The organism is uncultured Massilia sp. (assembly GCF_913773735.1).
Lineage (GTDB): Bacteria > Pseudomonadota > Gammaproteobacteria > Burkholderiales > Burkholderiaceae_D > Telluria.
Genome location: NZ_CAJYEB010000002.1, coordinates 114,793 through 171,474, shown reverse-complemented (window position 1 = coordinate 171,474; position 56,682 = coordinate 114,793). Strand labels below are relative to the sequence as shown.

At 68.8% G+C, this 56,682-nt stretch carries 48 protein-coding genes (1 of these 48 only partly in view); 28 read left to right on the top strand and 20 right to left on the bottom strand.

Annotation, left to right across the window (positions count from 1 at the left end):
- A protein-coding gene (locus tag QZ749_RS01130; protein ID WP_296942364.1) for a S9 family peptidase crosses the window boundary here: on the bottom strand, positions 1-1,437 show its 5' portion. Its footprint begins 651 nt before the window's first position; 1,437 of the gene's 2,088 nt are visible here — the first part of the coding sequence; the start codon lies at positions 1,435-1,437; its stop codon lies beyond the left edge, outside the window.
- Positions 1,438-1,645: 208 nt separating this feature from the next.
- Here QZ749_RS01130 and QZ749_RS01125 point away from each other — a divergent pair, with 208 nt between their 5' ends.
- Positions 1,646-3,112: a DUF4214 domain-containing protein gene (locus QZ749_RS01125; protein WP_296942362.1), complete on the top strand. Its 1,467-nt coding sequence runs from the start codon at positions 1,646-1,648 to the stop codon at positions 3,110-3,112.
- A gap of 52 nt (positions 3,113-3,164) precedes the next feature.
- Here QZ749_RS01125 and QZ749_RS01120 read toward each other — a convergent pair whose 3' ends face one another.
- Entirely contained in the window at positions 3,165-4,928 is a 1,764-nt protein-coding gene (locus QZ749_RS01120; protein WP_296942360.1) for a methyl-accepting chemotaxis protein, read from the bottom strand.
- Positions 4,929-5,343: 415 nt separating this feature from the next.
- Between QZ749_RS01120 and QZ749_RS01115 the strand changes: the two genes are divergently transcribed.
- Entirely contained in the window at positions 5,344-5,673 is a 330-nt protein-coding gene (locus tag QZ749_RS01115) for a hypothetical protein (protein ID WP_296942359.1), read from the top strand.
- Between the two features lie 93 nt (positions 5,674-5,766).
- Here the strand turns inward: QZ749_RS01115 and moaC are convergent, their stop codons facing one another.
- Positions 5,767-6,258: a cyclic pyranopterin monophosphate synthase MoaC gene (gene moaC / locus QZ749_RS01110; protein ID WP_296942357.1), complete on the bottom strand. Its 492-nt coding sequence runs from the start codon at positions 6,256-6,258 to the stop codon at positions 5,767-5,769.
- Positions 6,259-6,360: 102 nt separating this feature from the next.
- On the opposite strand from moaC, the gene QZ749_RS01105 reads away from it, so the two are divergent.
- Positions 6,361-7,977 (top strand): M48 family metalloprotease, encoded by a 1,617-nt coding sequence (locus QZ749_RS01105; protein ID WP_296942355.1) that lies wholly within the window; start codon positions 6,361-6,363, stop codon positions 7,975-7,977.
- 60 nt (positions 7,978-8,037) lie between these two features.
- On the opposite strand, the gene QZ749_RS01100 is transcribed toward QZ749_RS01105, so the two are convergent.
- From QZ749_RS01100 to QZ749_RS01090, 3 genes are read right to left on the bottom strand one after another with little or no spacing between them, the layout of a single operon-like run.
- Positions 8,038-8,634 (bottom strand): DUF2946 family protein, encoded by a 597-nt coding sequence (locus QZ749_RS01100; protein WP_296942353.1) that lies wholly within the window; start codon positions 8,632-8,634, stop codon positions 8,038-8,040.
- Between the two features lie 4 nt (positions 8,635-8,638).
- The gene (locus QZ749_RS01095; protein WP_296942351.1) at positions 8,639-9,673 is read right to left on the bottom strand and encodes a YheT family hydrolase; all 1,035 of its coding nucleotides are present in this window, start codon (positions 9,671-9,673) and stop codon (positions 8,639-8,641) included.
- 10 nt (positions 9,674-9,683) lie between these two features.
- Entirely contained in the window at positions 9,684-9,878 is a 195-nt protein-coding gene (locus tag QZ749_RS01090; protein WP_296942349.1) for a zinc-finger domain-containing protein, read from the bottom strand.
- A gap of 205 nt (positions 9,879-10,083) precedes the next feature.
- On the opposite strand from QZ749_RS01090, the gene QZ749_RS01085 reads away from it, so the two are divergent.
- From QZ749_RS01085 to QZ749_RS01030, 12 genes are all read left to right on the top strand, one after another.
- Positions 10,084-10,842, top strand: a complete 759-nt coding sequence (locus tag QZ749_RS01085; RefSeq protein WP_296942347.1) for an AzlC family ABC transporter permease — start codon at positions 10,084-10,086, stop codon at positions 10,840-10,842.
- On the top strand, positions 10,835-11,179 hold the full coding sequence (locus QZ749_RS01080) for an AzlD domain-containing protein (RefSeq protein WP_296942345.1): 345 nt from the start codon (positions 10,835-10,837) through the stop codon (positions 11,177-11,179). Before QZ749_RS01085 ends, QZ749_RS01080 begins: the two co-directional genes overlap by 8 nt.
- Positions 11,180-11,219: 40 nt before the next feature.
- Positions 11,220-12,425 carry a phosphoglycerate kinase gene (locus tag QZ749_RS01075; RefSeq protein WP_296942343.1) on the top strand — a complete coding sequence of 402 codons (1,206 nt, stop codon included), beginning with the start codon at positions 11,220-11,222 and terminating at the stop codon, positions 12,423-12,425.
- Positions 12,426-12,480: 55 nt separating this feature from the next.
- Positions 12,481-13,941 carry a pyruvate kinase gene (gene pyk, locus QZ749_RS01070; RefSeq protein WP_296942341.1) on the top strand — a complete coding sequence of 487 codons (1,461 nt, stop codon included), beginning with the start codon at positions 12,481-12,483 and terminating at the stop codon, positions 13,939-13,941.
- A gap of 215 nt (positions 13,942-14,156) precedes the next feature.
- Positions 14,157-15,221, top strand: a complete 1,065-nt coding sequence (fba, locus tag QZ749_RS01065) for a class II fructose-bisphosphate aldolase (RefSeq protein WP_296942338.1) — start codon at positions 14,157-14,159, stop codon at positions 15,219-15,221.
- A 221-nt stretch (positions 15,222-15,442) separates the two neighbouring features.
- The gene (locus tag QZ749_RS01060) at positions 15,443-16,339 is read left to right on the top strand and encodes a phosphoribosylaminoimidazolesuccinocarboxamide synthase (RefSeq protein ID WP_296942336.1); all 897 of its coding nucleotides are present in this window, start codon (positions 15,443-15,445) and stop codon (positions 16,337-16,339) included.
- 4 nt (positions 16,340-16,343) lie between these two features.
- Positions 16,344-16,850 carry a 5-(carboxyamino)imidazole ribonucleotide mutase gene (gene purE / locus QZ749_RS01055; RefSeq protein ID WP_296942334.1) on the top strand — a complete coding sequence of 169 codons (507 nt, stop codon included), beginning with the start codon at positions 16,344-16,346 and terminating at the stop codon, positions 16,848-16,850.
- Positions 16,847-18,049 (top strand): 5-(carboxyamino)imidazole ribonucleotide synthase, encoded by a 1,203-nt coding sequence (locus tag QZ749_RS01050; protein WP_296942332.1) that lies wholly within the window; start codon positions 16,847-16,849, stop codon positions 18,047-18,049. Before purE ends, QZ749_RS01050 begins: the two co-directional genes overlap by 4 nt.
- Before the next feature lie 4 nt (positions 18,050-18,053).
- Positions 18,054-19,088, top strand: coding sequence for an L-threonylcarbamoyladenylate synthase (locus QZ749_RS01045; protein WP_296942330.1), 1,035 nt, complete (start codon positions 18,054-18,056; stop codon positions 19,086-19,088).
- A 160-nt stretch (positions 19,089-19,248) separates the two neighbouring features.
- Positions 19,249-20,757, top strand: a complete 1,509-nt coding sequence (locus tag QZ749_RS01040; protein WP_296942328.1) for a S9 family peptidase — start codon at positions 19,249-19,251, stop codon at positions 20,755-20,757.
- A gap of 189 nt (positions 20,758-20,946) precedes the next feature.
- Entirely contained in the window at positions 20,947-22,299 is a 1,353-nt protein-coding gene (locus QZ749_RS01035; RefSeq protein ID WP_296942326.1) for an SGNH/GDSL hydrolase family protein, read from the top strand.
- A gap of 61 nt (positions 22,300-22,360) precedes the next feature.
- Positions 22,361-23,038 (top strand): OmpW family protein, encoded by a 678-nt coding sequence (locus QZ749_RS01030; protein ID WP_296942324.1) that lies wholly within the window; start codon positions 22,361-22,363, stop codon positions 23,036-23,038.
- A gap of 63 nt (positions 23,039-23,101) precedes the next feature.
- Here QZ749_RS01030 and QZ749_RS01025 read toward each other — a convergent pair whose 3' ends face one another.
- Both QZ749_RS01025 and QZ749_RS01020 read right to left on the bottom strand, forming a co-directional pair.
- Positions 23,102-24,286 (bottom strand): acyl-CoA dehydrogenase, encoded by a 1,185-nt coding sequence (locus QZ749_RS01025; protein WP_296942322.1) that lies wholly within the window; start codon positions 24,284-24,286, stop codon positions 23,102-23,104.
- 105 nt (positions 24,287-24,391) lie between these two features.
- On the bottom strand, positions 24,392-24,901 hold the full coding sequence (locus tag QZ749_RS01020) for a flavin reductase family protein (RefSeq protein WP_296942321.1): 510 nt from the start codon (positions 24,899-24,901) through the stop codon (positions 24,392-24,394).
- A gap of 107 nt (positions 24,902-25,008) precedes the next feature.
- Here QZ749_RS01020 and msrA point away from each other — a divergent pair, with 107 nt between their 5' ends.
- Positions 25,009-25,548: a peptide-methionine (S)-S-oxide reductase MsrA gene (msrA, locus tag QZ749_RS01015; protein WP_296942319.1), complete on the top strand. Its 540-nt coding sequence runs from the start codon at positions 25,009-25,011 to the stop codon at positions 25,546-25,548.
- A 123-nt stretch (positions 25,549-25,671) separates the two neighbouring features.
- Here msrA and QZ749_RS01010 read toward each other — a convergent pair whose 3' ends face one another.
- Both QZ749_RS01010 and pdxH read right to left on the bottom strand, forming a co-directional pair.
- Entirely contained in the window at positions 25,672-26,874 is a 1,203-nt protein-coding gene (locus tag QZ749_RS01010; RefSeq protein WP_296942317.1) for a cyclopropane-fatty-acyl-phospholipid synthase family protein, read from the bottom strand.
- A 44-nt stretch (positions 26,875-26,918) separates the two neighbouring features.
- Positions 26,919-28,136 (bottom strand): pyridoxamine 5'-phosphate oxidase, encoded by a 1,218-nt coding sequence (gene pdxH / locus QZ749_RS01005; RefSeq protein WP_296942315.1) that lies wholly within the window; start codon positions 28,134-28,136, stop codon positions 26,919-26,921.
- Between the two features lie 100 nt (positions 28,137-28,236).
- Here pdxH and tcdA point away from each other — a divergent pair, with 100 nt between their 5' ends.
- Genes tcdA through cysK form a run of 3 tightly spaced genes read left to right on the top strand, consistent with a single transcriptional unit; the run spans position 28,237 to position 30,696 of the window.
- Positions 28,237-29,172: a tRNA cyclic N6-threonylcarbamoyladenosine(37) synthase TcdA gene (gene tcdA / locus QZ749_RS01000; protein WP_296942313.1), complete on the top strand. Its 936-nt coding sequence runs from the start codon at positions 28,237-28,239 to the stop codon at positions 29,170-29,172.
- Between the two features lie 34 nt (positions 29,173-29,206).
- Entirely contained in the window at positions 29,207-29,731 is a 525-nt protein-coding gene (locus QZ749_RS00995) for an FKBP-type peptidyl-prolyl cis-trans isomerase (protein WP_296942311.1), read from the top strand.
- A gap of 32 nt (positions 29,732-29,763) precedes the next feature.
- The gene (gene cysK / locus QZ749_RS00990) at positions 29,764-30,696 is read left to right on the top strand and encodes a cysteine synthase A (RefSeq protein ID WP_296942309.1); all 933 of its coding nucleotides are present in this window, start codon (positions 29,764-29,766) and stop codon (positions 30,694-30,696) included.
- Between the two features lie 131 nt (positions 30,697-30,827).
- Here cysK and QZ749_RS00985 read toward each other — a convergent pair whose 3' ends face one another.
- The 4 genes from QZ749_RS00985 to QZ749_RS00970 form a co-directional block, all read right to left on the bottom strand.
- Positions 30,828-31,817 (bottom strand): cation diffusion facilitator family transporter, encoded by a 990-nt coding sequence (locus QZ749_RS00985; protein WP_296942308.1) that lies wholly within the window; start codon positions 31,815-31,817, stop codon positions 30,828-30,830.
- On the bottom strand, positions 31,814-32,128 hold the full coding sequence (locus QZ749_RS00980; RefSeq protein WP_296942306.1) for a helix-turn-helix transcriptional regulator: 315 nt from the start codon (positions 32,126-32,128) through the stop codon (positions 31,814-31,816). The genes QZ749_RS00985 and QZ749_RS00980 overlap by 4 nt, the downstream gene beginning before the upstream one ends.
- Positions 32,129-32,240: 112 nt before the next feature.
- The gene (locus QZ749_RS00975) at positions 32,241-33,134 is read right to left on the bottom strand and encodes a metallophosphoesterase (protein WP_296942303.1); all 894 of its coding nucleotides are present in this window, start codon (positions 33,132-33,134) and stop codon (positions 32,241-32,243) included.
- The gene (locus QZ749_RS00970; RefSeq protein WP_296942302.1) at positions 33,131-33,613 is read right to left on the bottom strand and encodes a CinA family protein; all 483 of its coding nucleotides are present in this window, start codon (positions 33,611-33,613) and stop codon (positions 33,131-33,133) included. Before QZ749_RS00970 ends, QZ749_RS00975 begins: the two co-directional genes overlap by 4 nt.
- Positions 33,614-34,039: 426 nt before the next feature.
- On the opposite strand from QZ749_RS00970, the gene QZ749_RS00965 reads away from it, so the two are divergent.
- Entirely contained in the window at positions 34,040-36,061 is a 2,022-nt protein-coding gene (locus tag QZ749_RS00965) for an ATP-binding protein (RefSeq protein ID WP_296942300.1), read from the top strand.
- Positions 36,058-38,655, top strand: a complete 2,598-nt coding sequence (locus tag QZ749_RS00960) for an EAL domain-containing protein (RefSeq protein WP_296942298.1) — start codon at positions 36,058-36,060, stop codon at positions 38,653-38,655. Before QZ749_RS00965 ends, QZ749_RS00960 begins: the two co-directional genes overlap by 4 nt.
- Positions 38,656-38,803: 148 nt before the next feature.
- On the opposite strand, the gene thiL is transcribed toward QZ749_RS00960, so the two are convergent.
- The 3 genes from thiL to QZ749_RS00945 all read right to left on the bottom strand — a co-directional run bounded on the left by thiL (position 38,804) and on the right by QZ749_RS00945 (position 41,771).
- Positions 38,804-39,772, bottom strand: coding sequence for a thiamine-phosphate kinase (gene thiL, locus QZ749_RS00955; protein ID WP_296942296.1), 969 nt, complete (start codon positions 39,770-39,772; stop codon positions 38,804-38,806).
- Positions 39,773-39,791: 19 nt separating this feature from the next.
- On the bottom strand, positions 39,792-41,366 hold the full coding sequence (locus tag QZ749_RS00950; RefSeq protein ID WP_296942294.1) for a mannitol dehydrogenase family protein: 1,575 nt from the start codon (positions 41,364-41,366) through the stop codon (positions 39,792-39,794).
- Positions 41,367-41,444: 78 nt separating this feature from the next.
- On the bottom strand, positions 41,445-41,771 hold the full coding sequence (locus tag QZ749_RS00945) for a SemiSWEET transporter (protein WP_296942292.1): 327 nt from the start codon (positions 41,769-41,771) through the stop codon (positions 41,445-41,447).
- A gap of 175 nt (positions 41,772-41,946) precedes the next feature.
- Between QZ749_RS00945 and QZ749_RS00940 the strand changes: the two genes are divergently transcribed.
- Positions 41,947-43,182, top strand: coding sequence for an ROK family transcriptional regulator (locus QZ749_RS00940; RefSeq protein ID WP_296942290.1), 1,236 nt, complete (start codon positions 41,947-41,949; stop codon positions 43,180-43,182).
- Between the two features lie 45 nt (positions 43,183-43,227).
- On the opposite strand, the gene QZ749_RS00935 is transcribed toward QZ749_RS00940, so the two are convergent.
- Complete coding sequence (locus QZ749_RS00935; RefSeq protein ID WP_296942289.1) at positions 43,228-44,190, bottom strand: AraC family transcriptional regulator; 963 nt, start codon at positions 44,188-44,190, stop codon at positions 43,228-43,230.
- A 131-nt stretch (positions 44,191-44,321) separates the two neighbouring features.
- On the opposite strand from QZ749_RS00935, the gene QZ749_RS00930 reads away from it, so the two are divergent.
- From QZ749_RS00930 to QZ749_RS00905, 6 genes are all read left to right on the top strand, one after another.
- Positions 44,322-44,858 carry a carboxymuconolactone decarboxylase family protein gene (locus QZ749_RS00930; RefSeq protein WP_296942287.1) on the top strand — a complete coding sequence of 179 codons (537 nt, stop codon included), beginning with the start codon at positions 44,322-44,324 and terminating at the stop codon, positions 44,856-44,858.
- Positions 44,859-45,120: 262 nt separating this feature from the next.
- Positions 45,121-47,433, top strand: coding sequence for an NADP-dependent malic enzyme (locus QZ749_RS00925; RefSeq protein WP_296942285.1), 2,313 nt, complete (start codon positions 45,121-45,123; stop codon positions 47,431-47,433).
- Between the two features lie 359 nt (positions 47,434-47,792).
- Positions 47,793-48,827, top strand: coding sequence for a GDP-mannose 4,6-dehydratase (gene gmd / locus QZ749_RS00920; protein WP_296942284.1), 1,035 nt, complete (start codon positions 47,793-47,795; stop codon positions 48,825-48,827).
- Position 48,828: 1 nt separating this feature from the next.
- The gene (locus tag QZ749_RS00915; RefSeq protein WP_373896763.1) at positions 48,829-49,770 is read left to right on the top strand and encodes an NAD-dependent epimerase/dehydratase family protein; all 942 of its coding nucleotides are present in this window, start codon (positions 48,829-48,831) and stop codon (positions 49,768-49,770) included.
- A 5-nt stretch (positions 49,771-49,775) separates the two neighbouring features.
- Positions 49,776-51,017 (top strand): glycosyltransferase family 1 protein, encoded by a 1,242-nt coding sequence (locus QZ749_RS00910; RefSeq protein ID WP_307726642.1) that lies wholly within the window; start codon positions 49,776-49,778, stop codon positions 51,015-51,017.
- A 17-nt stretch (positions 51,018-51,034) separates the two neighbouring features.
- Positions 51,035-52,186: a glycosyltransferase family 4 protein gene (locus tag QZ749_RS00905; protein WP_296942283.1), complete on the top strand. Its 1,152-nt coding sequence runs from the start codon at positions 51,035-51,037 to the stop codon at positions 52,184-52,186.
- A gap of 80 nt (positions 52,187-52,266) precedes the next feature.
- On the opposite strand, the gene QZ749_RS00900 is transcribed toward QZ749_RS00905, so the two are convergent.
- Positions 52,267-53,280, bottom strand: a complete 1,014-nt coding sequence (locus QZ749_RS00900; RefSeq protein WP_296942282.1) for a two-component system response regulator — start codon at positions 53,278-53,280, stop codon at positions 52,267-52,269.
- Complete coding sequence (locus QZ749_RS00895) at positions 53,277-56,633, bottom strand: MHYT domain-containing protein (RefSeq protein ID WP_296942280.1); 3,357 nt, start codon at positions 56,631-56,633, stop codon at positions 53,277-53,279. Before QZ749_RS00895 ends, QZ749_RS00900 begins: the two co-directional genes overlap by 4 nt.
- Positions 56,634-56,682: the final 49 nt, after the last annotated feature.

Genomic DNA, 56,682 nt, shown 5'->3' with positions numbered 1-56,682 from the left:
GCTGCCCTGCGGGCCGCCGTGGACGAGGAAGGCGATCGGATACTTCTTGCCCGGCTCGTAGTTCCACGGCTTCATCACGTAGCCATGCACCGTGTCGCCGTTCGCGCCCGCGAACGAGAACTGTTCGGATTCGCCCCAGCGCACGTCGGCCAGGCGTTCCTTGTTCAGCGCGGTCAATGGCTTCGCGCCGGTGCCGCCCGGCGTCATCGCGTACAGCTGGGCGCCCGACTGCAGGTTGGCCTGGGTGAAGGCGATGGTGCCGGCGCGCACGTCGTAGCCGCCGATCGATCCCTTGCCGGTCAGTGCCGTCACCTTGCCGGAGGCGACGTCGATCGAGAACAGGCGGTGCTGGCCGACGTCCTCGGCGTCGACGACCAGCGCCTTGCCGTCCTGCGTCCATTGCAGGTTGCCGGCCGAGCGGTCCCAGTCGGCCGCCAGCTTGCGCTTCTTGCCGGAGGCGAGGTCCAGCAGCATGACCTGGTAGCGGTCGGCTTCGAAGCCGGGGCGCGCCATGGCGAGATACGCCAGCGTGCGGCCGTCCGGCGAGAACGTGCCCTTGGTGTCCCAGGCCGGATTGTCGGCGGTGAGGTTGCGCGGCGCCTGGCCGCCGGCGGCCGGCACCGTGTACAGGTCGAAGTTGGTCGACCACGCCTCGGTCTTGCCGGCGATGCGCACCGAGAACACGACGGTCTTGCCGTCCGGGCTGAAGCGGTATTCCTCGCGGTCGCCGAACGGCTTGGACGGCACGTCGCCGTCCAGCGTGCCGGACAGGCTGACGGGCGCGCCCGACACCTTGCCGGACGCATCCAGCGGCGCCGAGTACAGCACGGCGTTGCGGCCGTCGGCCCAGGTGTCCCAGTGGCGCACGAACAGGCGGTCGTAGACCATGCCGCTGGCCTTGTCCTTGCTGCGCGCTTCCATGCGCGCCCTGGTGCAGGCCAGGTCGGCGCAATCGCGGAACACGGCCATGCTCAAGGCGATGCGCTCGCCGGTGGGCGAGACGCGGAAGTTGTCGACGTCGAGCGGCAGGTCGGTCACGCGGACCGGTTCGCCGGCCCTGGTGCCCTGCAGCGGCAGGCGCCAGACCTGGGCCGACCCCGAACGCGTCGACAGGAAATAGATGGCGTCGCCCTTGCCCGACCATTCCGGGTCGGTGCTGCTGGCCGCGTCCGCCGTCAGGCGCTGCGGCGCCGGGTTGGCGGAGGCCAGGTCGACCAGGTACAGGTCGGTATGGCCCTTGTTCTTCGCCACGTCGGTGCTGCGCACCGTGTAGACGATGCGCTTGCCGTCCGGCGACACCACCGGGGTGCCGGCGCGGTCCATCGCGACCATGTCCTCGACCGTGAAACCGCGCGGCGCGGCCGCGACCGCCACGCCCGCCACGCCTGCGGCGCTTGCCGCGAAAGCGGCCGCGAGCGCCAACTGATTGACTGTCATCCTGTCCTCTTGCTTCGGTAAATACCGCGGCCGGGAGCGGCGCGGCAAACAAAAGGCAACAATTTAACACGCGACATGACCATGTGGATCGGGCAAGGACGCCATGGCTTGGCGGATGGTATATTCTTTTTTATAAGATCCGTCCATACGCCTCATCTATAATCGTCCGACCGCGCACCCGCGCTTTCCCACACCGACGAGGACATCCATGGCAAGCATCACCATCCGGCTATCGCAAGACGTGATCGACCAGCAGCAGGCACTGGGGGCGGCGGGTTCGCCGTACGGATCGCTCGACGACCTGCTCGGCAATGCCGATCCGGCCGGCTACGGCCTGCCGGACGTGGCGCTGCGCTCGTGGAACCTGGACGGATCGACGCTGCGCGTGGACTATACGCAGGGCGTGACCGAGACGTATATCGGATTCCGGCCCGACGACCCGAACGCGAGCGCCGGCCATGCCACCGCGTCCGCCTACGAACTGCGCCAGGCCGGCGCCTTCAAGGTGACGACCTCGGGCCTGATGAATTTCGATTATGCGCTGGGCGCCGAACCCGTGCTCGAGACCTCGAACGCGGGCCACCTGCTGAACACCCTGCGCATCGCCACCGAATACGCCACGACCAGTCCCGACTACGATCCCGTGTTCGGCAACGTGGCGTTCTCGCTCGGCGGTCGCCTGGGCATCGGCCCCACGGGCGAGCTGAACGGCCTGGTCGATTCGATCACGGTGCAGGCGGACAAGCTGCTGCGCCATGCCGGCGTCGAGGGCCGGCTCGTGCTCGATCCGGCCTTGTCGAACGGCATGTACGGCACGGTGGACGGCTACGTGGAGGATTACTACGATGGCAGCTCGGTCGTCATCGCCGGCCTCGGCGCCGACGCCAACCAGGTCGACGACCTCGGCGCCGTGTACACGAATGCCGCCGTGCTCGGCGGCAGCGACGTCATCGACATCGCCTTGCCCGACCGCCTGCCCGCCGCCGTCACCGTGCGCGCCGGCGCCGGCGCCGACCGCATCACGCTCAAGGGCGGGGGCGGCCTGCTCGGCGTCGATGCGGGCGACGGCGACGACGTGATCGTGCTGGCGGGCGGCGCCCACGCCGTGGATGGCGGCAGCGGACTCGACATTGCCCGTCTGGCGGTGGCGCGCGCGGCGGTGAACGTCACGGCGCTGAAGTCGGCGGGCGGCGTGACGACCGGCTACACGGTGACGGATGCGGCCGGCGTGGCGATCCAGCTGGCCAACGTCGAGCGCCTGGTGTTCGGCGACACCGCGTATGCGCTCGACATCGACGGCCACGGCGGCCAGGCCTACCGCCTCTACCAGGCCGCGTTCGCGCGCACGCCCGACCAGGGCGGCCTGGGGTTCTGGATCGATGCGCTCGACCGCGGCCAGGGCGTGGCGAATGCCGCCCAGGGCTTCATCGACTCGAACGAATACCGCGCTGCCTATGGTGCCGCGACGAGCCACCGCGAGCTGGTGAACAAGTATTACGAAAACATCCTGCACCGCGCGCCGGACGCCGGCGGCCTGGATTTCTGGACCGGCGTGCTCGACAGCCACGGCGCCAGCGTGGCCCAGGTGCTGGCCGCCATCAGCGAGAGTACGGAAAACCGCGAAGGGACGGCGGCGCTGATCGGCAACGGTTTCGCCTATACGCCCTGGGGCTGATCACGGTTGTCGCCCCGGACCTCGCCGGCCGGCGAGGTCCGGGGCAACGATGTCAGAATTCTTCCCAGTCGCCGCCTGCCGTCGCCGCGACCTTGCGCTCGGCCGGCTGTGCCGCCGGGCGCGCGGCCGGGCGTACGGCGGCGCGTACGTCGGGCCGCACGAAGCGCGCCGCCGCGGCCGGTGCCGGCAGCGCGGCCGCCGCCGCCCTGGCCTGCGCCTTGCGCGGCGCCGGCGCCGGTGCCGGTGCGGGTGCCGCGGCCTCCTGGCGCGCCGCGACGCGGAACACGCTGACCAGTTCGGACAGCTTGACGGCCTGGTCCTGCAGGGCTTCCGATGCCGCCGCCGCTTCCTCGACGAGGCCGGCGTTCTGCTGGGTGACGTTGTCCATCTGGCTGACGGCCTGGTTGATCTGCTCGATGCCGGTGGTCTGTTCCGAGCTGGCCGCCGTGATCTCGGCCATGATGTCGGCCACGCGCTGGATGCTTTCCACGACGTCGTGCATCGTCGCGCCCGCCTGGCCGACCAGCTTGCCGCCGGCGCCGACCTTGTCCACCGAATCGCCGATCAGCGCCTTGATTTCCTTGGCGGCCGAGGCCGAGCGCTGGGCCAGCGTGCGCACTTCGCCCGCGACCACCGCGAAGCCGCGGCCCTGCTCGCCGGCGCGGGCCGCTTCCACGGCGGCGTTCAGCGCCAGGATGTTGGTCTGGAACGCGATGCCGTCGATGACGGCGATGATGTCCACGATCTTCTTCGACGAGGCGTCGATCGCGTTCATGGTATCGACCACCTGGTCGACGACGGCGCCGCCTTGGGTTGCGACGGTCGAGGCCGTCATCGCCAGCACGTTCGCCTGGCGCGCATTGTCGGCATTCTGCTTGACGGTCGAGGTCAGTTCTTCCATCGACGATGCCGTTTCTTCCAGCGAGCTGGCCTGTTCCTCGGTGCGCGAGGACAGGTCCATGTTGCCGCTGGCGATCTGGCTCGACGCGGAGGCGATCGCATCGGTACCGGCGCGCACTTCGGTGACGATGGTGGCCAGGCGGTCGCGCATGGACTTCATCGCGAACAGCAGGCTGCCGCGGTCGCCCTCGCGCACGTCCACCTCGCTGACCAGGTCGCCCGCGGCGATGCGGCCCGCGACCTCGGCCGCATAGGCCGGCTCGCCGCCGAGCTGGCGCGTCAGGCTGCGCGTGATCAGCATGCCCAGCGCCACGCCGGCCAGCACGCTGCAGGCCACCAGCGCCATCATCATCGCGCGGCCGGTGTGGTAGGCCTGCACGTTGTCGTCATTGGCGGCGCTGGCCAGCTTTTCCTTGCGCTGGGCCAGGTCGGTCATCTTGTCGTCGACGATCTGCGATTCCGGCAGGAAGCTGCCGAACAGGTAGTCGATCGATGCGCGCTGGTCCTGCAGGGCATCGGCCTTGGCCAGGGCCAGCAGTTTCGTCACGCTGTCGTCATAGGAGCGCAGCTGGGTGTCGAGTTCGGCGAACGCGCGCTTGCCGTCTTCCGTGAGGAACAGCGGGCGGGCCTTGTCCAGGTTATCCCGCATCATCTGCTTGTACTTGTCGAGGTTGGCCAGCGTCTTGTTGCGCTGCTCGTCGCTCGACGCCAGCATCACGCCGCGCAGCGCTCGGCCGATGTAGATCAGGTTGATGTTGGCTTCCTTGGTGTACGACAGGCCGAGCAATTCATTGCGGTACAGGCGCTTGGCGCGCTCGTTCATCTGGTCCATGTTGTAGATGCCGATGCCGGCCACGATGGCGCCAAGGATGGTAATGGCGAGGAAACCGAGGATCAGTCGGGTACCGACCTTCATATTTCGAAACATTGTTTGGGTTCTCCGGAGGATCGGGGGGAATACGGCAGGCAATGCCCAAGGCGGGCAAACAAGGACGCCGACCGCGAAACGATCTTGCTGGAGATTAATGCTAATTGATGTGGAGAAATTCTCTAAGCGATTGTTACGTCAATCGTTGGTGAATGGCGCATTTTCCCAACAATTTAACGATTTACTTGTTTGTTGCCTAATGCATTCGGGAGTAATGTGTGGAGGATTGCAACACAGTTTGACAATGGCCGCGCACGATTCGTTCCGCATGGACCGGTGGTCCGGCGATGCCGCCGCCGCTCCCGCAAACGTTGCGACACTTGAGAGCTGTCAAGCGTGCGTCAGCCAGAAGGCGCACTGTATGGGGCGCCGGGCGTCCGGCGCATCTTCGAGGAGAACGATCATGCCGACGACAGGCACGAATCCGGCCACGGCATTCGCCGCAGCCCTTCCCGGTCCGCTGATGGAACCCTGGACCGGCATTGCGGGCCTGTACCGGGACGCCATGGAAAAGCACACGCAGCAATTGCTGCTCAGCTCGGCGAACATCATCCAGGAACACACGGTGCGCGCCTTCGTGGCCGCATCGAACGCCTGCGCGGATGCGCTCGCGAAGAACGCGGTGGCGGTGCAGCAGCAGTCGCTGGAGCGCTATGCCGAGGCGAACCGCAAGGCGATGGAGATGATGGGCAGTGCGTGGATGAAGGCGTGGATGCCGAACGGGGGCGGCTGAGGCGCAGCGCACGGCCGCGCCGCCGCGGGTGGGTGGACGGGGAGGGCGGTCAGCGCCGGGCCGGCAGGCACGGCCGGTAACGGCTCCGGTGGGTCAGACCTGCGCCGTCCAGTCCCCGCTCTTGCCGCCATGCTTTTCCAGCACCCGGATGTCCGTCATGACCATCCCGCGATCCACCGCCTTGCACATGTCATAAATCGTCAACAAGCCCACCTGCACCGCCGTCAGCGCCTCCATCTCGACGCCGGTCTTGCCCTTCAGTTCCACCTGCGCCCGGCAATGCACGCTGCTGTTCGCCTCGTCGACCTCGAAATCGACGGTGACGCGCGTCAGGGCCAGCGGGTGGCACAGCGGGATCAGGTCGCTGGTGCGCTTGGCGGCCATGATGGCGGCGATGCGGGCCACGCCCAGGACATCGCCCTTCTTGGCGGTGCCCGACTTGACCAGATCGAGCGTGGCCGGCTGCATGCGGATGGTGCCGGCGGCGACGGCGACGCGGTGGGTGTCGTCCTTGGCGCCGACGTCCACCATGTGGGCCTGGCCGGCGGCGTCGAAGTGGGTGAGGTGGTCGTTCGGTGTGGTCATGGGGAAGGTCGTCGGAAAGCGGGGTAACAAAGTTTGCCCCGGCGGTAACGATGGCCGGGAAGCGGGTATCATAGCACCGTGAAACCGATCCCGATTCCAGCGATGTTGCAGCTTTCATCATCCCGGCGCCGGACCTTCCGGCGCGCGCTGACGGCCGGGGCGCTGGCCGTCGCGGCCGTCGCGGCCGGCCTGGCGCCGGCGGCGCCGACCACGCCGACGACGCCCGTGCTGCGTGGCGTGACCGACCTGAACAGCCTTCCCACGCTCGGCGATACCGCGCGCGCCGACCTGTCTCCCGTGCTCGAGCGCAAGCTGGGCGAGGAGATCATGAACGACATCCGGCGCGACCGCGACTACCTCGACGACGAGCCGATCATCGAGTTCCTGAACAATTTCGGCGACAACCTGCTGGTGGCGGCGCCCGGCTCGCGCGGCGAGACCAATGCCGATTTCTTCTTCTTCGCCGTGCGCGACCCGATGATCAATGCGTTCGCGCTGCCCGGCGGCTTCATCGGCGTGCACTCGCAACTCCTGATCGCGGCGCAGAACGAGTCGGAGCTGGCGTCGGTGCTGTCGCACGAGATCGGCCACGTGTCGCAGCGCCACATCGCGCGCATGATCGGCCAGCAGAAGCAGGATGCGCTGCTGCCGCTGGCGGCGCTGCTGCTGGCGGCGCTGGTCGGCAAGGCCGGCGGCGGCGCCGACGCGGCGCTGGGCGTGGTGATGGGCGGGCAGGGCCTGGCCATCCAGCGCCAGCTCAATTTCAGCCGCGACGCCGAGCGCGAGGCCGACCGCGTCGGCTTCCAGACCATGCGCGCGGCCGGCTACGACACCACCGGCATGGTGGCCTTCTTCAAGCGCCTGCAGGGTACCACCCGGCTCTACGGCGAGGCGCCGGCCTGGCTGTCGAGCCACCCGCTGACGGGCGAGCGCATCGCCGACATCCAGGCGCGCATCCGCGACAATCCCAAGCCGGGCCGCATCCGTCCCGACAGCATCGAATTCCACCTGGTGCGCGCCCGCGCGCGCGTGCTGCAGGACGAGAGCCAGAAGGGCCGCGACGAGGCCAGGTCGGCGTTCGAGACCCAGATGGCCGAGCAGAACACCCAGCACCAGACGGCCGGCATGTACGGCATGTCCTTCCTGGCGCTGCGCCAGGGCGACCTGCAGGCGGCGCGCTCCTGGCTCGACAAGGCGCGCGCATCGACGCGGCCGCGGCCCGGCGTGCTGTCGGCCGAGCGGCCCGGGTCGAATGGCGAGGCCATGTTCGCCCAGCTGTCCATCGACATCGGCCTGGCGCCGGGCCAGCCGCCGGACGTGCTGGCCCAGGCCCTGCAGGAGGCGGACAAGACCTATCACAAGTACCCGCTGTCGCGCATGGCGGCGCGCCAGTACGCCGATGCCCTCATCGCGGGCGGCAAGCTGGACGAGGCCGGGGTATTCCTGCGCGACCAGGTGCAGCAGTACCGCGAGGAACCCAAGCTGTACGACAAGCTCGCCAAGACCTATGCGGCGCAGGGCAAGATCGCGCTGCAGCACATGGCGCTGGCCGAATCCTACGTGCTGTCGGGCGCGGTGCCGGCCGCCGTCGACCAGCTCAACCTGGCGCGCAAGGCGAAGGACGTGTCGTTCTACGACCAGTCGGTGATCGATGCGCGCGAACGCGAGCTGAACGAGCGGCAGAAGGAAGAGAAGAAAGAAAAGAAGGACGAGCGCTGAGCGCAGCCATCACGCCGCCTCGATGACAGGAAATTTCATCGAGGCGGCTCGCATGAAATATTATTTCGGCGACTGTTGAGGCTGCTGCACGAACCCGAACCGGGCCGCCACCTCGTCCTGCTTCAGCCGTTCGACGTCCACGCGGCCGTCTCCCCAGCGCAGCGCCAGTGCTCCCGGCGCGCCGCCCAGCCACGCCATCAGCGCCTCGTCCGCGACCGGCCGGCCATCCAGTTCCAGCAGCTGCAGCAGTTGCGCCACGTCGCGGTCGTCGACCTGCGCGACCACGTCGCCCGCGCGCAGCACGATGGCGCCCGCGTCCGTCAGGAAGGCCTGCTCGGGCGGCTTGAGGGGCTGGCCCGTGTGCAGCGCCAGGCCGTGGGCCGGGTCGGTGCGCGCGATGAAGGGCGTGGCTTCCAGGTTCACGTAGACGCGCTGCGGGCCGTTCTGGAAATACCAGCAGCCGCGCTCGTCGTGCTGGTAGTTGCGCGCGATAAAGCCGACGAGGGCGGCATTCGTCAGCTTGTCGCCGGGGGCATGCGCGCGCTGCGCGGCCTCGTCGCGCATGCGCCAGGCGCCGCGCGCGTCCAGCGCCAGCCAGCCGTAGCAGTAGGGTACGTTCGGCCACTTGGCCATTGCCTGTCTTACGATATCGTCCATGGACTCAAGCTTGGCATACCTGGGCCGCCGCCGGCGCGCGGGTCGCAGCGGTGCCGGCGTGGCGGTCGAAGGCATGGAGGATGCGCCGGGCCAGCCAGTCGATGCAGCCAGGGAAGGAACCGGTGGCAAAGCCGACGTGGCCGCCTTCGTCCGGATATGCCAGCGTGACGGCGCGCGACGCCGCCTGTGGCGGGGGCAGGTACCGGCCGGGCAGGAACGGGTCGTTGCGGGCGTTCAGCACCAGCGTGTCCACCGTGATGTCGGCCAGGACGTGTTTCGCGCTGGCGCGGTGCCAGTAGTCGTCGGTGTCGCGGTAGCCGTGCAGCGGCGCGGTGACGACGTTGTCGAACGCGTACAGGTCGCGCGCCGCCAGCAGCGCGTCGCGGTCGAACAGGCCCGGATAGCGCGCCAGCCGGGCCAGCGCCTTGGGCTTGAGCGTGTCCAGGAACATGCGCGTGTAGACGCGGTTGAAGCCGCGCCCGAGTGCCGCGCCGCCGGCCGCCAGGTCGAGCGGGGCGGAGACGGCCACGGCCGCGTCGACGATCTCGGCGGCATGCTGCTGTTCGCCCAGCCAGCGCAGCAGGACGTTGCCGCCGAGCGATACGCCGGCCGCGTAGCACGGGCCCGCGAAGCGCGCGCGCAGCCGGCGCACGATCCAGTCGAGCTCCTCGGCGTCGCCGGAATGGTAGAAGCGCGGCGCCAGGTTCGGCTCGCCCGAGCAGCCGCGGAAGTGGGGGATGGCGCCATGCCAGCCGCGCGCCTGGACGGCGGCCATCAGGGTGCGCGCATAGTGGCTGTCGGAGGAACCCTCGAGGCCGTGGAACAGCAGCACGACGGGGCGGCCAGGCAGGCCGTCGACGAAATCGACGTCGATGAAATCCTGGCCGCAGGGCGTGTCCCAGCGTTCGCGCCGGTAGGCGACGCGCGGCTTGCGGGCGCAGGTCGCCGGCCAGATCGTCTGCAGGTGGCCGCCGGGCAGCCACCAGGGCGCCCGGTATCGTTCGAACGGGCTAGAGTGATGGCACGCCGTGCCGTTCAAGGGAGGCGGCTCAGTGGTGACCGGCCGCGACGCCGGGCGCCAGGCGGTACTGGGTGCCGCAGTACGGGCATTTCGCTTGGCCATCGTGATCGAAGTCCAGGAAGACGCGCGGGTGGGACGACCATAGCGGCATGGCCGGGTTCGGGCAATAGGCTGGCAGGTCCTTGGCTTGCAGTTCCACCACAGGGATGGTCTTCTCGTTCATTGACGGCTCCGTGAGCAAAAAATCGATAAGACCACGATTTTAACGGATTCAACCTACTTGCCGACATGGTTCGGTAGAATAGCGAGCCGATTACTGTCGAGTAGAGTTTCTTTTTGGAAATTTGCTCGAATTATCACTTCCGTTTCATGCCCGACCGCCCTCTGCCTGCCGTGCCGGACCATCGCTTGTGTTGCAGGAACGCGACATGAATTCGGCACACCCGGACGCGGGGCAACCCCTCGACCTCGCGGTGTTCGACCGCCACGATCCGCTTGCCTGGCGTGACGGATTCCACACCGGCCTGCCGACGCTGTTCGGCATCGGCGCCTGGGGCCTGGTCGTCGGCGTCGCCATGGTCAAGAGCGGCCTGACGATCTGGCAGGCGAGCGCGATGACGCTGCTGGTGTTCGCCGGCTCGGCCCAGCTGGCATCGCTGCCGCTGATCGCCGGCGGCGCCCCGGTCTGGGTGATCTTCGCGACGGCGCTCGTCGTCAACCTGCGCTTCGTGATCTTTTCCGTGCTGCTCGGTCCCCATTTCGCGCACCTGCCGTGGTTCCAGCGTTTTTACCTGGGCTATATCTCGGGCGACATCTCGATTGCGCTATACCTGCAGCGCTACCCCGATCCGGCGCCGGCGCCCGGCAAGCTGTCCTTCCTGAAGGGCCTGATGATCCCGAACTGGGTATCGTGGCAGATCGGCTCGCTGGCCGGCATCTTCCTGGGCAGTACCGTCCCCACCGACTGGCAGCTCGGCTTTGCCGGCACGCTGGCGATCCTGTGCGTGATGGTGCCGCTGGTGCTGAACAGCGCCGCGCTGTGCGGCGTGATCGTGTCGGGCCTCGTGGCCGTGCTGGCGCATGGCCTGCCGTACAAGCTGGGCCTGCTGGTGGCGGTGCTGGTGGGCATGGTGACGGCGATGGCCGTCGAGGAAAAGGTCCTGCGACGCAAGGTGCGCCATGGCTGACTGGCAGATCTGGATCGTCATCCTGGTGCTGTGCGTGGCCACGGCCTGCACCCGCAGCGCGTTCTGGCTGGTGGGCCACCGCGTCACCATCCCGCCGCGCGTGCAGGAAATGCTGCGCTACGCGCCGGCCTGCGCGCTGGCGGCGATCGTGGGGCCGGACCTGGTGCTCGGGCCCCAGGGCGGCATGGAGCTCAGCCTGGCGAACCCGAAGCTGCTGGCCGGCGCGGCCGCGCTGGGCTACTACCTGTGGCGGCGCAGCATGCTGCAGACGATCGTGTTCGGCATGCTCGTCTTCACACTGTTGCGGATCTCTCATGTTTTTGGCAACGTTAGCTAGAGTAGAATAGCGTTTTTTCCACACACTCCGACTGCTCCCAATGGCCGTTCTCAATTTCACCCGCTTGCAAGACTTGATCGACCAGGACGCGCTGAAAGGCAAGCGCGTCTTCATCCGCGCCGACCTGAACGTGCCGCAGGACGATGCCGGCAACATTACCGAAGACACGCGCGTGCGCGCTTCGGTTCCCGCGATCCGCGCGGCGCTTGATGCGGGTGCGGCCGTGATGGTCACGTCGCACCTGGGCCGCCCGACCGAAGGCGAGTTCAAGCCGGAAGACAGCCTGGCGCCGGTCGCCGAGCGCCTGTCCGAACTGCTGGGCCAGCCGGTCGAGCTCAAGCGGGACTGGGTCGACGGCGTGGACGTCGCGCCGGGCCAGGTCGTGCTGCTGGAAAACTGCCGCGTCAACAAGGGGGAAAAGAAGAACGACGACGCGCTGGCGCAGAAGATGGCCAGGCTGTGCGACATCTACGTCAACGACGCCTTCGGCACCGCGCACCGCGCCGAAGCGACCACGCACGGCATCGCGAAGTTCGCGCCCGTGGTCGCCGCCGGCCCGCTGCTGGCGGCCGAGCTGGACGCGCTGGGCAAGGCGCTGGGCGCGCCGCAGCGTCCGCTGCTGGCGATTGTCGCCGGCTCGAAAGTGTCGAGCAAGCTGACCATCCTGCAGAGCCTGGCCGACAAGGTCGACAACCTGATCGTCGGCGGCGGCATCGCCAACACCTTCATGAAGGCCGTCGGCCTGAACATCGGCAAGTCGCTGGTGGAGAACGACCTGGTCGGCGAAGCGAAGGCCATCATCGACAAGATGGCCGCGCGCGGCGCCACCGTGCCGATTCCCGTGGACGTCGTGTGCGCCAAGGAATTCGCGCCGACGGCCGCCGCCACCGTCAAGATGGTGGCGGACGTGGCCGACGACGACATGATCCTGGACATCGGCCCGCAGACCGCGGCCCAGCTCGCCGCGCAGGTGGAACAGGCCGGCACCATCGTCTGGAACGGCCCGGTCGGCGTGTTCGAATTCGACCAGTTTGCGGAAGGCACGAAGACGCTGGCCCAGGCCATCGCGCGTTCCAAGGGATTCTCGATCGCGGGTGGAGGAGACACCCTGGCTGCGATCGCCAAATACCAGATTGCCGACCAGATCGGCTATATCTCGACCGGCGGCGGCGCCTTCCTGGAGTTCCTCGAAGGGAAGACGCTGCCGGCGGTGGAGATCCTGCTGCAGCGCAGCGCTGCGAAATAACGATAACAGACACGGCGCAGCCTCCCGGCTGCGCTTTTCTTTCAAGGATAGATCCATGTCTCGTGGTACCAAGATCGTCGCCACCATCGGCCCCGCCTCCCAGGATTTCGACACGCTCGTGCGCATGATACGCGCCGGTGTCGACGTCGTGCGCCTGAATTTCTCGCATGGCAAGGCCCAGGACCATATCGACCGTGCCGCCCTGGTGCGCCGCGCCGCCGCCGAATGCGGCCGCGAAGTCGCCATCATGGCCGATATGCAGGGTCCGAAGATCCGCGTCGGCAAGTTCGAAGAAGGCAAGATCTTCCTGAACAATGGCGACCAGTTCATCCTGGATGCCAAGTGGGGCGACAACGGCGAGCTGGGTAACCAGGAACGCGTCGGCCTCGACTACAAGGCGCTGCCGCGCGACGTCAAGCCGGGCGACCGCCTGCTGCTGAACGACGGCCTGATCGTGCTGGTGGTCGACCGCGTCGTCGGCCACGAGATCTATACCGTCGTCAAGGTCGGCGGCGAGCTGTCGAACAACAAGGGCATCAACCGCCAGGGCGGCGGCCTGACGGCGCCGGCGCTGACCTCGAAGGACATGGAGGACATCAAGACCGCGGTCAGCTTCCAGTGCGACTACCTGGCGATCTCGTTCCCCAAGAACGCCACCGACATGGAAATGGCGCGCCAGCTGGCCAACATCGCGGGCGAGCCGTACGGCCACAAGCCGATGATGATCGCCAAGATCGAACGCGCCGAGGCGATTCCGGTGCTGCAGGAAATCCTCGACGCGTCCGACGGCATCATGGTCGCCCGCGGCGACCTGGCGGTGGAAGTGGGCAACGCGGCCGTGCCGGCGCTGCAGAAGCGCATGATCAGCATGGCGCGCCAGTCGAACAAGCTGGCGATCACCGCGACCCAGATGATGGAATCGATGATCGTCAACGCCGTGCCGACCCGCGCCGAAGTGTCGGACGTGGCCAACGCCGTGCTGGACGGCACCGACGCCGTGATGACCTCGGCCGAGACCGCCTCGGGCAAGTATCCGGTCGAAACCGTCGAGATGATGTCGGCGATCTGCGTGGAAGCCGAGCGTTCCGAGTACAACAAGCTCGAAGCCGACTTCCTGAACGTCCAGTTCACCCGCATCGACCAGTCGATCGCCTACGGCACGCTGTTCACCGCGCACCACCTGCGCGTGAAGGCGATCGTGGCGCTGACCGAGTCGGGCTCGACCGCCCTGTGGATGAGCCGCCACTCGATCGATACCCCGATCTACGCGCTGACCCCGTCGCAGACGACGCAGCGCAAGGCCTCGCTGTACCGTAACGTGCAGGCGTTCCACCTGCTGCAGGAAGGCGGCAGCCACGCCGTGCTGCGCAAGGCCGAGGAACTGCTGATGCGCGAAGGCGTCGTACGCAAGGGCGACCTGATCGTCGTGACCTGGGGTTCCCCGATGGGCCAGGCCGGCGGCACCAATGCACTCAAGATCGTTCGCGTGGGCGATCTGGATCAAACGGGAGCGTAACAAACCGTCGCGTGTACCGCGTGCATCCCGGCCGGACGTGCCGGGATGCGAGCGCAGCAGGTTTGGAAGGCTCCTCTACAAGCAACACCATTTGCAAGGAGCGTAGGGTGGGCATGTGAGGCCGGGGGCCTCAACTGAGAGGTGCCCACCCTACGGCAATGCAATGTGGTGTGGTTTTGTTCGTACCGGTTTCTTTATTGTATGGAGCTACAACCATGGCACTCGTATCAATGCGTCAACTGCTGGACCACGCCGCTGAATTCGGCTACGGCCTGCCGGCATTCAACGTCAATAACCTGGAGCAGGTGCAGGCCATCATGGCCGCCGCCGACGCCACCGGCAGCCCGGTCATCATGCAGGCCTCGGCCGGCGCCCGCAAGTACGCCGGCGAAGCCTTCCTGCGCCACCTGATCGACGCCGCCGTCGAAGCCTACCCGCACATCCCGGTCGTCATGCACCAGGACCACGGCCAGTCGCCCGCCGTCTGCATGGCCGCCATCCGTTCCGGCTTCACCTCGGTGATGATGGACGGTTCGCTGGAAGCGGACGGCAAGTCGGTCGCCTCGTACGAGTACAACGTCGAGGTGTCGAAGGAAGTCGTCAAGTTCGCGCACGCGATCGGCGTCACCGTCGAGGCCGAACTGGGCGTGCTCGGTTCGCTGGAAACCATGAAGGGCGACAAGGAAGACGGCCACGGCGCGGACCGCACCATGACCCGCGAAGAGCTGCTGACCGACGTGGCGCAGGCCGCCGACTTCGTGGCGAAGACCCAGTGCGACGCGCTGGCCATCGCCATCGGCACCTCGCACGGCGCCTATAAATTCACGCGCAAGCCGACCGGCGACATCCTGGCCATCGACCGCATCAAGGAAATCCACGCGCGCATCCCCAACACCCACCTGGTGATGCACGGTTCCTCGTCGGTGCCGCAGGAACTGCTGGCCATCATCCGCGAATTCGGCGGCGACATGAAGGAAACCTATGGCGTGCCGGTCGAGGAAATCCAGGAAGGCATCAAGCATGGCGTGCGCAAGATCAACATCGACACCGACATCCGCCTGGCGATGACGGCCGCGATCCGCAAGTACCTGTTCGAGAACCCGTCCAAGTTCGACCCGCGCGACTACCTGAAGCCGGCGCGCGAGGCGGCGATGGAAGTCTGCAAGGCGCGCTACCTGGCGTTCGGCTGCGAAGGCATGGCGGCGAAGATCAAGCCGGTCCCGCTGGACAAGATGGCCGAGCGCTACAAGAAGGGCGAGCTGGCGCAGATCGTCCAATAAGCCCGGCCACGTACCAGAAAACCGTCGTCCCCGCGCAGGCGGGGATCCAATTTTCGCCTTTGTACCGCGAACTTGGGTCCCCGCCTGCGCGGGGACGACGTTTTTAGTGAAAGAATTAGAGAAGAATTCGCGTAAAATACCGCTTTGGCGCAGGCTCCAAGGCCTGAATCCTCATACCGGCGGCCATTCCGCCGGTTTCGCTTTATCAAGACACCCCCTCTATGAAAAGCCTCTACCAGTCCACTATCTCCTCCCTGCCGCTGCTGGGCCACGGCAAGGTCCGCGACAACTATGCCGTCGGCGACGACAAGATCCTGATCGTCACCACCGACCGCCTCTCGGCCTTCGACGTCGTGATGAACGAGCCGATCCCCGGCAAGGGCATGGTGCTCAACCAGATGAGCGATTTCTGGTTCGAGAAGCTCGGCCACATCGTGCCGAACCACCTGACCGGCGTGGCGCCGGAATCCGTGGTGGCGCCGGAGGAAGTGGAGCAGGTGAGGGGCCGCGCCGTCGTCGCCAAGCGCCTCAAGCCGATCCTGGTCGAGGCCGTGGTGCGCGGCTACATCATCGGTTCGGGCTGGAAGGATTACCAGGCCACCGGCGCCATCTGCGGCATCGAACTGCCGGCCGGCCTGCGCCAGGCCGACAAGCTGCCGGAACCGCTGTTCACCCCGGCCGCCAAGGCCGACCTGGGCGAGCACGACGAGAACATCAGCTTCGCCGACATGGAACAGCGCATCGGCAGCGAACTGGCGAACCGGATCCGCACGATCAGCATCCAGCTGTACACGGCCGCCGCCGACTACGCGTCCACCCGCGGCATCATCATCGCCGACACCAAGTTCGAGTTCGGCCTGGACGAGAACGGCGTGCTGCACCTGATGGACGAAGTGCTGACCGCCGATTCCTCGCGCTTCTGGCCGGCCGACTCGTACGCCCCGGACATGTCGCCGCCGTCGTTCGACAAGCAGTTCGTGCGCGACTACCTGGAAACCCTGAAGGACTGGAACAAGGCCCCGCCGGCGCCGGCGCTGCCGGCCGACGTGATCGACAAGACCCAGGCCAAGTACTTCGAGGCGATCGAACGCCTGACCGGCGAAAAGCTGAAGGTGTAAGGCGATGACGGAGCAGAACAAGCCGCTGGTCGGCGTGATCATGGGTTCCAGCTCGGACTGGGACGTGATGCAGCATGCCTGCGCGATGCTGGAGCAATTCGGCGTGCCCTTCGAGGCGCAGGTCATTTCCGCGCACCGCATGCCGGACGAGATGTTCGCGTATGCGGAATCCGCGCGCCGCCGCGGCCTGCGCGCGATCATCGCGGGCGCCGGCGGCGCCGCCCACCTGCCGGGCATGGTGGCCGCCAAGACCGTCGTGCCGGTGCTGGGCGTGCCGGTGCCGTCGAAGTATCTGCGCGGCGAAGACTCGCTGCTGTCGATCGTGCAGATGCCCAAGGGCGTGCCGGTGTCGACCTTCGCCATCGGCGAGGCCGGCGCCGCGAACGCCGCGCTGACGGCGATCGCCATCATCGCCACCGTCGACGATGCGCTGGCCGGCAAGCTGGAAACCTTCCGCGCCAAGCAGACCGAGGCGGCCCGCGCCATGGTCCTGCCGGTGAACGCCCGATGAGCGACGCCAGCCTGACTCCGGGCCCGGCCCTGCCGGCGGCCGGCCAGCCGGCCTGGCTGGGCGTGATGGGCGGCGGCCAGCTCGGCCGCATGTTCGCCCACGCGGCGCAAGCCATGGGCTACCGCGTGGCCGTGCTGGAACCGTCCGCCGACTGCCCCGCGGGCCAGGTGGCCGAGCGCCTCATCGAGGCCGGCTACGAGGACGCGGCGGGCCTGGACGCGCTGGGCGCGCAATGCGTGGCCGTGACCACCGAATTCGAGAACGTGCCGGCGGCCAGCCTGTCGCGCCTGGCCGAACGCGTGTTCGTGGCCCCGAGCGCCCATGGCGTGTCGGTGGCCCAGGACCGCATCGCCGAGAAGCGCTTCTTCGTCGCCTGCGCGGAACGATCCGGCGTGCTGCCGGCGCCGCACAAGGTGATCGCGAGCGAGGCCGATATCGACGCCATCGGCGACGAGCTGCTGCCCGGCATCCTGAAGACGGTGCGCATGGGCTACGACGGCAAGGGCCAGGTGCGCGTGCGCACCCGCGACGACGTGCGCGCTGCCTTCGCCTCGATGGGCCAGGTGGCCTGCCTGCTCGAGAAGATGCTGCCGCTGGCCTACGAAGTGTCGGTGCTGACGGCGCGCGGCGCGGACGGCGAGTCGGTCGTCTACCCGATCGCCGAGAACGTGCACCGCGACGGCATCCTGTTCACCACCACCGTGCCGGGGCCGAACGTGTCGGCCGAGCGCGCGGTGCGCGCCCAGGAAGCGGCGCGCGCCATCGTCGCCGAACTCGGCTACGTCGGCGTGCTGTGCATCGAATTCTTCGTGCTGGAAGACGGCTCGCTCGTCGTCAACGAGATGGCCCCGCGTCCGCACAACAGCGGCCACTACACGATCGACGCCTGCGTCACCAGCCAGTTCGCCCAGCAGGTGCGGGCGATGGCGCGGTTGCCGCTGGGCGATTGTCGCCAGCATTCGCCGGCCATCATGCTCAACATCCTCGGCGACGTCTGGTTCGAGGGAGAGGGCAGCAACGTGCGCGAGCCGGCCTGGGACCAGGTGCTGGCGCTGCCCGGGGCCAACCTGCACCTGTACGGCAAGACCGACCCGCGCCGCGGCCGCAAGATGGGCCACGTGACCTTCGTCGCGCCCACACTGGCGCAGGCCCGGGCCAGCTTCGAGGCCGCCTGCGTGATCCTCGGGATCGAGGCTTGAGGCGATGACGTACGCACCGGAAGCGAGCCAGGCCGACATCGAGCGGGCCGCGCGCGCGCTCGAGGACGGCCTGCTGGTGGCGCTGCCCACCGAGACCGTCTACGGCCTGGGCGCCGACGCCGAGAACCCGGCCGCCATCGCGGCGATCTACGCCGCCAAGGGCCGCCCCCAGGACCACCCGGTGATCGTGCACGTCGCGCCGGGCGCCGACCTGGACTACTGGACCTGCGACATCCCGCCGGAGGCGCGGCGCCTGGCCGAGGCCTTCTGGCCCGGTCCGCTGACGATGATCCTCAAGCGCGCGCCGCACATCCCGGACGCCGTCTCGGGCGGCCAGGACACGGTCGGCATCCGCTGCCCGTCGCATCCGGTCGCCGTGCGCCTGCTGCAGGCGTTCAAGGGCGGCAGGGGCGGCGTGGCGGCGCCGTCGGCCAACAAGTTCGGCCACGTCAGCCCGACCACGGCCGCCCACGTGCGCGCCGAGTTCGGCGACGATGCGCGCATCGCCGCCGTGCTGGAAGGCGGGCAGAGCGAGGTCGGCATCGAGTCGACCATCGTCGACCTGTCGCGCCTGGCCACCCATGGCCCGGTGCTGCTGCGTCCCGGCCATATTTCTCCGGAGCAGATCGCCGCCGTGATCGGCCGCCTGCCGGGCCGGCCGGACGCCGCCGCGCCGCGCGCGTCCGGCACGCTGGAATCGCATTACGCGCCGCGCACGCCGGTGGCGCTGCTGGACGGCATCGCGCTGGCCCATGCCGTGCAGCGCCTGCACGCGTCCGGCCGCCGCGTCGCCGTGATCCACCAGCGCGCCATCCCGGCCGTGCACGCGGCCGTGCAATTGCCGCTGGACCCCGCCGGCTATGCGCACGCGCTGTACGCGGCGCTGCGCGCGATGGACGAGCCGGGCGCCGACGTGATCCTGGTCGAGGCGCCGCCGCAGGAAGACGCCTGGCTGGGCGTCAACGACCGCCTGCGCCGCGCCGCGCATGGCTCGGCCGGCGTCATCGACCGTCTCGCCGGCGCCACGCTCGGCGCCTGAGCGGCGAATAAATCCACCAAGAAACTTCCCAAAAGATCATGCGCGGTGCATCCTTGACGGATGCGCCGTGCGGTCTCCGCGCGCGCCTTCCGTCAATACGTCGCCATGCAAGAGCGGCCCCGACGTTCCGCTACGTCCCCGTTCGATCGAAGGAAAACCAATGCGTCCGTTCTTTACCCTGGGCTCCGCACTCGGCCTGGGCCTGCTGCTGTCCGCCTGCGGCGGCGGCACCACCGCCGGCGGCACCCCGGCCGGCGTCACCGCGCCCGCACCCGTGCAGGCGCCGCTGCGCGGCAGCCTGGTCGGCTCCGCCGCGGCCGTCGCCGTCACGGCCGGCGGCGCCAGCGTCACCACGCTGACGCCGTCCGTGCTGGCCGGCTTCCTGGAATCTGCCCAGAAGGGCACCACGCTGGTCGCCGGCGAGCCGCAGTGCGCGGTGTCGGTCTACCGCGTGCGCTACAACACCGTGGGCGGCGCCGGCGAGGCCACCGACGCCAGCGCGGCGATCTTCGTGCCCTCGGGCAGCGCCGCGTCCTGCACCAATTCGCGCCCGGTGCTGCTGTACGCGCACGGCACCTCGCTGCAGAAGTCCTACGACATGGCCGACATCGCGGGCAATACCGAGGCGCGCCTGGCCGCCGCCGTGTTCGCGGCCCAGGGCTTCATCGTCGTCGCGCCCAACTATGCCGGCTATGCCGGTTCGTCGCTGGGCTACCACGCCTACCTCGACCGCGTCGCCCAGGCGGCCGACATGCTCGACGGCCTGCGCGCCGCGCGCGCGTCCTTCGCCGCGATCGGCGCGAAGGATTCGGGCAAGCTGATGGTGGCCGGCTATTCGCAGGGCGGCTACGTCGCCCTGGCCGCCCAGCGCGCCATGCAGGAAGCGGGCAGCGAATTCCCGCTGACGGCCGCCGCCGGCCTGTCCGGGCCGTACGCGCTCGCGCGCTTCGGCGACGAGTTGTTCGGCGGCGCGCCGCGCAACGGCGCCACCGTCATCGTGCCGATGATCGTCAATGCCGGCCAGCATGCCAGCGCCGCGCTGTACCGCACGCCCGCCGACGTCTACGAGGCGCAGTACGCGGCCACCATCGCCGACCTGGTGCCGGGCACGCTGGGTAGCGGCGAGCTGGTCAGCCAGGGCAAGCTGCCGGCGACGGCGCTGTTCGCGTTCGACTCGCTGCCGCAGGCGGCCGGCTATACCGATTACTTCGGCGCGAACAACCTGATCCGCAGCGACTACCGCGCGGCCTACCTGGCCGACATGGCGGCGCACCCGTGCGACCAGGATGCGACCTCGCCGCTGGCTTGTGCGCCGGCGCAGCCGCTGCGCAAATGGCTGGTGCGCAACGACCTGCGCAGCTACCAGCCGGCGGCGCCGACGCTGCTGTGCGCCGGCCACGACGACCCGGTCGTTCCCTATTTCAATACGCGCGCGGCGGCCACGTACTTCCGTGCCCGCGGCGCCAACGTCACCGAGCTGGACATCGACGATACGCCCGGCCTGAGCGACCCGTACCGTACCGCCAAGGCCGGTTTCGTGACGGCGCGCACGGTGCTGCGCGCGGCCTCCGGCGATGCCGCGGTGGCCACGAATTACCACGCCGGCCTGGTGGCGCCGTTCTGCATGGCGGCGGCGCGAGATTATTTCCAAAAAGTATTATCGCGCTGATGTAACAACACCATGCCCGTGGTTATAATCCGCAGCTGTCAGGCTCATCCGGTTGACATTTCGTGTTGCATTTCATGCACGCGCGGAAAGCTTTTCGCTATACAAGCGAATTGAACACTGGCATATTAATGACACACGAATAGCACGAGCGTTCGTTTCACAAGAACAAATTTCAAATTAGGAGACACAATGCGTAAGACCACTTTCGCGCTCGCGCTGGTGACCGCGGCCGTCCTCGCCGCATGCGGCGGCAACGGCCCGCGCGGCGGCGACCAGGCCCCGGCTTTCAAGTTCAGCGGCCAGGTATCGTTCGGCGACAGCCTGTCCGACGTCGGCAGCTACAACGTCGGCGCCGTCAAGGCGCTGGGCGGCGGCAAGTTCACGATCAACGGCGACAACACCGCCGCGAACCCCGAACTGACCGGCAAGAACTGGACCGAATACGTGGCTGCGCAGCTGGGCCTGGCGGCGCCGTGCGCGGCCCAGACCGGCCTGGAAGGCCAGGGCGACTTCGCCGTCGCGGTGACCTTCAACGCCAACTGCTTCAACTACGCCCAGGGCGGCGCCCGCGTGACCAATCCGGTCGGCCCGAACAACAAGCTGCTCAACCCGACGTTGGGCCTGACCACCGTCCCGGTCGTGACCCAGATCGCCAACCACCTGGCCAAGGCCGGCGGCAAGTTCAGCGGCAACGAACTGGTCACCGTGATGGCCGGCGGTAACGACATCCTGTTCCTGCTGGGCGACCTGTCGGCCAAGGCCACGGCCGCCGGCACCGCCGCCGGCAGCAAGGCGTTCGCCACCTCGCTGGTGGGCCAGCTGGCGGCCGGCGCCGCCAATCCGGCCACCGCGGCCCAGACCATCGGCCTGGCCGTCCAGACCGAAGCGGCGCGCAGCGGCAGCACCCCGCAGACCATCGTCCAGGCCGGCGTCGTCGCCGCCGTCCAGGCCGGCTTCACGGGTGCACCGGCCCAGGCCGCGACCATCGCCGCCAAGGCCCAGACCGACGCCAACGCCGCCGGCGCCAAGGCCGGCGCCGACTACGCCAGCGCAAACGCCGCCGGCGTCGTGCAGGCGATGACGGTGGCCGGTACCGAGCTGGCCAACCTGGTCAAGACCCAGATCGTCGCCAAGGGCGCCAACTACGTGCTGGTGAACAACCTGCCGGACGTTGCCTCGACCCCGTCGGGCAAGTCGCAGAGCGAATCGATCCAGACCCTGATCAAGACCGCCGTCGACGCCTTCAACGCCCAGCTGAAGGCCGGCGTGGCGAGCGAAGCCAAGGTGCTGTACGTCGACCTGTGGTCGGTCAGCCACGACCAGGTCATCAATCCGGGCCCGTACGGCCTGACCAATACCTCGACCCCGGCCTGCGGCGCCAACAAGCTGGGCACGTCCTCGCTGGTCTGCAACAAGACCAACACGATCGCCGGCGACGTCAGCCACTACATGTTCGCCGACGACGTCCACCCGACGCCGTTCGAGAACGCGCTGGTCGCGCGCTACGTGCTGCTGCAGATGAGCGGCAAGGGCTGGCTGTAATCCCATTCACGACGGGCCCGTCCGCGCGGACGGGCCGATCCAATAACAATCAGGAGATACCATGAAATTCAGTTCCAACGTCGTGAAGTTGCTGGTTGCCGCGGGTGCGCTGGCGGCGGCGGGCGGCGCGGCGGCGCAGTCGAAGGGCCAGTGGACCGTGGCGGTCGGCGCCACCCAGATCCGGCCGGACGTCACCAGCGGCGCGATCTCGGCGCCGGCGCTGCCGAACTCCTTCGGCGACGTCGAGAAGGACACCCAGCCGATGGCCACCATCACGTACAGCCTGACCGACAATATCTCGGTCGAGACCGCGATCGGCACGCCGTACAAGCACAAGATCTACGGCGCCGGCGCGATCGCGGCGGGCGGCCAGCTGGGCACGGTCGAGGCGCTGCCGGCGATCGCCCTGCTGCAATACCGCTTCTTCGATCCGAATGCGCGTTTCCGTCCCTACGTCGGCCTGGGCGTGACCTATGCGATCTTCCAGAAGGAAACCGGCTCGTTCAAGATGACCGCGCTGACCAATCCGGGCGGCCCGGCGACCACCTTCAGCATCGACAACAAGTGGACCGTGTCCGGCCAGCTCGGCGCAAGCTTCGCCGTCACCGAGAAATGGTCGCTCAACGCCGCCTACATCAAGACCAAGCTGCGTACCGACGTGCATTTCTCGACCGGCCAGAACCAGCACATGAAGCTGGATCCGGATTCGTACATCCTGACGGTCGGCTACCGCTTCTGAGGCGGCAGGCAGGCGAAAAAAAACCCGCTCTCGCAGCGGGTTTTTTTTATTGGAGGACAGCGTTCAGAACGCCGCGATGCCCGTCTGCGCGCGCCCCAGGATCAGCGCGTGGATATCGTGCGTGCCTTCGTAGGTATTGACCACTTCCAGGTTCACCATGTGGCGGATGATGCCGAACTCGTCCGAGATGCCATTACCGCCCAGCATGTCGCGGGCGACCCGGGCGATGTCCAGCGCCTTGCCGCAGGAATTGCGCTTCATGATCGAGGTGATCTCGACGGCGGCCGTGCCTTCGTCCTTCATGCGGCCCAGGCGCAGGCAGCCCTGCAGGCCCAGCGTGATCTCGGTCTGCATGTCGGCCAGCTTTTTCTGCACGAGCTGGTTGGCGGCCAGCGGCTTGCCGAACTGCTGGCGGTCGAGCACGTACTGGCGCGCCGTGTGCCAGCAATCCTCGGCCGCGCCCAGCGCGCCCCAGGCGATGCCGTAGCGGGCCGAGTTCAGGCAGGTGAACGGGCCCTTCAGGCCGCGCACTTCCGGGAAGGCGTTTTCTTCCGGCACGAACACCTCGTCCATGACGATCTCGCCGGTGATCGAGGCGCGCAGGCCGAACTTGCCGTGGATGGCCGGGGCCGACAGCCCCTTCCAGCCCTTTTCCAGCACGAAGCCGCGGATCGCGCCCTCGTCGTCCTTGGCCCAGACCACGAACACGTCGGCGACCGGGGAATTCGTGATCCACATCTTGGCGCCGGTGAGGCGGTAGCCGCCGTCGACCTTGCGCGCGCGCGTGACCATCGAGGCCGGGTCGGAGCCGTGGTTCGGCTCGGTCAGGCCGAAGCAGCCGATCCATTCGCCGGTGGCCAGCTTCGGCAGGTATTTCTGCTTCGTTTCCTCGTTGCCGAACTCGAAGATCGGCACCATCACGAGCGAGGACTGCACGCTCATCATCGAGCGGTAGCCGGAGTCGACGCGCTCGACCTCGCGCGCGATGACGCCGTAGGCCACGTAGTTCAGGCCGGGACCGCCGTACTGCTCGGGGATGGTCGGACCCAGCAGGCCCAGTTCGCCCATCTCGCGGAAGATCGCGGTATCCATCGTTTCGTGGCGGAAGGCGTCGAGGATACGCGGCTGCAATTTGTCCTGGCAGTAGGCGGCGGCGGCGTCGCGCACCATGCGCTCGTCTTCAGTCAATTGCTCGTTGAGCAGCAGCGGATCGTCCCAGTGGAACTGGGCTTTGGCGGAACGGGTCATGGGAGTCCTGTCTCAGAAGAATTCTTGTCCGAGCCATTATAGGAATCCCGTCCTGGCGCATCTTTTCAAACTGCGACAGGCATTTTCATTTTTAAACGTGCAAGATCAGCGCGCCGTCGTCGTGCCGAAGCGGCCGCCGTGGAACAGCAGGGCGGCCTGCGGATCGGCCGCGCAGTCCTCGACCTCGCCGACGAAGATCACGTGGTCGCCCTCCGGATAGCGGCTGCGGTTGTGGCATTCGAACCAGGCCGCGGCGCCCTCGAGGATGGGCTGGCCGGTGCGCGACAGCGTGTAGCCGGTGCCGGCGAACGGATCCTCGCCGCGCCGCGAAAAGCGCCGCGCCAGGTCTTCCTGGCCGGCCGACAGCACGTTGATCACGTAGTGCGAATTGCCGCTGAAGATGGGCAGGCTGTTGGCGGCATTGGACAGGCTCCACAGGACCAGCGGCGGTTCCAGCGAGACCGAGTTGAAGGAACTGGCGGTCAGGCCGCGGAAGCTGCCGTCGGCCAGGCGCGTCGTGATCACGGTGACCCCGGTCGCGAATTGCGACAGGGCCTGGCGGAAATGCGCGGAATCGAAACCGCGCTCGGCGGCGCGGGGGGAGCTGGTGTTCATCCGCGCATTATGCCACCAATGCGACGCCATTCCGGCACAGTCTGCACGCGCGCGTGCTTTGCGTTAGAGTGGAAGCGTCAACGACAACCCATGGACAAGGAGCTGCGATGAGCGAACCATCCGCAACCGAAGTGGCGATCCTGGGCGGCGGCTGCTTCTGGTGCATCGAGGCCGTGTACCTCGAGGCGCGCGGGATCCGCCGCGTCGAATCGGGCTACATGGGCGGCGATACCGTCAGCCCGACCTACGAACAGGTGTGTTCCGGCACCACCGGCCATGCCGAGGTGGTGCGCCTGGAATTCGACCCGGCCGTGATCGGCTACCGCGACCTCCTGGAAATCTTCTTCACGATCCACGACCCGACCACGCCGAACCGCCAGGGCAACGACGTCGGCACGCAATACCGCTCGGTGATCTTCACGACGTCGCCGGAGCAGGACGCGACGGCGCGCCAGGTGATGGCGGAAATGGCGGCCGTGTGGGACGCGCCGATCGTCACCCAGGTACGGCCGGCCGCGCAGTGGTACAAGGCCGAGGAGTACCACCAGAATTACTTTGCCCAGCATCCGCTGCAGGGTTACTGCGCCTTCGTGGTGGCGCCCAAGGTGGCCAAGTTCCGCAAGACGTTCGCCGAACGCGTGAAATGACCAGGCATCCCACCGGGTAGGGTGGACGGCTCCGCCGTCCACGCGTCCAACCAGTTTCCGATCGGCCGTGCGGCCTGCCCATGATGATTGAACGCGTGGACGGGGGACCCGTCCACCCTACGATCAGTGGTACATGTATTTGCGCGACCACGGCATCTGCGCCGGATCCTGCCCCGCCTTGCCGCCGACGATCTGGTACAGGCTGATCCAGTCGTGCGCGAAGGCATAGGCGCAGCCGGCCAGGTAGACGTGCCAGATGCGGAAGGTCTTGGGGTCGGCCGTCTGGCGGATGCGCTCGGCGTTGCGCTCGAAGTTCTCGGTCCAGAGCGCGCAGGTGCGGGCGTAGTGGCGGCGCAGGTTTTCCACGTCGCGCACTTCCAGGCCGCCTTCCTGCATCGCGCGGATCACCGTCGACAGGTGCGCCAGCTCGCCCTGCGGGAACACGTACTTGTCGATGAAGTCGCCGCCGCCGTAGGGGCTGTTGCGCTGGTCGACGTCGCTGGTGGTGATGCCGTGGTTCATGACCACGCCGCCCGGGGCCAGCAATTTGTCGATGCGGCCGAAGTATTCCGCCAGGTGCTGCACGCCCACGTGCTCGAACATGCCGACGCTGGTGATGCGCTCGAACTCGCCCTTGACGTCGCGGTAGTCCTGCAGGCGGATCTCGATGCGGTCCTGCAGTCCGGCGCGCGCCACCCGCTCGCGCGCCAGCGCGTACTGGCGCTCGGACAGCGTCACGCCGGTGCAGCGCGCGCCGAAGCGCTGCGCCGCGCGGATGACCAGCGCGCCCCAGCCGCAGCCGATGTCGAGCAGGCGCTGGCCCGGCTGCACGCCGATCTTGGTCAGGATGTGGTCGATCTTCTTGATCTGGGCCGTGGCCAGGTCCTCGTCGCCGTTCTCGAAGTAGGCGCAGGAATACACCATGGCCGGATCGAGGAAGTTGCCGTAGAACTCGTTGGAGACGTCGTAGTGGTAGCGGATCGCCTGCGCGTCCTTTTCGCGCGTGTGCGGGGAGAACAGGCTCAGTACGCGGCTGGTGCGCGCCGGCTTGCCGCTGGTGCCGGCCAGCGCGCTGCCGATCTGGATCATGTCGGCGGCGCGCCCCTCGATCTCGAGGTTGCCTTCGACATAGGCCTCGCCCAGGCTGCCGAGCGAGGGCGAGAACAGGTAGCGCAGGCCGCCCGGGCTGGGCACGCGGATCTTGACGCGCGGCTGGTCCGCGGACAGGTCGACGTGGTCGCCGTTCCACAGTTCCACGCGCAGCGGCAGGTCGAGTTTGTTACGGATGCCTGCGGTCCAGGCGGAAAGCTTCATATGGTCGAACACGCGTATTCCTCCGGCTGATCCTGGCCGGAGGCTGCTGCATCCGGTCAGGGTTGCAAACGTTGCCGCGTCCAGCTGCCGTCCTCCTGCCGCACGTAGACGATGCGGTCGTGGAAGCGTGAACGCCGCCCTTGCCAGAACTCGATCCGTTCCGGCACCAGGCGATAGCCGCCCCAGTGCGATGGCCGGGCCGGGTTCTCGCCGTACTGTCGCGCCACGTCCTCGTAGTTGTGTTCGAGGGCTGCGCGGCTGGCGATCGGCTCGCTTTGCGCGGACGCGATCGCCGACAGTCGGCTCTTCAGGGGCCGGCTGTTGAAATACTTGTCGCTTTCCTCGGCGGTGGTGCGTTCGACCCTGCCTTCGATCCGCACCTGCCGTTCAAGTTCGCTCCAAAAGAATAGCAGAGCCGCAAAAGGTTTGCTGGCGAGCTGCTTTCCCTTCTGGCTGTCGTAGTTGGTGTACCAGGTGATGCCGCGCGCGTCGAACTGCTTGACCAGCACGATGCGCGAGCTGGGACGGCCCTCGTCGTCGACGGTCGCCAGGCTCATCGCGTTCGGTTCGTTGACCTCGGCCTTCAGCGCTTCCTCGAACCAGCGCGTGAACTGGTCGATCGGGTCGGCGGCCACGTCGCCCTCGTCCAGGCTGGCCTGGCCGTAGTCGGTGCGCAGGTCGGCCACCCGTTCGCCGATGGCGGGTGCGGACGGCGCGCAGGCGGACGGCGTGGCGGCGTCCATGCCGATGCCGCGGCGGCGGCGCATCGCCGCGCCCAGCGTCGCCATCCGGCCGGCGTCGAACAGGCGCAGCGCCATCGGCGCGATCGTGCCTTCCTCGCGTTCCATGTGGTCCTGGTAGCGCTGGATGAAGTCGCGCACGGTGTGCGGCGCCAGGTACGTGCCGCTGCCGTCGGCGATCGCGCTCAATTGTTCGTGCAGGTCCTGCCACATCGCGTCCATGTCCTTGTGGTCCTGCAGGATCGACGGCGCCAGCGCCTGCAGCGTCGCCGCGTCCTCGCCCTGCGCGGTGGCGCGCAGCATCGGCAGCAGGTCCTGTTCCTCGTCGTCGTGGTGCAGGTGCGCCGCCTTGTCGAAGTACTTGCGCACCGCCGCCGCCGCCTGGCGCGCCTGCTCGTCGGCCCCGTGGCCGGGCAGGTGGGCCAGCAGCTTGTCGAGGGTGTCCAGCTGCTTGCGGATGCGTCCGTGGCAATGCTTGAGGACGGCGATCGGCTGGTCGAAATCGGGGGCGGTGTCGTGGAGTGGCTGGTTCATGGTTCGCTGTTGTGGATGCGCAAAGGACGAAGAAACTTTGATTAGCTGAAAGTTATTTTAGAGCAAGGGGAATGCCGGCGTCCGCTAAAATATCGGGATCATGACCATCGCTCCCACTTCCCTCCCAGTCCCGGCGGACGTCGCCGGTCCCGATGACGTTGCCGATGACGTTGCCGATGAGATCGACTTCGACCGCCGCTTCGGCGGCATCGCCCGCCTCTACGGCGAGCGTGCGCTGGAACGTTTTCGCGCGGCGCACGTTTGCGTGGTCGGCGTCGGCGGCGTCGGTTCCTGGATCGTCGAAGCGCTGGCGCGCAGCGCGGTCGGCCGCCTGACCCTGATCGACCTGGACAACGTGGCCGAATCGAACATCAACCGCCAGATCCAGGCGCTGTCGACGACCGTCGGCATGCCGAAGATCGAGGCCCTGAAGCAGCGCATCGCGCTGATCAACCCGTACTGCGAGGTGGAGCTGGTCGAGGACTTCGTCGACCCGGACAACATCCCGCAGCTGATCGGCGCGCAGCGCTTCGACTACGTGGTGGACGCGATCGACAGCGTCAAGGCCAAGGCGGCGCTGATCGCCTGGTGCAGCCGGCACGCGCTGCCGCTGGTCGTCATCGGCGGCGCCGGCGGCCAGACGGATCCGACGAAGATCGAGGTGCGCGACCTGGCCCGCACCGAGCAGGAACCGCTGCTCAAGAAGGTGCGCAAGATCCTGCGCGCGCACTACGGCTTCGCCAAGGGCGAGAAGAACAAGTACCACATCGACGCCGTGTTCTCGATGGAGCCGCTGCGCTATCCGGACGCGGGGGATGCCTGCGCGCTCGATGCGAACAGCATCACCGGCCTGAATTGCGCCGGCTTCGGTTCGAGCATGGTCGTCACCGCGACCTTCGGCATGGTGGCCGCGGGCCATCTCCTGCGCCGGCTGGCCGACGCCGCCCAGGCCGCGCCGCAGCCGCAGCGGGCCCCGGCGGCGACGGCCACCGCGGCATCGCGCGCTGGGCAACTGGAAGAGGCCTTGCTATCATAGGATCGGTTTTCTACTGATTGATGAAAGAGGTTCCATGATTCGTCGTATCGCCCTCGCAAGCCTGCTGCTGGCGGCCGCCGCCGCCCACGCCCAGGAATCCGCCCAGACGCCGGCGCCGGCCCAGGCCGATCCGGCCGCCGCCACCGCCACGGCGGCCACGCCGTCGAATCCGGCCAATCCGGTCGGCCAGGCCCCGGCGTCGGACGAGCCGCAGATCCAGGTCGTCGACCACGTGGTCGGCAAGGGCGCCGAAGCCCAGGTCGGCAATACCGTCGTCGTCAACTACACCGGCTGGCTGTTCAAGCCGCTGGCCCTGAAGCAGCACGGCAAGAAGTTCGACTCGTCGCTGGACGCCGGCCGCGAACCGCTCGAGTTCCGCCTCGGCGCGCGCCAGGTCATCAAGGGCTGGGACCAGGGCGTGGTCGGCATGAAGGTGGGCGGCAAGCGCACCCTGATCATCCCGAGCGCGCTGGCCTACGGCAAGCGCGGCGCCCCGGGCGGCATGATCCCGCCGGACGCCGACCTGATCTTCGACGTGGAACTGCTGAAGGTGAAGTAAGTCCAACCACTACCGCCCCGGGGAGAAGTCGAATGCGTATCGCGAATGACGTGACGGAATTGATCGGCAACACTCCCCTGGTGCGGATCCGCCGCCTGGCCCAGGGGGCGGGCGCGGACATCCTCGCCAAGCTCGAATACCACAACCCGGCCCACAGCGTGAAGGACCGGATCGGCCTGGCCATGATCGAGGCGGCCGAACGCGCCGGCAAGATCGGCCCGGACACCATCGTCGTCGAACCCACCAGCGGCAATACCGGCATCGCGCTGGCGATGGTCTGCGCGGCGCGCGGCTACCGCTGCCGCCTGGTGATGCCGGAAACCATGAGCAACGAGCGGCGCATGCTGCTGCGCGCCTATGGCGCCGAACTGGTGCTCACGCCCGGTCCCGAGGGCATGCTGGGCGCGATCCGCCGCGCCGAGGAGATCGTCGCCGCCGATCCGCGCTGCTTCATGCCGCAGCAATTCAACAATCCCGCCAACCCCGAGGTCCACCGCCGCACGACGGCCGAGGAAATCTGGCGCGATACCGACGGCAAGGTCGACATCCTGGTGGCCGGCGTCGGCACCGGCGGCACCATCACCGGCGTGGCCGGGGTCATCCGCGAGCGCAAGCCGGGCTTCCAGGCGATCGCCGTGGAACCGGAGGCGTCGCCCATGCTGTCGAAGGGCACCAAGGGCCCGCACCCGATCCAGGGCATCGGCGCCGGCTTCGTGCCGGGCGTGCTGGATACCCATGCCTACAATGAAGTGATCGCCGTGAAGAACGACGACGCGTTCGAGACGGCGCGCGCCGCCGCGCGCGAGGAAGGCCTGCTGGTCGGTATCTCGTCGGGCGCGGCGCTGTGGGCGGCGCTGCAGGTGGCGCGCCGGCCCGAGAACGCGGGCAAGCTCATCGTCACCATCATTCCCTCGTTCGGCGAGCGTTACCTCAGCACGGCGCTGTACGCCAACCTGGCCGGCTGACCGCTTGCGTCATGGTGCGCTCGGGGAGCGCACCCTACGTAGGGGTCAGAGCCCGGTGTTGATTTTCCAAGGGCTCTGACCCCGGTCTTGAACGCAGCCGTAGGGTGCGCACCCCGTGCGCACCATGCACGTCAATGCGCGTGCGCGTGGCCATGGTGATGGCCGTGATCATGATCGTGATCGTGCTCGTGCTCGTCATGCGCCTCCTGCAGGCAGCAGCTCGCGTGCCTCGTCGTTCCCTGTTCCACCTGCAGCGTGCAATGGTGGATGGCGAAATCCTTGCGCAGGTGCGTCACGACGGCGTCGATGGCCGCGTCGCCCGGATACCCGTCCGGGATCACCAGGTGGGCGGTGAGGGCGGTCTCGGTCGTGCTCATCGCCCAGATGTGCACGTCGTGGACCTCGGTCACGCCCGGCTGGGCGGCCAGGAAACCGGTGACGGCCGTCGCGTCGACGCCGGTCGGCACGCCCGCCAGCGCCATCTGCGTCGATTCCTTCATCAGCGACCAGGTGCCGGCGACGATGATCACGACGATGACCAGGCTCACGGCCGGATCGAGCCAGGCCCAGCCCGTGTACATCACTACCAGGCCCGACACCACCACGCCCAGCGACAGCGCGGCGTCGGCCGCCATGTGCTGGTAGGCGCCGCGCACGTTCAGGTCGGACTTGCTGCCGGCCATGAACAGCCAGGCCGAGAAGCCGTTGATGAGCACGCCGATCGCGGCGACGATCGACACCGTGGTGCCGGCCACCGGTTCCGGATGGGCGAAGCGCTGCACCGCTTCCCAGGCGATGGCGCCGCACGCCACCATCAGCAGCAGCGCATTGCCCAGCGCCGCCAGGATCGAGCTGCCGCGCAGGCCGTAGGTGAAGCGCCGCGTGGGCGCGCTTTTCGCCAGCAGGGCCGCGCCCCAGGCCAGCACCAGGCCGAGCACGTCGGACAGGTTGTGGCCGGCGTCGGCCATCAGCGCCGTCGAGTTGGCGATGAAGCCGTAGATGAATTCGACGGCGACGAAGACCGTGTTCAGGCCGATGGCCAGCACGAAGGCGCGGCCGGCGTCGGCCGGCGCCGGGTGGTGGTGGCCATGGTCGTGGCCGTGATGGTGGTGTTGGCTCATGCATCCAGTCCTGTGGTGGGTTCGGCGATGTGTTCGAACATGTTCGCGAGCAGGCCGCTGATGTGGGCGTCGGCGGCGGCATAGAACACCTGCTTGCCGTGGCGCTCGGCCTTGACGATGCGCGCGGCGCGCAGCAGGCGCAGGTGGTGGCTGACCAGCGAGCTGGACAGTTCCAGCGCGGCGGCGATGTCGCCCACGGCGGTCGGCTGCGCCAGGCAGGCCAGCACGATGCGCAGGCGCGTCGGGTCGCCCAGCAGGTGGAACAGGTCGGCGAGCTCGTCGACGGCGTTATCGATGTCGTGGGGAATCATTTGCTCAACATGTGAAGAACTGTTCACATGTTAGTCGCAAATGGACGATGGAGGCAAGTGCATTGTGGACACGCTGTGCCCACCAACCGCATGCGTATTCCCGGCGCAGCCGTCAATGACAGGTTGCGCTACCCCGATCGACCTCCGGCACTCCCAGTTCCGTCACCCTGGCCGACTCGACGAATTCCCACGCGTACGCCCCGTCCAGCAAGCGCAGCCGCAACACCCCGTAGCGGCTGGCATCGCGGTACGCGCTGTTGGCGACCGGCCACAGGAAGGGCGTCGGATAGGCGCCGCCGGTGCCCACCACGAACTGGCGCAGGCCGCGCGCCGGGTCGGGACGGCCATCGGCGTCCTGCGGGGCGAAGCGTTCGTAGTCGTGGTCGTGGCCGGACAGCACCAGTTCGGCGCCCGCGTCCTGCAGGATGCGCCAGGCGTCGCGCATCTTCGGGACGCTGCCGTGGCCGCCCGAGCTGAACACGGGATGGTGCCAGAACGCCAGCGTGCAGCGCGCCGGATGGGCGGCGAGGTCGGCGCGCAGCCAGTCCAGCTGCTGCGCGTGCGCGGCCGGGGCCAGGTTGCTGTCGAGGGACACCACGTGCCAGCCGCCCAGGTCCATGCTGTACCAGCCGCGTCCGGCGCGCGCGCCGAAATAGGCGAAGTAAGGCGCCGCCCCGGGCGTGTAGTACTCGTGGTTGCCCGGGGCCGGCCAGGTGCGGTCCTTGAAGCGGCCCCAGGTCGGGTCGTAGCAGTCGCGGAATTCGCCGGCCGCGCCGACTGGGTAGGTGAGGTCGCCCAGCGCCAGCACGACCGCGCCGGGGTCGCGCGCCAGGCCATCGGCCACCGTCGCCGCGGTGGCCGCCGCGCTCGACCAGGCGGGGTCGCGGTAGGTGCAGCGCGCGATGTCGCCGGCGGCGTAGACGGTGACCCCCGCCGCGGGCGCGGCCGCGGCGGCCGGCGTGGCTGCCCACGCCGCCAGCACCGCGGCGTACAGCAGCCCCCTCACTCGATGAAGCGCAGCAGCCCGGACAGCGCGTGCGCGATGGTCTGCGTACGCACTTCGTGGCGGTCGCCCTTGAACACGAGGCGTTCGGTGTAGGTGGTGTCGCCCTTGGACCAGCCGAAGCAGACGGTGCCCACCGGCTTGCCCGGCACGGCGCCGGTCGGCCCCGCGATGCCCGTCGTGGAAATGGCGACATGGGCATTGCTGTTGGCGACCGCGCCCTCGGCCATCGCGGCCGCCACTTCCTCGCTGACGGCGCCGAATTGCGCGATCACGGCGGCCGGCACGTCCAGCATCTCGGTCTTGGCGGCGTTCGAATAGGTCACGAAGCCGCAGTCGAACCAGTCGCCCGAGCCCGGGATCTCGGTGATGGCGTAGGAGACGCCGCCGCCGGTACAGGATTCCGCGGTGGCCATCAGCCAGCCCTTGGCCTCGAGGGCCTTGCCGACGCGGGTGGCAATGTCAAGAATATCGTTCGTCACGTGTGTCTCCTCTGTCTTCTGTGCTCGGATGCGGGCCGGCGCGCAAACCGGCGGCGGGGGCGGCGGCCGCCGCGACGGCCGCCTGCGCGGTCCATTCTAGCGCGCCCGCGCCGCGCCTGTCGCCAGGACGTTGACGAAAAGCCATGCATCGCGGCATCATCCCTGTCGTCAATATGTCGACGAGTGTATTGACGCCGACGTGGAGGCGCCGCCGTTCCGTGCGCCAGCGTGCGCAAGCGTGCTGCTATCCTGCTCGTCTGGCGGAGCGATCCGCCGCGCCCTGATTGATGGACCGACGTAGGATAGCCATGCCGTTCGACCGATTTGCGCGCACCCTCCACGGACCGGGGGCGGCGTGCCACTGATGGCGCCCGTGCTCCTCTCGCGCGGCGCCGCCTCCTGCGCGCGCCTGCCGGCGGTGGCCCCATGAATCCGCGCCGCTCGATCCGCCAGAAGCTCGTCACGATCGTGATGTCGACGACGCTCGCGGCCCTGGTCGTGTCGGTCGGCACCGTGGTGGCCTACGACCTGCGCAGCTACCAGCGCGCGCTGCGCAACGACCTGTCGACGCAGGCCGAGCTGGTCGGCCACATGACCTCGGCCGCGCTGGCCTTCGACGACGCGCGCCTGGCGAGCGAGAACCTGGCGCTGCTGCGCACCCGCCCCTCGGTGCGCGCGGCCGCGCTGTACGACGACAAGGGCGCCCTGTTCGCCTGGTACGTGGCGCCCGGCGAGGACGCCGCCTTCCCGCCCCGGCCCGGCAAGGAAGGCTACGTCAAGCAGGGCGACGACCTGGTGCTGTACCAGCGCGTCGCCGAGAACGGCGAGGCGCTCGGCACCATCTACCTGCGCTCGCAGAACCAGCTGCTCGAGCGCGTGCGCGACTACCTCCTGATCGGCGCCGGCGTGATCCTGCTGGCGCTGCTGACCGCCTGGCTGCTGGTGCGGCGCCTGGGCCACACCATCACGACGCCGATCGACGCCATCACCAACATCGCGCGCGAAGTGGTCGAGCGGCGCGACTATTCGCGCCGCGCCGCGCGCATCAGCCAGGACGAGGCGGCCGACCTGGTCGACTCCTTCAATGCGATGCTGACCGAGATCGAGCAGCGCACCCGCGCGCTGGAGGACTCGAACCGCGAGATCGCGCGCGAGGCCCAGGAACGCGCGCGCATCCAGCAGGAAGTGATGCGCCTGAACGAAGAACTCGAGCAGCGCGTGCACGAGCGCACCATGCAGCTGGAGCTGGCCAATTCCGAACTCGAGCTGGCCATCGAGGAGGCGCGCGCGGCCAACCAGGCCAAGTCCGCCTTCCTGTCCTCGATGAGCCACGAATTGCGCACGCCCCTGAATGCGATCCTCGGCTTCGCCCAGATCCTGGCGTCGAACGACATGCCCACGACGCCGGAGCAGAAGAAGGAATTCTCCGGCCACATCCTCAAGTCCGGGCGCCACCTGCTGACCCTGATCAACGAGATCCTCGACCTGGCCAAGGTGGAGGCGGGCGCGGTGACGCTGTCGATGGAGCCGGTGCCGCTGGCCGACATCCTGGCCGAATGCCGCGGCATGATCGCGCCGCTGGCGGTCGGGCGCGGCATCGACGTGCGCTTTCCCGAGGATGCCGGGGCGCTGGTGCAGGCCGACCGCACCCGCCTCAAGCAGGTGCTGCTGAACCTCCTGTCGAACGCGGTCAAGTACAACCGCGACGGCGGCGCGGTGGTGGTCGATTGCGCGCCGGCGGGCGCGCGCCGGCTGCGCCTGGCGGTGCGCGACACCGGCCTGGGCTTGCGGCCGGAGCAGGTGGCCGCGCTGTTCCAGCCCTTCAACCGCCTGGGCCAGGAGAGCGGCACCCAGGAAGGCACCGGCATCGGCCTGGTGGTGACGCGCCGCCTGGTCGAGCTGATGGGGGGCGAGATCGGCGTCAGCAGCAGTCCCGGCGTCGGCAGCGTGTTCTGGATCGAGCTGGCGCGCGCCGAGCCGGCCGGCGCGCCGGCCCCCGCCGATGCGGCGCCGTCCCCGGCCCCGGCCATGGTGCCCGCCGCGCCCGGCGCGCCGCGCACCCTGCTGTACGTCGAGGACAATCCGGCCAACCTGCGCCTGGTGCAGGAGATCGTGCGCTTCCGGACCGACCTGCGCCTGTTGTCCGCGCCGGACGGCCCCGGCGGCCTGGCGCTGGCGCGCGCGGCGCATCCCGACGTCGTGCTGATGGACCTGAACCTGCCCGGCATGAGCGGCTTCGAGGTGCTGGAACGGATGCGCCGCGACCCGGCCACGGCCGCCATCCCGGTGATCGCGCTGTCGGCCAACGCGATGGCGCACGACGTCGAGCGCGGCCTGGCGGCCGGGTTCGCGCGCTACCTCACCAAGCCGATCGACATCGACAAGTTCAACGAGGCCATCGACGGCGTGCTGGCCCGGCGCGCCGCGGCAGAAAGGACCGCTCCATGATTTCGCCATCCGACATCCGGCGCGCGCGCATCCTGGTCGTCGACGACGAGCCGGTCAACGTGCAGCTGCTCGAATTCCTGCTCAAGACCAGCGGCTACGAGCACGTGAGCAGCACGACCGATCCGCGCCAGGTGGCGGCGCTGCACCTGCAGCACCGCTACGACCTGATCATCCTCGACCTGCAGATGCCGCACATGGACGGCTTCCAGGTGATGGAAGCCCTGAAGCCGCTGGAGCGCGAATCCTGGCTGCCGGTGCTGGTGGTCACGGCCGAGCCGGACAAGAAGCTGGCCGCGCTGGAAGCCGGCGCGCGCGACTTCATCGGCAAGCCCTTCGACACGGTCGAGGTGCTCACGCGCATCCGCAACCTGCTCGAAGTACGCCTGTTCCACAAGGAGTCGCGCGACTACGGCGCGCGCATGGAGCGCAAGGTGCGCGAGCGCACGGCCGAGCTGCAGCGCTTCCGCGGCGCGATGGACGCCACCGCCGACGCCATCTTCCTGGTCGACGCGCACGACATGAGGATGATCGACGTCAGCGACGGCGCCTGCCGCATGCTGGGCTTCTCGCGCGACGCGCTGCTGCGCATCGACCCGGTGGCGCTGGGCCTGGCCGAGCGCGCCCAGCTCGAACGCCATGCCGATCCGGCGGCCCACGGGCGCGAGCACGACATCGTCGAGACCGAGCTGCTGCGTGCGGACGGGCAGGGCGCGGTGCCGGTCGAGATCAGCTGGCAGATGCAGCAGCGCCCCACGCAGGACGGCCAGGATGCGCACGCGCGCATGCTGATCGCCGTCGCGCGTGACATCAGCGAGCGGCTGCACGCGGCCGAGCGCCTGAAGCACGTGTCGAACTACGACAGCCTGACCGGCCTGCCGAACCGCAACCTGTTCTTCCAGACGCTGCGCGACGCCATCGAGCTGGCCCAGGACAAGAACTGGCGCATCGCCGTGCTGTTCATCACGCTGGACCGCTTCAAGATCGTCAACGACTCGCTCGGGCCGGCGCTGGGCGACGAGCTGCTGCGCCAGTTCAGCACGCGCCTGGTGCGCTGCGTGCGCCTGCGCGACACCATCGGCCGCCTGGGCGGCGACGAGTTCGCGCTGATGCTGACCATGCGCGGCGAGCAGCAGGCCGACGAGGCGGTGGCCGTCGCCAACGAGGTGCGCGAGGCGCTGCGCGCGCCGTTCGACCTGAACGGCCAGCAGGCGGTGCTGACGGCCAGCATCGGCATCGCCATGTATCCGGACGATGCGCGCGACCCCGGCACGCTGGTCAAGTACGCCGACGTCGCCATGGTGCGCGCCAAGGAGGCGGGACGCGACGGCTACCGCTTCTTCACCTCGGGCATGAACGTGCAGGTGCTGGCCCGGCTCGAACTGGAACTGGCCCTGCGCGGCGCCATCGAAGGCGGCCAGTTCGAGCTGCACTACCAGCCCAAGCTGGACCTGAACACGGGACGCGTGACCGGCGTCGAGGCGCTGCTGCGCTGGCGCCGTCCCGGCATCGGCCTGGTCTACCCGGCCGAGTTCGTGCCGGTCATGGAAGAGACGGGGATGGTGGTGCGCGTCGGCGCCTGGATCATCGACGAGGCCTGCCGCCAGATCGCGGCCTGGAACGCCGAGGGCGTGCGCGACGTGCGGGTGGCGGTGAACGTGTCGAGCCGCCAGTTCGTCGAGGGCGACCTCGAGAGCGACATCCGCGCCGCGCTGGAACGCCACCGCGTCGATCCCGGCCTGCTGGAACTGGAGCTGACCGAGAGCGCGCTGATGTCGAACGCCGAGCACACGATCGCCGTGCTGGAAAGCCTGAAACGGCTGGGCATCCGCATCGCCATCGACGATTTCGGCACCGGTTATTCCTCGCTGGCCTACCTGAAGCGCTTCCCGATCGACAAGCTGAAGATCGACATCGCGTTCGTGCGCGACATCACCACCAATCCGGACGACGCGGCCATCGCGCTGGCCATCATCAGCATGGCGCACAGCCTGCACATGCAGGTGATCGCCGAGGGCGTGGAGTCGCGCGCCCAGATGGCGCTGCTGCGCCGCCATCGCTGCGACGAGATCCAGGGCTTCCACTTCTCGCGCGCGCTCCCCAGCGCGGAACTGGCGCGGCTGGTGCTGGAGAACCGCTCGCAGCCGAGCCGCCCGGCCGCCGACGACCGCAACGTGCAGACGCTGCTGGTTGTGGACGACGACCCCAACGTGCTGGGCGCGCTGCACCGCCTGTTCCGGCGCGACAACTACCGGGTGCTGACGGCCGCCTCGCCGGCCGAGGGCTTCGAACTGCTGGCGCTGTATCCGGTGCAGGTGATCTTGTGTGACCAGCGCATGCCGGTGATGAGCGGCACCGAATTCCTCAGCAAGGTCAAGGAGATGTATCCGGACACGATGCGCATCATCCTGTCCGGCTACACCGGCGTGGAGGCGGTGCTCGACTCGATCAACCGCGGCGCGATCTACCGCTTCTATACCAAGCCGTGGAACGACACCGAACTGCGCGACAACGTGCGCATGGCGTTCCGCCAGTACTGGCTGACGCACGGGCCGTACGACGACCGCAGGACGCCGCGCGACGACGAGATGGCGTGAACGGCATGGCATGGTGCGCACCCCGTGCGCACCCTACGGAGGCGTTGCTCGAACGCGTGGACGGGGAACCCGTCCACCCTACGCATGCCACGCGGCGATACGCGGCGTCCGGTCCGCCGAAAACGCGCATGGCATCCTCGTCGCGCCGTCACGCCCCGCCGAAATGGTCCCAGCCGCGCACGGCCAGCGCCAGCGCCGCTCCCGCGCCGTCGACCCAGCGCAACCCCGGCGCCGCGGTGATGGCGCCGACCCGCGTCACCGCGACCCCGCACCGTTCTCCCGCCGCCAGGATCGCCGCGCGCCGGTCCGCCGGCGCCGTGAAGCACAGCTCGTAGTCGTCGCCGCCGGCGGCCGTGAAGCGGCGCCGCAGCGCCTGCGGCTGGCGCGCCAGCGCGGGGCCGGCCGGCAGCGCGTCCACGTCGAGGATGGCGCCGACCCGCGACGCCGCCAGGATGTGCCCGATGTCGCCGGCCAGGCCGTCCGAGATGTCCAGCGCCGCATGGGCCAGCCCCTCGTCGGCCAGCAGCCGTCCCAGCGCCACGCGCGGCGTCGGGACGTGCATGCGCGGCGCGGCCAGCGCCAGGTCGGCCGGCGCGAGCGCCACTTCGTCCAGGTAGCCGGCCAGCGCCAGGCGCGCGTCGCCCAGCGTGCCCGAGATCCACACGTCGTCGCCGGCGCGCGCCGCGTCGCGCCGCAGCGCGCGGCCCGGCGCCAGTTCGCCGAAGATGGTGATGCAGACGGTCAGCGGCCCCCTGGTCGTGTCGCCGCCCACCAGTTCGCAGCCGTGGGCGTCGGCCAGCGCGAACAGGCCGCGCGAAAAGCCGTCCAGCCAGGCGCGTTCGGCCGCCGGCAGCGCCAGCGCCAGCGTGAAGCCGAGCGGCGCCGCGCCCATCGCGGCAAGGTCGGACAGGTTCACGGCCAGGCATTTGTGGCCCAGCGCGAACGGGTCGGCGCCGGCGAAGAAATGGCGGCCTTCCACCAGCATGTCGGACGAGACGGCCAGCTGCATGCCGGGCGCGGGCGCGAGCAGGGCGCAGTCGTCGCCGATGCCGAGGACGGCGCGGCCGGGCCGGTCGCGCACGAAGTACTGCTTGATGAGGTCGAATTCGGAGAGCATCCCCGGATTCTAGCCCGGTTCAGGCGCGCATGGCCGGCGCCGGCGTCGTCGCCACCGTCGCCAGGGCGATGCGGATGCCGTGCGCCTCGATGGCGTCGGCCAGGCGCAGGTAGGCGTCGACGAAGGCCGGCTGGCGGCGCAGGCCCAGCGCAGCGAACGGGCTGGTGTCGAGCAGCGTCAGCGGGTCGGCCGGGTCGAGCAGGGCATCGTCGATGTCGCTGAAATGCGGTTCGGCCACGTCGAGGAGGCCGCCGTTGCAGTCGCGCCCGGACAGGTAGCGGCGGAAGCAGGCCAGCAGGAAGGCGGGGCGCGCCGGGTCCGCGCCCCGTTCCAGCAGCGTGGCGATGGTCTTCGAATGGAACACCGGGATCTTGGCGGCGCCGTCGTGGGCCACGCGCAGCAGCTGGTCGGCCACGGCCGGGTTGGCGAAGCGCTTGAGCAGCGTTTCCTTGTAGGCGTGGGCGGATACGCCCTGCGGCAGGTCCAGGTGCGGGATCACGTCGGCTTCCATGAAGCGCACCAGCAGGCGCTTGAGCAGCGGGTCGCGCATCGCCTCGGGCACGGTCCGGTAGCCGCACAGCAGCGCCGGATAGGCCAGCAGCATGTGCGACGCGTTCAGCATGCGGCCCTTGAGCGCTTCCCAGGCGTGTACCTCGTCGCTGAACACCACGCCGGCGGCGGCCAGGTCGGGACGTCCGGCGCTGAAGCGGTCCTCGACGACCCACTGGCTGAACGGCTCGGCCACGGCCGGCAGCGCGTCCTCGGCGCCCAGCAGGGCGGCGATGCGGCGGCGCTGCTGGTCCGACACGCCCGGCGCGATGCGGTCGACCATGCTGTTGGGGAAGGCCGCGTGGCACGCGATCCAGTCGGCCAGTTCGCGGTCGAGCGCATACGCATAGGACAGCACGGCGTGGCGCGCGGTGTCGCCGTTGGCGCGCAGGTTGTCGCAGGACAGCACCGTGAAGGCGGGCAGTCCGGCGGCGCGGCGCAGGCGCAGGGCGCCGACGATCAGGCCGAACGCCGTGCGCGGCGCCGCGCCGCCCTCCATCCCGGCCGCGGCCAGGTCGCGCGCCACGGCCGGCTCGTCCAGGCGGAACGCGCCGCTGGTTTCGTCGATGTTGTAGCCGCCCTCGGTGATGGTCAGCGAGACGATGCGGATCGCCGGGCTGGCCAGCAGGCGCAGCACCGCGTCCGGATCGCGCGGCGCGTGCAGGTAGTCGACCATGGCGCCGACGACGCGCGCATCGGCGCCGCCGGCGGCATCGAACGCCGTCACCGAGTACAGGCCGTCCTGGCGCCGGTAGGCGTCGGCCTTGGCGCGGGCCGCCGCGCCGTCGCCCAGGCCGATGCCGACGATGCCCCAGGACGCGTGGTCCGGCAGGTGCAGGCAGCGGTCGATGGCGAGCGCCTGGTGCACGCGATGGAAGTTGCCCACGCCGATGTGGGCGATGCCGGGCGTGACGCGGCTGCGGTCGTAGGCGGGCAGCGCCGCCTGCACGGTGCGCGGCGCATGGCGCAGGAATGCATTGGACAGCGCGCCGGACGGCGCGGGAAAGGACAGCGGCGCACGGGCCGCCAGGGTGGCAGGGGACATGGAAACTCCTGTGAGGACGGCCGCGGCGCGCAGGGCGCGGCGGCGGATGGAGGAAGCGGCGCCGGCGGAATCAGGGGATCAGGCGGCGGCGTCGATGGCGCGGGCGCGGCGGTGCGGCGCGGGGTCGGCCTTGGCCTGGGCCGGCTTGCGCTCGAAGCGCCATTTCATGACCAGCACGGACGAGGCCAGCACCAGCGTGACGGCGTTGTTGATGGCGAGCGGCCAGGCGCCGATGATGATGCCGTAGCACAGCCACAGGAACACGCCGAAGCAGAAGGCCGCATACATGGCGGTGGAAATGCCGGCGGCGGATCGTTGGCGCCAGACCAGCAGCACCTGGGGGATGAAGGCGGCGGTGGTGCAGAACGCGGCCACGTAGCCCATCAGGTCGATGACGGTTTGCATGGGTAACCCCTTTCTCATTACATGCTTATGGACATGCGGCACGGTGCAAACAGCGGCAACCGGCGCCGGGGAGGGGCTATAATAAATCACTTTGAGTGATTTAATCAAGCGAAAATTGCGCCTGCATGTGGTTAACTGCTTTCATCCTCCATCAATACCTGGTCAAAATACGATAATGAGCGATCATCCTGCGGCATCCGACCACACCCTGCAGCGCCTTCCCGGCGCCAACCAGGTGGGCATGCGCGAATACAACGAGCGCCTGCTGCTGCAGGCGATCCGCCTGCACGGCAGCCTGCCCAAGGCCGAGCTGGCGCGCCTGACGAAGCTGAGCGGGCAGACGGTGTCGGTGATCGTCGAGCGCTTGCTGGACGAAGGCCTGGTCGAACGGCAGGCGGCGCAGCGCGGCAGGGTCGGGCAGCCGTCGCGCCCGATCGCCCTGCGTCCGGATGCGGCGTTCGCGGTCGGGGTGCGGCTGGGCCGGCGCAGCCTGGACGTGCTGCTGCTGGACTTCGCCGGCCAGCCGCGCTGGCGCTCCGCCACGCCCTACCCGGCGCCGCGCGTGGACGAGGTGTTCGCCGCGATCGGCGCCGAACTGGCGCGCATCCACGACGTGCTGGGCGAGGGCGCGGGGCGGATCGCCGGGATCGGCCTGGCCGCGCCGCTGGCCTTCGGCGGCTGGCACGACTTGCTGGGCATGGAGGCGCGGGAGGCCGCGGCCTGGGCCGGGCTCGACCTGCGCGCGCGCCTGCAGGCCGCGACGCCGCTGCCGGTGGAATTCGCCAAGGACACGGCGGCGGCCTGCGTGGCCGAACTGGTGGCCGGGCGCGGGCGCGGCCTGGAAAATTATCTGTACGTGTTCGTCGACGTGCTGGCCGGCGGCGGCCTGGTGATCGACGGCCAGCCGCACGGCGGGCGCCACGGCAATGCCGGCGCGATCGGTTCGATGCCGCTCGGCCTGGCAGGCGCGGGGCGGGCGGGCCAGGTGCTGGACGAGGCGTCGCTGGTCGGGCTGGAACGCATGTTCGGCGCGGCCGGCCTGGAACCGCTCGCCTTCACCGACGCGCGCGTGCTGGCGGCGCCGTGGGAACCGGTGACGCGGGCGTGGATCGCGCGCGCCGCCGACGCCATCGCCTTCGCGATCTGCGGCGCGGCCTGCGTGCTCGACCTGGACGGCGCGATCGTCGACGGCGCCGTGGACCGCGCCCTGCTGGCGGCGTTGCTGACGGCGGTGGAGGCGGCGCTGGGCCGCTACGACTGGCAGGGCGCCGCGCGTCCGCCGGTGCTGGCCGGCGCGGTCGGGGCGGACGCCAAGGCCTACGGCGCGGCCTGCCTGCCGCTGCACAGCGGCTTCGCGCCGGCGCACGACCTGTTCCTCAAGGATGCGCGGCGCCAGGGACGGCCTGGGTGACGCGGGCCGGCCGCGCGCCAGGCCGGCGCCGGCCCGCCCGGACGCCTAGCGATCCGCCGGCCCGGCGCCGCCGCGCTGGCCCCGGCGGTAGCCGCCCGGCCCGATGCCGTAGTGGCGCTTGAACACGCGGTTGAACGCCGCCTCCGACTGGTAGCCCACTTCCAGCGCGACGTCGCCCACCGGACGCTCGCCGTGCAGCAGCGTGCGCGCGGCCAGGGCCATGCGCAGCTGCGTCAGCGCGTCGGCCGGCGTCATGCCGCTCAGCTGGACGAACAGGCGCGCGAAGGTGGCGCGCGACACGAAGCTGGCCGCGGCCAGCTCGGCCACCGTCCACGGCTGCTGCGGCGCTTCCAGCATCTTCTGCAGCGCATGGCCCAGGCGGCGGTCGGCCAGCACGGCGAACAGGCCGGGCGTGGTGGCGCTCTGGGCCAGCCAGGCGCGCATCAGTAGGGCGAACAGGGCGCCGGACAGCTGGGCGACGATGACGCCGGCGCCGGGACGGGTGTCGGCGGTCTCGTGCTGCAGCAGGCGCACCAGCGCGTGCAGGCCGGGGAAGTCGTCGGCGCGGCTGGCGCGCACCACCATCACGGGCGGCAGCGCGCCGAGCAGGGCGCGCCGGGCGGCATCGTCGAAGACCAGGGTGCCGCACAGGATGCCGGTGGCGGGGCCGGCGCCGGCATTGCCCTTGCGCAGCAGCGGTCCCGCGCCGTCCAGCGTGCGCACCGGCGCCGCATCGGGCAGGGCATCCCGCCCGGCATCCTGCGCCAGTCCGGCATGCAGGCGGTGCGCGCTGCCGCCGGGGAACACCACGATGTCGCCGGCCTGCAGCGCGAGCGGTTCGTGTCCCGGCGCGTCCACGCGCGCGCTGCCTTCGACGATCACGTGGAAGGGCGCGGTGCCCGGCGTCGACGGCGGCTCGTCCAGCACCCAGGGCGCGGCCAGCTCGCAGCGGATGTCGAGCGAGGTGTGGATCGTGAAGAGGGACAGCAGGCGGCTGAGCGTATCCATGGGGCTGTGCGGATGAGACGGACGGGCAAATTATCGCAGCAAACCGGCATGGTTTGTGCACCTGGGCAAGCCTAGACTGCTTTCCATGCCACACGGCATTCCATCAACGACACGTCAAGAAAGGAAAGACCATGAGCCGCCTGTCCACCCAAGGTGCCAACGCCACCGGCCGTACCGCGGAACTGTTTGCCGCCATCAAGTCCAAGCTGGGCAAGGTCCCGAACGCCTACGATGCCATCGGCAGTAACAGCCCGGTCGCGCTGGAAGCCCTGCTGAACTTCGACGCGGCGCTGGGCAACACCAGCCTGTCGAAGCAGGAGATCGAAGTGATCAAGCTGGCCGTCAGCGAAGTCGCCGGTTGCGACTACTGCCTGGCCGCCCATACGCTGATGGGCAAGATGGCCGGCCTGGCGCCGGAAGCGATCCTGGCGGCGCGCCGCGGCACCCCGACCGGCAACGGCAAGCTCGACGCGCTGTCGACCTTCGTGCGCAGCGTGGTCGGCACCACCGGCACCGTGCCGCAACCGGTGGTCGACGCCGTCAAGGCCGCCGGCTACGGCGACGCCCAGGTGGTGGACACGATCTTCGCGATCGCCAGCATCACCTTCACCAACCTGGTGAACCGCATCAACGACACCGTGGTCGACTTCCCGAAAGCCCCGGCCTGAACGGTGCGGGGAGGCCGCCGGCGCCCCGGCAGTCCGGGCGATGGCGGGATGCAGGAGAAGGCGGCCGGACGCGTGGAGCGCCCGGCCGCGCCATGTCGATGCAGGCTGTCGATTCATGCTGTCGATTCATGCTGTTTATGGCACGAAGTCGTTTCATTCGCATGGACAATCTATGCTGCCGTTGGTAAAAATACGTAGCCGGCCGGGGGTGTCACTCTGCTAAAATCGTAAGCCACCCGTCAGTTCAGGAAGGCAGCGAAGCATGGATTCGTCAATCGATAAAAAAGAAGAATTACGTCAACAACTGCGTGCTGCGGCGCTCGAGTACCACCAGATTCCCACTCCCGGCAAGATCAGCGTCACCCCGACCAAGTCGGTGCTGAACCAGCGCGACCTGGCGCTGGCCTACTCCCCCGGCGTCGCCGCGCCCTGCGAAGAGATCGTCAAGGATCCGGCCGCCTCGTTCAAGTACACCGCGCGCGGCAACCTCGTCGCCGTCATCTCGAACGGCACCGCCGTGCTGGGCCTGGGCAATATCGGCCCGCTGGCCAGCAAGCCGGTCATGGAAGGCAAGGGCGTCCTGTTCAAGAAATTCGCCGGCATCGACGTGTTCGACATCGAGATCGCCGAGACCGACCCGGACAAGCTGATCGACGTGATCGCCGCGCTCGAGCCGACCTTCGGCGGCGTCAACCTCGAGGACATCAAGGCGCCCGAGTGCTTCTACATCGAGCGCAAGCTGCGCGAGCGCATGAAGATCCCCGTCTTCCACGACGACCAGCACGGCACCGCCATCATCGTCGGCGCCGCCATCCTGAACGGCCTGAAGGTCGTCGGCAAGGACATCAAGAGCTGCAAGCTGGTCGTGTCGGGCGCGGGCGCCGCGGCGCTGGCCTGCCTGGAACTGATCGTCGACCTCGGCTTCCCGGTGGAGAACATCTTCGTCACCGACCTGGCCGGCGTGGTCTACAAGGGCCGCACCGAGCTGATGGACCCGGACAAGGAACGCTTCGCCCAGGACACGCCGCACCGCTCGCTGGCCGAGGTCATCCCCGGCGCCGACATCTTCCTGGGCCTGTCCGCCGGCGGCGTGCTCAAGCCCGAGATGGTCGCGCAGATGGCGCCGAACCCGCTGATCCTGGCGCTGGCCAACCCGAACCCGGAAATCCTGCCGGAAGACGCCAAGGCCGTGCGCAGCGACGTCATCATCGCCACCGGCCGGTCGGACTACCCGAACCAGGTCAACAACGTGCTGTGCTTCCCGTACATGTTCCGCGGCGCGCTCGATTGCGGCGCGACCACGATCACGCGCGAGATGGAGATCGCGGTCGTGCATGCGATCGCCGACCTGGCCCACGCCGAGCAGTCCGACATCGTCGCCTCGGCCTACGGCATCTCGAACCTGTCGTTCGGCCCGGAATACCTGATCCCGATGCCGTTCGACCCGCGCCTGCTGACCCACATCGCGCCGGCCGTGGCCAAGGCCGCGATGGACGGCGGCGTCGCCACCCGCCCGATCGCCGACCTGGCCGCCTACGCAGAGAGCCTGCAGCAGTTCGTGTACCGCAGCGGCAGCTTCATGAAACCGCTGTTCCAGGTCGCCAAGGACGCGCCGCCGGAACTCAAGCGCATCGTCTACGCCGAGGGCGAGGAGGAACGCGTGCTGCGCGCCGTGCAGGTGGTCGTCGACGAGAAGCTGGCGCGCCCGATCCTGGTCGGCCGTCCGGCCGTGCTGCAGCAGCGCATCGAGAAGTTCGGCCTGCGCCTGAAACTGGGCCAGCACTTCGACGTGATCAACCCCGACTTCGACGAACGCTACCGCGACTACTGGCAGAGCTACTACCAGATGGTGGCGCGCAAGGGCATCACCCAGGACCTGGCCAAGCTGGCCATGCGCCGCCGCCACACACTGATCGGCGCGATGATGATCCACAAGGGCGAAGCCGACGGCATGATCTGCGGCACCTACGGCACCACGCAGGTCCACCTGGAATACATCGACCAAGTGCTGGGCAAGCGCGCCGGCGCCAACGTCTACGCGGCGATGAACTTCATCATCACCCAGGAACGCCAGCTGGCGATGGTCGACACCCACGTCAACGAGAATCCGAGCGCGGACGAACTGGCCGAGATCACCATCATGGCGGCCGAGGAACTGGAACGCTTCGGCATCACGCCGCGCGTGGCGCTGCTGTCGCACTCGAACTTCGGCACCTCGAACAGCGAATCGGCGCAGAAGATGCGCGCCACGCTGGGCATCGTGCAGCAGAAGGCGCCGGGCCTGGAGATCGACGGCGAGATGCACGGCGACGCCGCGCTCGATTCGAAGATCCGCAACCGGGTCATGCCGAATTCCACGCTCAAGGGCGACGCCAACCTGGTCGTCATGCCGAACATCGAGTCGGCCAATATCGCCTACAACCTCCTCAAGACCGCGGCCGGCAACGGCATCGCCGTCGGCCCGGTACTGCTGGGCTGCGCGCGCCCGGTGCACATCCTGACGCCGTCGGCGACGGTGCGCCGCATCGTCAACATGACGGCGCTGTGCGTCGTCGACGCCGTGTCGCAGCGCTGATCGCGCCGTCCCGCCATCGCCCCCGCCCGCGCGGGGGCGATGTCTATTGCGGTCCCTGAATTGTCACCAACTGTAGAAGTTCCCGACAATTCATGAACTTGTAATAAAGCTTGACCGAGACGTAACAATGCGTAATCACGCGCTGTGCTTTTTCAAATTCGGGTGATAATAGCCGAGTAGGTATTACCTTTTCTGCACGCTTTTATCCTCATTTCTCGCGTGCAAAAGCGTGTACACCGTTCTGTTACAATGCGGGGTTGTCGGAAATTTACTGGTTCGGCCCCCGTCGGATGAAGGCCCGGCGCTGTCCCGGCGGCCACTTCGGACCACCCACTGGAACCACCAAGAACATGCAAACAATGAAAAAAGCCCTGATCACCGGTATCACCGGCCAGGATGGCGCATATCTTGCGCAACTGCTCCTGGAAAAGGGTTATCACGTCACCGGCACCTTCCGCCGTTCCAGCTCGGTCAACTTCTGGCGCATCGCCGAACTCGGCATCGAGCAGCATCCGAATCTGTCGCTGGTCGAATACGACCTGACCGACCTGTCGTCCAGCATCCGCCTGGTCGAGTCCACCCGTCCGGATGAGGTCTACAACCTGGCGGCGCAGAGCTTCGTTGGCGTGTCGTTCGAGCAACCAGTCACCACCGCCTCCATCACCGGCATCGGCGCCGTCAACCTGCTGGAAGCGATCCGCATCGTGCACCCGAAGGCGCGTTTCTACCAGGCGTCGACGTCCGAAATGTTCGGCAAGGTACAGGCCGTGCCGCAGGTCGAGGACACCCCGTTCTACCCGCGCAGCCCGTACGGCGTGGCCAAGCTGTACGCACACTGGATGACCGTCAACTACCGCGAGTCCTACGACATCTTCGGCAGCTCGGGCATCCTGTTCAACCACGAATCGCCGCTGCGCGGCCGCGAGTTCGTCACCCGCAAGATCACCGATGCCGTCGCCAAGATCGTGCTGAACAAGCTCGACGTGCTGGAACTGGGCAACCTGGACGCCAAGCGCGACTGGGGCTTCGCCAAGGAATACGTCGAAGGCATGTGGCGCATCCTGCAGGCCGACAAGCCCGACACCTTCGTGCTGGCCACCAACCGCACCGAGACCGTGCGCGACTTCGTCACCATGGCGTTCAAGGGCGCCGGCATGCAGGTCGAGTTCAAGGGCCAGGGCGACCAGGAAACCGGCCACTGCGCCCGTACCGGCAAGGTGCTGGTGCGCGTGTCGCCGAAGTTCTACCGTCCGGCCGAGGTCGACCTGCTGATCGGCGATCCGACCAAGGCGCAGCGCGAACTGGGCTGGAAGCCCGAGACCACCCTCGAACAGTTGTGCCAGATGATGGTCGACGCCGACCTGCGTCGCAACGAACAGGGATTCTCCTTCTGACATGAATCGCATGGTCACGGAAGACCTCGTACGCATGGCCGAACCGCGCGAAGGGGAGGGCAAGCGTGCCCTCGTCACCGGACTGCGCGGCTTCACCGGCCGCTACATGGCGCGCGAGCTGACCGCGGCCGGCTACCATGTCCACGGCACCGTCTCGACGGTCCGCGAAACCGGGCCCGACATCCACACGGTCGACCTGCTCGACCGTGCCGCGCTGGCCGAAGTCGTCGAACTGGTGCGTCCGGACGTCGTCGTCCACCTGGCCGCCATCGCCTTCGTGGCCCACAACGATGCCGACCAGATGTACCGCGTCAACGTGGTCGGCACCCGCAACCTGCTCGACGCGCTGGCGAAGGCCACGCACAAGCCGTCCAGCGTGCTGCTGGCGTCGTCCGCCAACATCTACGGCAACGCCGCCGTGCCCGTCATCGACGAACGGGTGGCGCCCGCGCCCGCCAACGACTACGCGGTCAGCAAGCTGGCCATGGAGGCCATGGCGCGGCTGTGGATGGACAAGCTGCCGATCGTCATCGCGCGCCCGTTCAACTATACCGGCGTCGGCCAGGCCGACAACTTCCTGCTGCCCAAGATCGTGTCGCATTTCCGCAAGGGCGCGCGCCACATCGAGCTGGGCAACCTGGCGATCGCGCGCGATTTTTCCGACGTGCGCATGGTCGCCAGGAGCTACCGCCGCCTGCTGGCCGCCGCGCCGGCCGGCGAGGTCTTCAACGTCTGCTCGGCGCGCTCGGCCTCGCTCGAGAGCCTGATCGACACCATGAGCGACATCGCCGGCTACCGCATCGAGGTGCACGTCAACCCCGCCTTCGTGCGCGCCAACGACGTCCTGACGCTCACCGGCAGCAACGCCAGGCTGGTCGAGACGATCGGCCCGGTCGAACCGGTGCCGCTCGTCGACACCCTGCGCTGGATGTACGAGGCGTGAGCAAGATGCCGTCCGGCCTGGAAGCGGCCATGATCGAACCGCCCGCCGGCGCCGTATGGGCCGAGGCGGCCGGGGACGATGCCGCTTCCGGACCGGTGGCGCCGGCCCGCGCCCAGCATGCCGCGCGCGTGCTGCGCGTGGGCATCGGCACCACGATGATCGAGCCGGCGCTGACCGGCGGCCACCTGGACGGCATCGGTGTCTACACCAAGGCGCTGCTGCGCCACCTGCCGCAGGTCGGCTGCGAACTGGCGCCGTATTCCTGGCCGCGCCTGCGCGGGCACGCCGAACTCGTGGCCGGGCAGGCATTGCCGCAATCGTTCGAGCGTGCCTCGCTGCTCGACCTGGTGACGCCGGACGCCCACCGCGTGCATATGCCGGTGGACGTGTTCCACGTCACCGACTACCGTGTCGTGCGCATGGATTGCCCGGTGGTGGCGGGGCTGCACGATGCCTTGCCGATCAAGCACCCGGAATGGTGCAATCCGCGCCTGCGCAACCTCAAGAACTGGATGCAGCGCAAGGCCGCGCAAAAGGCCGACCACGTGATCGCCCTGTCGCACTACGCCATCGACGAGCTGGTCGAGTGCTTCGGCGTCGACGAGCGCCGCATCAGCGTGGTGCCCTGCGGCGTCGACGACGAATGGTTCGAGGCGCCGGCGGCGCAAGCCGTGGCCGCCACGCTGCGCGCCCACGGCCTGCGGCCCGGCTATTTCCTGTTCGTCGGGACGCTGCAGCCGCGCAAGAACGTGGGGCGCCTGCTCGATGCCTACCTGGCGCTGCCCGCAGCCGTGCGCGCCGAACGCCAGCTCGTCATCGTCGGCCATGCCGGCGCCCGCTCCGAAGAGGTGGTGCGGCGGATCGCCGCCGCGGCGCGCGACGGTGCCGGCGTGGTCTGGCTGAATCATCTCACCGACGACGTCCAGTTGCGCCACGTCTACGCCGGCGCCGGCGTGTTCACCTTTCCCTCGCTGTACGAAGGCTTCGGCATCCCGGTCGTCGAGGCGTTCGCCTCCGGCGTGCCGGTGGTGACGTCGAACACGACCTCGCTGCCCGAAGTGGCGGCCGGCGCCGCGCTCGAGGTCGATCCGCTCGACAGCGGGGCGATCGCCGACGCCATGCTGGCCCTCGCGCGCGAACCGGCCCTGCGGGCGCGCTGCGTCGCCGCGGGCCGCGCCCGCGCCGCCCAGCTCACCTGGAACGCGACGGCAGGCATGATGGCCGCCGTCTACCGTTCGCTGCTCTGATCCCGACTGCCAGGCCCATGCGCGTCCTCCACTTCTACAAGACCTATTTCCCGGACTCCGTCGGCGGCGTCGAACAGGTCATCCGCCAGATGTGCGTCAGCACCGGGCGCCTGGGCGTGACCAACCAGGTGCTGTCGCTGTCGCGCGACGACGACCTGGCGCCGTTCGACTACGAAGGCCATGCCGTGCACCGCGCGCCGCTGAACTTCGAGGTGGCGTCGAACGCCGTGTCGCTGCAGTCGATCGGCATGCTGGCGCGCATGGCGCGCGATGCCGACGTGGTGCACTACCATTTCCCCTGGCCCTTCATGGACCTGGCGCACTTCCTCGCGCGCATCGACAAGCCGACCGTCGTGACCTACCACTCCGACATCGTGCGCCAGAAGACGCTGCTGCGCCTGTACCAGCCGCTGAAGCACCGCTTCCTCGCCAGCGTCGATTCGATCGTCGCCACCTCGCCGAACTACCTGGCCTCGTCGGCCGTGCTCGACCGCTATCGCGACAAGACGCGCGTGATCACGTTCGGCCTGGACAAGTCCAGCTATCCCGAAGCGGACCAGGCGCGCCTGGATGCCTGGCGCGCGCGCGTCGGCCCGAAGTTCTTCCTGTTCGTCGGCGTGCTGCGCTACTACAAGGGCCTGCACATCCTGCTCGACGCCGTCGCCGGTACCGACTATCCGGTGGTGATCGTGGGCGCCGGCCCGATCGAACAGGAACTCAAGGCCCACGCCGAGCGGCTGGGCCTCAGGACGGTGATGTTCGTCGGCGCCGTCGACGATCTCGACAAGGCGGCCCTGCTCAAGCTCTGCTATGCGGTGGCCTTCCCCTCGCACCTGCGCTCGGAAGCCTTCGGCATTTCGCTGCTGGAGGGCGCGATGTACGGCAAGCCGATGATCTCGAGCGAGATCGGCACCGGCACCACCTACATCAACGTGCACGGCGAGACCGGCCTGGTGGTGCCGCCGTCCGACCACGCATCGCTGCGCGCGGCCATGCGCAAGCTGTGGGACGAGCCGGAACTGGCCGCGGCGATGGGGCGGCGGGCGGAGGCGCGCTACTGGCGCTTGTTCACCTCGGAGACGATGGCGGAAGGCTACGTCAAGCTGTACCAGGAACTGGTGGCGCGCAAGGCCACGGTCGGGTTGGCGCCGGCGGCGAGGCTGGGGTGATGCGGATTGCCGGTTCTGCTGGCGTCGCGGATGAACACCGGGGTCAGCGCCCCTTTGAAAGCAACACCGGGCTCTGACCCCTAGGCGAGTTCCTCGACCACGACATCCTGCTCGGCCCAGCGCTGGCGGATCGCCCGGATCGCCGGCAGCTGCGTGATGAACAGGTCGACCAGCGCCGGATCGAAATGCTTTGCCTTCTGGCGGACGAGGAAATCGACCGCTTCCTCTTCCGTCCACGCCTTCTTGTACGGCCGCACCGACGTCAGCGCGTCGAACACGTCGGCGATCGCGCAGATGCGGCCCACCAGCGGGATGCGTTCGCCGGCCAGGCCGTTCGGGTAGCCGCTGCCGTCCCATTTCTCGTGGTGGGTCAGGGCGATCTGGCGCGCCAGCGCCAGCACGCCGCGCTCGTGCTCGCCGATGATCTCGGCGCCGATGGTGGCGTGGCTCTGCATCACCTTCCATTCGTCCGGATCGAGCGGCCCGGGCTTTTGCAGGATGCGGTCGGGAATGCCGATCTTGCCGACGTCGTGCATCGGCGCCGCATGCAGCAGGTCGTCGGCCTCGGTTTCCGTCATGCCCGCCGCCAGGCCCAGGATGCGCGAGAAGTGGCTCATGCGGATCACGTGCAGCCCGGTCTCGTTGTCCTTGTACTCGGCCGCCAGGCCCAGGCGCTGGACGATCTCCAGGCGCGAGGCGCGCAGTTCTTCCATCCGCACCAGCGACAGGTGGGTGCGCACGCGCGCGCGCACGATCGGCGGGCTGACCGGCTTGGTGATGTAGTCGACGGCGCCGGCCTCGAAGCCTTCCAGCTCGTCGTCGGTATCGGTCAGCGCGGTCACGAAGATCACCGGGATCGCGGCCAGGTCGGGGTCGGCCTTCAGCGCGGCGCAGACCTCGTAGCCGCTCATCCCCGGCATCATCACGTCCAGCAGGATCAGGTTGGGGCGCTCCTCGCGCGCCAGGGCGAGGGCGCGCTGGCCGTCCTTGGCGAAGCGCAGGCGGTAATGGTCCTGCAGGATCTGGCGCAGCAGCTGCAGGTTGCTGGCCTCGTCGTCGACCGCGAGGATCAGCGGCAGGTGGACGTTGCTCATGAGTCGATCTCCTGTGTCATGTCGTCGATGGCGCCGAGCGTCGCATCGAGCTGCTGCAGGGCCAGTTCAAAGTCGAAATCGGAAAGGGCGGCGTGGACCTGGGCCACGCGGCTGGCCAGCGCATGGCTGCCCAGCGCCGCGGCCAGTTCGGCCAGCGCGGCGTCGTCCAGCGCACCGCGGCGCAGCGCCACGCGCAACTGTCCGCCGGCGCGGCGCGCGCGTTCCAGGTCGGCCTGCGGGCGCGGCGTGCGCGCCGGGGCGGCCTGCGGCGCCGGCTGCACGGCGGCGACCGCGGCCAGCGCGCGCTCGAGCAGCGGTGCCAGGGCGTCCAGGCCGCCGTGCAGCGTCGCCTCGGCGCCGGGGAACAGGCGGCCGCTGTCGCCGTCGACCAGGCCCTCGAGCACGCCCAGCGCGTCGCCCAGGCGTTCCAGGCCGAGGTTGGCGGCCACGCCGCGCACCTTGTGCGCCAGCATGCGCAGCGCGCGGTAGTCGGCCGCCGTGGCCAGCGCGCCCAGCGCCTGCGCCAGGTTCGCGTGCTGGACCTGGAACACTGCCAGCGCCTCGCGCCAGGCGTCTTCCTTGCCGCTCCAGCGGCGCAGGCCGGCGTGGCGGTTCAGGTCTAGGCGCTCGTGGCTCGGCATCTTGTCGTGGTCCTGCTGGCCCGGCCCCAGGCCGAGCACGCGCGCGATCTCGTGCGACAGCGTGAACCAGTCGACCGGCTTGGAAGCGAAGCCGTCCATGCCCGCCTCGGTGCTGGCGCGGCGGTGCTCGGCCAGCACGCTGGCCGTCATCGCGATGATCGGCACGCGTGCCCGCCCGGCGGCGGCGGCCTGGCGCCGGATCAGGCGCGTGGCGGCCAGGCCGTCCAGGGTCGGCATCTGGAAGTCCATCAGGATCACGTCGAAGTGCTCGCGCGCGGCCAGGTCGACCACGGCGGCGCCGTCGCCGACGGCCGTCATCGTGTGGCCGCGGCGCGCCATCAGCAGTTGCAGCAGTTCCAGGTTCTGCGGCACGTCGTCGGCCACCAGCACGCGCAGCGGCGGCAGGGCGGCGGCGGCGCGCGCGCGCGGCTGCTGCGGCGCGAAGCGCGCCAGCGCCAGCGGCAGCAGCACGTGGAAGGTGGTGCCCTGGCCCTGCACGCTCTCGGCCCAGATGCGGCCGCCCATCAGCTCGACCAGCTGCTTGCTGATGGTCGTGCCCAGGCCGGTGCCGCCGAAGCGGCGCGTCATCGACGCGTCGGCCTGGGTGAACGGCTCGAAGATCGCGGCCAGGCGTTCCGGCGCGATGCCGATGCCGGTGTCGCGCACCTCGAAGTGCATCTGCTCGCCCTGCAGCCCGGCGCGCAGCGTCACGCTGCCGCGCTCGGTGAACTTGATCGCGTTGTCGAGCAGGTTGGTCAGCACCTGGCGCACGCGCAGCTCGTCGCCGCGCAGGCAGGTCGGCAGGGCCGGGTCGTACTGGATGTCGACGTGCAGGCCCTTGGCGCGCGCGTTCGCGGCCAGCGTCGAGGACAGCTCGTCGATCAGCGACAGCAGGTTGTAGTCGTTCTGCTCGAGTTCCACGGCGCCCTTTTCCAGCTTGGCGGTGTCGAGGATCTCGTTGAGCAGGCGCAGCAGCGAGCGGCCGGCGCTGCGCACGGTGTCGAGGTGGCGCCGCTGGTCGGCATTCAGTTCGCCGTCCAGCAGCACGTCGGTGAAGCCGAGGATGGCGTTCATCGGCGTGCGGATCTCGTGGCTCATGTTGGCCACGAAGCTGGCGCGCGCGGCGGCGGCCTGCTCGGCCTTTTCCTTGGCGTCGCGCAGCGCCTCTTCCATCTGGCGGCGCTCGCTGATGTCGAGGATGACGCCGTCCAGCCAGTGCAGCTCGCCGGCGTCGTTGCGCACCCCGGTGCCGTTCTCCCACAGCCAGCGGGTGCTGCCGTCGGCGTGCAGCAGGCGGTATTCGACCAGGTAGGGGCGGTCCTCGCGCAGCGCGGCGGCGATGGTTTCCGAGACGCGCACGCGGTCGGCCGCGTGGATCAGGGCGCCGAAGTTGCGGCGCGGCCGGGCGCCGAGGAAGTCGGCGCAGGGATAGCCGGTGACGCGTTCGACGGCGTCGCTGATGAACACCATCGGCTGCGCGCCCTCGACCAGGCTGCGGTAGGAGATGCCGGGAATGTTGCCGATCAGGGAACGGAACTGGCGCTCGCTGGCGCGCAGCGCCTGTTCCATCGCGCGCCGCTCGCTGATGTCGGTGATGAAGCAGACGAACAGCTCCTGCCCGTCCAGGCGCGCATGGCCGAGCGCGCGGCGCAGCGGCACGATGCTGCCGTCCTTGCGCCGGCCGCTGACCTCGGCGCCGCTGGCGTTCCCGGTGATGTCGCCGGTCGCCAGCGTGCGCAGCAGGCCGGCGTCTTCGGCCGACTCGCCGTCGCCGACCAGCATGCGGATGTTGCGCCCGATGATCTCGTCGCGCCGCCAGCCGTAGATGCGCTCGGCCGAGGCATTGAATTCGAGGATGGCGCCGCTGCGGTCGATCGTGATCACGCCGTCGACCGTGGTGGTGAGCAGGGCGCGCATCCAGGCGTCGCTCTTGGACAGTTCGCGGAACACCTGGCGGTAGCGCAGCAGGCCGTTGATGCCCACCACCACGATCGTGAAGACGACGGTGATGGCGGTGATGACCAAGGCCAGGAAAGTGCTGCCGCCGGCGCCGGCCTGCGCCGGCGCGGGATGGCCGATGAAGCGCGCCGCGGCCATGCCCGTGTAGTGCATGCCCGAGATCGCGCAACCCATCGCGATGCCGGCCGCCAGCAGGCGCAGCGAGGGACGCACGCGGCGCAGGTGCGACACCCCGAAACGCACCCACAGCGCCAGCGTGGCCAGCACCACGGCCACCACGATCGACAGGCCGAACGTCAGCGGATCGTAGCGCAGCATCAGGTTCATGCGCATGCCTTCCATGCCCGTGTAATGCATGGCGCCGATGCCGGCGCCGACCAGCGCCCCGCCGGCCAGCATGCCCCAGCCGCCCAGGCGTTCGCGCGCGATCAGGTTCAGGGCGACGAACGAGGCGGCGATGCTGGGCAGGCCGGAGACCAGGGTGACGACGGGATCGTAGTCGACGTCGGTGCACAGGTCGAACGCCAGCATGCCGATGAAGTGCATCGCCCACACGCCGATGCCCAGCGCCAGGCTACCGGTGCCGAGCACGATCCAGCGCTGGGAACGGTTGGCCGTGGCCTGCCCGGCGATCAGCAAGCCCATCCAGGAAGCGAAGATCGCCACCAGTACCGACAGCAGCACCAGCTTCGGCGTATAGATGCCGTAGCTGAGCAGCGACGGGTCGGAGGGCAGGATGAACAGGGAAGGCATATAAAATCGAAAAAATCAGTAATTCCAAAAGGAAATTATAGGCACACCA

Bases quoted from the DNA above. Each gene is read 5' to 3' on its own strand.
- cysK (WP_296942309.1), top strand. From the start codon at position 29,764: ATGCGTATCGCGAATGACGTGACGGAATTGATCGGCAACACTCCCCTG.
- QZ749_RS00930 (WP_296942287.1), top strand. From the start codon at position 44,322: ATGAGCCGCCTGTCCACCCAAGGTGCCAACGCCACCGGCCGTACCGCG.
- tcdA (WP_296942313.1), top strand. From the start codon at position 28,237: ATGACCATCGCTCCCACTTCCCTCCCAGTCCCGGCGGACGTCGCCGGT.
- QZ749_RS00950 (WP_296942294.1), bottom strand. From the start codon at position 41,366: ATGTCCCCTGCCACCCTGGCGGCCCGTGCGCCGCTGTCCTTTCCCGCG.
- QZ749_RS00935 (WP_296942289.1), bottom strand. From the start codon at position 44,190: ATGGATACGCTCAGCCGCCTGCTGTCCCTCTTCACGATCCACACCTCG.
- QZ749_RS00915 (WP_373896763.1), top strand. From the start codon at position 48,829: ATGAATCGCATGGTCACGGAAGACCTCGTACGCATGGCCGAACCGCGC.
- pyk (WP_296942341.1), top strand. From the start codon at position 12,481: ATGTCTCGTGGTACCAAGATCGTCGCCACCATCGGCCCCGCCTCCCAG.
- QZ749_RS01040 (WP_296942328.1), top strand. From the start codon at position 19,249: ATGCGTCCGTTCTTTACCCTGGGCTCCGCACTCGGCCTGGGCCTGCTG.
- QZ749_RS00900 (WP_296942282.1), bottom strand. From the start codon at position 53,280: ATGAGCAACGTCCACCTGCCGCTGATCCTCGCGGTCGACGACGAGGCC.
- QZ749_RS01125 (WP_296942362.1), top strand. From the start codon at position 1,646: ATGGCAAGCATCACCATCCGGCTATCGCAAGACGTGATCGACCAGCAG.
- QZ749_RS01050 (WP_296942332.1), top strand. From the start codon at position 16,847: ATGAGCGACGCCAGCCTGACTCCGGGCCCGGCCCTGCCGGCGGCCGGC.
- QZ749_RS00985 (WP_296942308.1), bottom strand. From the start codon at position 31,817: ATGAGCCAACACCACCATCACGGCCACGACCATGGCCACCACCACCCG.
- QZ749_RS01035 (WP_296942326.1), top strand. From the start codon at position 20,947: ATGCGTAAGACCACTTTCGCGCTCGCGCTGGTGACCGCGGCCGTCCTC.
- QZ749_RS01115 (WP_296942359.1), top strand. From the start codon at position 5,344: ATGCCGACGACAGGCACGAATCCGGCCACGGCATTCGCCGCAGCCCTT.
- QZ749_RS00910 (WP_307726642.1), top strand. From the start codon at position 49,776: ATGCCGTCCGGCCTGGAAGCGGCCATGATCGAACCGCCCGCCGGCGCC.
- QZ749_RS01080 (WP_296942345.1), top strand. From the start codon at position 10,835: ATGGCTGACTGGCAGATCTGGATCGTCATCCTGGTGCTGTGCGTGGCC.
- thiL (WP_296942296.1), bottom strand. From the start codon at position 39,772: ATGCTCTCCGAATTCGACCTCATCAAGCAGTACTTCGTGCGCGACCGG.
- QZ749_RS01075 (WP_296942343.1), top strand. From the start codon at position 11,220: ATGGCCGTTCTCAATTTCACCCGCTTGCAAGACTTGATCGACCAGGAC.
- QZ749_RS00895 (WP_296942280.1), bottom strand. From the start codon at position 56,633: ATGCCTTCCCTGTTCATCCTGCCCTCCGACCCGTCGCTGCTCAGCTAC.
- fba (WP_296942338.1), top strand. From the start codon at position 14,157: ATGGCACTCGTATCAATGCGTCAACTGCTGGACCACGCCGCTGAATTC.
- QZ749_RS00940 (WP_296942290.1), top strand. From the start codon at position 41,947: ATGAGCGATCATCCTGCGGCATCCGACCACACCCTGCAGCGCCTTCCC.
- QZ749_RS01030 (WP_296942324.1), top strand. From the start codon at position 22,361: ATGAAATTCAGTTCCAACGTCGTGAAGTTGCTGGTTGCCGCGGGTGCG.
- msrA (WP_296942319.1), top strand. From the start codon at position 25,009: ATGAGCGAACCATCCGCAACCGAAGTGGCGATCCTGGGCGGCGGCTGC.
- QZ749_RS01090 (WP_296942349.1), bottom strand. From the start codon at position 9,878: ATGAACGAGAAGACCATCCCTGTGGTGGAACTGCAAGCCAAGGACCTG.
- QZ749_RS00965 (WP_296942300.1), top strand. From the start codon at position 34,040: ATGAATCCGCGCCGCTCGATCCGCCAGAAGCTCGTCACGATCGTGATG.
- QZ749_RS01060 (WP_296942336.1), top strand. From the start codon at position 15,443: ATGAAAAGCCTCTACCAGTCCACTATCTCCTCCCTGCCGCTGCTGGGC.
- QZ749_RS01085 (WP_296942347.1), top strand. From the start codon at position 10,084: ATGAATTCGGCACACCCGGACGCGGGGCAACCCCTCGACCTCGCGGTG.
- QZ749_RS01100 (WP_296942353.1), bottom strand. From the start codon at position 8,634: ATGGACGATATCGTAAGACAGGCAATGGCCAAGTGGCCGAACGTACCC.
- QZ749_RS01045 (WP_296942330.1), top strand. From the start codon at position 18,054: ATGACGTACGCACCGGAAGCGAGCCAGGCCGACATCGAGCGGGCCGCG.
- QZ749_RS00945 (WP_296942292.1), bottom strand. From the start codon at position 41,771: ATGCAAACCGTCATCGACCTGATGGGCTACGTGGCCGCGTTCTGCACC.
- gmd (WP_296942284.1), top strand. From the start codon at position 47,793: ATGAAAAAAGCCCTGATCACCGGTATCACCGGCCAGGATGGCGCATAT.
- QZ749_RS00960 (WP_296942298.1), top strand. From the start codon at position 36,058: ATGATTTCGCCATCCGACATCCGGCGCGCGCGCATCCTGGTCGTCGAC.
- QZ749_RS01020 (WP_296942321.1), bottom strand. From the start codon at position 24,901: ATGAACACCAGCTCCCCCCGCGCCGCCGAGCGCGGTTTCGATTCCGCG.
- QZ749_RS01120 (WP_296942360.1), bottom strand. From the start codon at position 4,928: ATGAAGGTCGGTACCCGACTGATCCTCGGTTTCCTCGCCATTACCATC.
- QZ749_RS00980 (WP_296942306.1), bottom strand. From the start codon at position 32,128: ATGATTCCCCACGACATCGATAACGCCGTCGACGAGCTCGCCGACCTG.
- QZ749_RS01025 (WP_296942322.1), bottom strand. From the start codon at position 24,286: ATGACCCGTTCCGCCAAAGCCCAGTTCCACTGGGACGATCCGCTGCTG.
- QZ749_RS00905 (WP_296942283.1), top strand. From the start codon at position 51,035: ATGCGCGTCCTCCACTTCTACAAGACCTATTTCCCGGACTCCGTCGGC.
- pdxH (WP_296942315.1), bottom strand. From the start codon at position 28,136: ATGAACCAGCCACTCCACGACACCGCCCCCGATTTCGACCAGCCGATC.
- QZ749_RS00995 (WP_296942311.1), top strand. From the start codon at position 29,207: ATGATTCGTCGTATCGCCCTCGCAAGCCTGCTGCTGGCGGCCGCCGCC.
- moaC (WP_296942357.1), bottom strand. From the start codon at position 6,258: ATGACCACACCGAACGACCACCTCACCCACTTCGACGCCGCCGGCCAG.
- purE (WP_296942334.1), top strand. From the start codon at position 16,344: ATGACGGAGCAGAACAAGCCGCTGGTCGGCGTGATCATGGGTTCCAGC.
- QZ749_RS01105 (WP_296942355.1), top strand. From the start codon at position 6,361: ATGTTGCAGCTTTCATCATCCCGGCGCCGGACCTTCCGGCGCGCGCTG.
- QZ749_RS00925 (WP_296942285.1), top strand. From the start codon at position 45,121: ATGGATTCGTCAATCGATAAAAAAGAAGAATTACGTCAACAACTGCGT.